Source organism: Pseudomonas sp. PS01301, assembly GCF_029960215.1.
Taxonomy (GTDB): Bacteria; Pseudomonadota; Gammaproteobacteria; order Pseudomonadales; family Pseudomonadaceae; genus Aquipseudomonas; species Aquipseudomonas coleopterorum.
On record NZ_JASCPM010000031.1, the window covers coordinates 1 to 55,894 of the forward strand.

General features: G+C 62.6%; 54 protein-coding genes (1 of these 54 cut by a window edge). 28 read left to right on the forward strand and 26 right to left on the reverse strand.

Features of this window, described 5'->3' with window-relative positions:
• Positions 1-83 precede the first annotated feature (83 nt).
• Positions 84-830, reverse strand: a complete 747-nt coding sequence (locus QMX89_RS15905; RefSeq protein ID WP_049860317.1) for a LytTR family DNA-binding domain-containing protein — start codon at positions 828-830, stop codon at positions 84-86.
• Positions 827-1,894, reverse strand: a complete 1,068-nt coding sequence (locus QMX89_RS15910; RefSeq protein WP_049860318.1) for a sensor histidine kinase — start codon at positions 1,892-1,894, stop codon at positions 827-829. Before QMX89_RS15910 ends, QMX89_RS15905 begins: the two co-directional genes overlap by 4 nt.
• A gap of 223 nt (positions 1,895-2,117) precedes the next feature.
• On the opposite strand from QMX89_RS15910, the gene argH reads away from it, so the two are divergent.
• The 3 genes from argH (at position 2,118) to QMX89_RS15925 (ending at position 4,315) form a co-directional block, all read left to right on the forward strand.
• On the forward strand, positions 2,118-3,512 hold the full coding sequence (gene argH, locus QMX89_RS15915) for an argininosuccinate lyase (RefSeq protein WP_282348917.1): 1,395 nt from the start codon (positions 2,118-2,120) through the stop codon (positions 3,510-3,512).
• A gap of 149 nt (positions 3,513-3,661) precedes the next feature.
• Positions 3,662-3,940, forward strand: coding sequence for a hypothetical protein (locus QMX89_RS15920; protein ID WP_049860320.1), 279 nt, complete (start codon positions 3,662-3,664; stop codon positions 3,938-3,940).
• Positions 3,941-4,066: 126 nt separating this feature from the next.
• Positions 4,067-4,315, forward strand: coding sequence for a TIGR02647 family protein (locus tag QMX89_RS15925; RefSeq protein WP_282348918.1), 249 nt, complete (start codon positions 4,067-4,069; stop codon positions 4,313-4,315).
• A gap of 12 nt (positions 4,316-4,327) precedes the next feature.
• On the opposite strand, the gene QMX89_RS15930 is transcribed toward QMX89_RS15925, so the two are convergent.
• Positions 4,328-4,570, reverse strand: a complete 243-nt coding sequence (locus QMX89_RS15930; RefSeq protein ID WP_282348919.1) for a DUF1289 domain-containing protein — start codon at positions 4,568-4,570, stop codon at positions 4,328-4,330.
• Positions 4,570-4,896, reverse strand: a complete 327-nt coding sequence (cyaY, locus tag QMX89_RS15935; protein WP_049860323.1) for an iron donor protein CyaY — start codon at positions 4,894-4,896, stop codon at positions 4,570-4,572. Before cyaY ends, QMX89_RS15930 begins: the two co-directional genes overlap by 1 nt.
• Positions 4,897-5,080: 184 nt before the next feature.
• Here cyaY and QMX89_RS15940 point away from each other — a divergent pair, with 184 nt between their 5' ends.
• Genes QMX89_RS15940 through QMX89_RS15965 form a run of 6 tightly spaced genes read left to right on the forward strand, consistent with a single transcriptional unit; the run spans position 5,081 to position 9,633 of the window.
• A complete protein-coding gene (locus QMX89_RS15940) occupies positions 5,081-5,230 on the forward strand; it encodes a lipoprotein (RefSeq protein WP_043192229.1) in 150 nt (49 codons plus the stop codon).
• A gap of 9 nt (positions 5,231-5,239) precedes the next feature.
• Complete coding sequence (lysA, locus tag QMX89_RS15945; protein ID WP_049860324.1) at positions 5,240-6,487, forward strand: diaminopimelate decarboxylase; 1,248 nt, start codon at positions 5,240-5,242, stop codon at positions 6,485-6,487.
• A gap of 4 nt (positions 6,488-6,491) precedes the next feature.
• On the forward strand, positions 6,492-7,322 hold the full coding sequence (dapF, locus tag QMX89_RS15950) for a diaminopimelate epimerase (protein WP_049860325.1): 831 nt from the start codon (positions 6,492-6,494) through the stop codon (positions 7,320-7,322).
• 13 nt (positions 7,323-7,335) lie between these two features.
• Entirely contained in the window at positions 7,336-8,043 is a 708-nt protein-coding gene (locus QMX89_RS15955) for a DUF484 family protein (RefSeq protein WP_049860326.1), read from the forward strand.
• 1 nt (position 8,044) lies between these two features.
• The gene (gene xerC, locus QMX89_RS15960; RefSeq protein WP_282348920.1) at positions 8,045-8,941 is read left to right on the forward strand and encodes a tyrosine recombinase XerC; all 897 of its coding nucleotides are present in this window, start codon (positions 8,045-8,047) and stop codon (positions 8,939-8,941) included.
• Positions 8,938-9,633 carry an HAD-IA family hydrolase gene (locus QMX89_RS15965; RefSeq protein ID WP_282348921.1) on the forward strand — a complete coding sequence of 232 codons (696 nt, stop codon included), beginning with the start codon at positions 8,938-8,940 and terminating at the stop codon, positions 9,631-9,633. Before xerC ends, QMX89_RS15965 begins: the two co-directional genes overlap by 4 nt.
• Before the next feature lie 132 nt (positions 9,634-9,765).
• Here the strand turns inward: QMX89_RS15965 and sutA are convergent, their stop codons facing one another.
• The 4 genes from sutA to glnK all read right to left on the reverse strand — a co-directional run bounded on the left by sutA (position 9,766) and on the right by glnK (position 12,529).
• A complete protein-coding gene (gene sutA / locus QMX89_RS15970; RefSeq protein WP_043192223.1) occupies positions 9,766-10,089 on the reverse strand; it encodes a transcriptional regulator SutA in 324 nt (107 codons plus the stop codon).
• A 99-nt stretch (positions 10,090-10,188) separates the two neighbouring features.
• A complete protein-coding gene (locus QMX89_RS15975; protein ID WP_049860329.1) occupies positions 10,189-10,614 on the reverse strand; it encodes a secondary thiamine-phosphate synthase enzyme YjbQ in 426 nt (141 codons plus the stop codon).
• A gap of 201 nt (positions 10,615-10,815) precedes the next feature.
• Positions 10,816-12,150, reverse strand: coding sequence for an ammonium transporter (locus QMX89_RS15980; RefSeq protein WP_049860330.1), 1,335 nt, complete (start codon positions 12,148-12,150; stop codon positions 10,816-10,818).
• Between the two features lie 40 nt (positions 12,151-12,190).
• Complete coding sequence (gene glnK / locus QMX89_RS15985) at positions 12,191-12,529, reverse strand: P-II family nitrogen regulator (protein WP_002555808.1); 339 nt, start codon at positions 12,527-12,529, stop codon at positions 12,191-12,193.
• Positions 12,530-12,943: 414 nt separating this feature from the next.
• Here glnK and QMX89_RS15990 point away from each other — a divergent pair, with 414 nt between their 5' ends.
• Positions 12,944-13,204: an accessory factor UbiK family protein gene (locus QMX89_RS15990; RefSeq protein ID WP_282348922.1), complete on the forward strand. Its 261-nt coding sequence runs from the start codon at positions 12,944-12,946 to the stop codon at positions 13,202-13,204.
• 98 nt (positions 13,205-13,302) lie between these two features.
• Positions 13,303-14,220, forward strand: a complete 918-nt coding sequence (locus tag QMX89_RS15995; protein ID WP_049860332.1) for a LysR family transcriptional regulator — start codon at positions 13,303-13,305, stop codon at positions 14,218-14,220.
• On the opposite strand, the gene rarD is transcribed toward QMX89_RS15995, so the two are convergent.
• From rarD to QMX89_RS16015, 4 genes are all read right to left on the reverse strand, one after another.
• Positions 14,192-15,130 (reverse strand): EamA family transporter RarD, encoded by a 939-nt coding sequence (gene rarD, locus QMX89_RS16000; RefSeq protein WP_349012722.1) that lies wholly within the window; start codon positions 15,128-15,130, stop codon positions 14,192-14,194. The two genes, QMX89_RS15995 and rarD, sit on opposite strands and share 29 nt — an antisense overlap.
• A 28-nt stretch (positions 15,131-15,158) precedes the next feature.
• Entirely contained in the window at positions 15,159-16,334 is a 1,176-nt protein-coding gene (locus QMX89_RS16005) for a M20 aminoacylase family protein (RefSeq protein ID WP_282348923.1), read from the reverse strand.
• A 15-nt stretch (positions 16,335-16,349) separates the two neighbouring features.
• On the reverse strand, positions 16,350-17,987 hold the full coding sequence (locus tag QMX89_RS16010) for an APC family permease (protein ID WP_282348924.1): 1,638 nt from the start codon (positions 17,985-17,987) through the stop codon (positions 16,350-16,352).
• A gap of 77 nt (positions 17,988-18,064) precedes the next feature.
• On the reverse strand, positions 18,065-19,288 hold the full coding sequence (locus QMX89_RS16015) for a diaminopropionate ammonia-lyase (RefSeq protein WP_282348925.1): 1,224 nt from the start codon (positions 19,286-19,288) through the stop codon (positions 18,065-18,067).
• A 288-nt stretch (positions 19,289-19,576) separates the two neighbouring features.
• Between QMX89_RS16015 and QMX89_RS16020 the strand changes: the two genes are divergently transcribed.
• Both QMX89_RS16020 and QMX89_RS16025 read left to right on the forward strand, forming a co-directional pair.
• The gene (locus tag QMX89_RS16020; protein ID WP_282348927.1) at positions 19,577-20,041 is read left to right on the forward strand and encodes an Lrp/AsnC family transcriptional regulator; all 465 of its coding nucleotides are present in this window, start codon (positions 19,577-19,579) and stop codon (positions 20,039-20,041) included.
• Positions 20,042-20,606: 565 nt separating this feature from the next.
• Positions 20,607-22,100 carry a YifB family Mg chelatase-like AAA ATPase gene (locus QMX89_RS16025; protein WP_134722051.1) on the forward strand — a complete coding sequence of 498 codons (1,494 nt, stop codon included), beginning with the start codon at positions 20,607-20,609 and terminating at the stop codon, positions 22,098-22,100.
• Between the two features lie 151 nt (positions 22,101-22,251).
• On the opposite strand, the gene QMX89_RS16030 is transcribed toward QMX89_RS16025, so the two are convergent.
• Positions 22,252-23,538, reverse strand: coding sequence for an FAD-binding oxidoreductase (locus tag QMX89_RS16030; RefSeq protein ID WP_282348930.1), 1,287 nt, complete (start codon positions 23,536-23,538; stop codon positions 22,252-22,254).
• A gap of 158 nt (positions 23,539-23,696) precedes the next feature.
• The gene (locus QMX89_RS16035) at positions 23,697-25,187 is read right to left on the reverse strand and encodes an aldehyde dehydrogenase family protein (RefSeq protein WP_282348931.1); all 1,491 of its coding nucleotides are present in this window, start codon (positions 25,185-25,187) and stop codon (positions 23,697-23,699) included.
• A gap of 131 nt (positions 25,188-25,318) precedes the next feature.
• Here QMX89_RS16035 and QMX89_RS16040 point away from each other — a divergent pair, with 131 nt between their 5' ends.
• On the forward strand, positions 25,319-26,206 hold the full coding sequence (locus QMX89_RS16040; RefSeq protein ID WP_282348932.1) for a LysR substrate-binding domain-containing protein: 888 nt from the start codon (positions 25,319-25,321) through the stop codon (positions 26,204-26,206).
• 121 nt (positions 26,207-26,327) lie between these two features.
• On the forward strand, positions 26,328-27,701 hold the full coding sequence (locus QMX89_RS16045) for a VOC family protein (protein WP_282348933.1): 1,374 nt from the start codon (positions 26,328-26,330) through the stop codon (positions 27,699-27,701).
• Between the two features lie 8 nt (positions 27,702-27,709).
• Here QMX89_RS16045 and QMX89_RS16050 read toward each other — a convergent pair whose 3' ends face one another.
• Complete coding sequence (locus tag QMX89_RS16050; protein WP_282348934.1) at positions 27,710-29,701, reverse strand: methyl-accepting chemotaxis protein; 1,992 nt, start codon at positions 29,699-29,701, stop codon at positions 27,710-27,712.
• 218 nt (positions 29,702-29,919) lie between these two features.
• On the opposite strand from QMX89_RS16050, the gene QMX89_RS16055 reads away from it, so the two are divergent.
• Positions 29,920-31,299: a NorM family multidrug efflux MATE transporter gene (locus QMX89_RS16055; protein ID WP_192000339.1), complete on the forward strand. Its 1,380-nt coding sequence runs from the start codon at positions 29,920-29,922 to the stop codon at positions 31,297-31,299.
• Here the strand turns inward: QMX89_RS16055 and QMX89_RS16060 are convergent.
• A complete protein-coding gene (locus tag QMX89_RS16060) occupies positions 31,280-32,950 on the reverse strand; it encodes a bifunctional diguanylate cyclase/phosphodiesterase (RefSeq protein WP_282348936.1) in 1,671 nt (556 codons plus the stop codon). The genes QMX89_RS16055 and QMX89_RS16060 overlap by 20 nt on opposite strands.
• 214 nt (positions 32,951-33,164) lie before the next feature.
• On the opposite strand from QMX89_RS16060, the gene rep reads away from it, so the two are divergent.
• A complete protein-coding gene (gene rep / locus QMX89_RS16065) occupies positions 33,165-35,174 on the forward strand; it encodes a DNA helicase Rep (RefSeq protein WP_049860345.1) in 2,010 nt (669 codons plus the stop codon).
• A gap of 58 nt (positions 35,175-35,232) precedes the next feature.
• Complete coding sequence (locus QMX89_RS16070; protein ID WP_282348939.1) at positions 35,233-35,805, forward strand: xanthine phosphoribosyltransferase; 573 nt, start codon at positions 35,233-35,235, stop codon at positions 35,803-35,805.
• 18 nt (positions 35,806-35,823) lie between these two features.
• On the opposite strand, the gene QMX89_RS16075 is transcribed toward QMX89_RS16070, so the two are convergent.
• The gene (locus QMX89_RS16075; protein ID WP_282348941.1) at positions 35,824-37,755 is read right to left on the reverse strand and encodes an acetyl-CoA hydrolase/transferase C-terminal domain-containing protein; all 1,932 of its coding nucleotides are present in this window, start codon (positions 37,753-37,755) and stop codon (positions 35,824-35,826) included.
• A gap of 117 nt (positions 37,756-37,872) precedes the next feature.
• Here QMX89_RS16075 and QMX89_RS16080 point away from each other — a divergent pair, with 117 nt between their 5' ends.
• A complete protein-coding gene (locus QMX89_RS16080; protein ID WP_056844782.1) occupies positions 37,873-38,367 on the forward strand; it encodes a GNAT family N-acetyltransferase in 495 nt (164 codons plus the stop codon).
• 42 nt (positions 38,368-38,409) lie between these two features.
• Here QMX89_RS16080 and QMX89_RS16085 read toward each other — a convergent pair whose 3' ends face one another.
• The 3 genes from QMX89_RS16085 to dadA form a co-directional block, all read right to left on the reverse strand.
• A complete protein-coding gene (locus QMX89_RS16085; RefSeq protein ID WP_049860349.1) occupies positions 38,410-38,958 on the reverse strand; it encodes a cupin domain-containing protein in 549 nt (182 codons plus the stop codon).
• Between the two features lie 125 nt (positions 38,959-39,083).
• Positions 39,084-40,151: an alanine racemase gene (alr, locus tag QMX89_RS16090; RefSeq protein ID WP_282348942.1), complete on the reverse strand. Its 1,068-nt coding sequence runs from the start codon at positions 40,149-40,151 to the stop codon at positions 39,084-39,086.
• Between the two features lie 78 nt (positions 40,152-40,229).
• Complete coding sequence (dadA, locus tag QMX89_RS16095; RefSeq protein ID WP_282348943.1) at positions 40,230-41,531, reverse strand: D-amino acid dehydrogenase; 1,302 nt, start codon at positions 41,529-41,531, stop codon at positions 40,230-40,232.
• Positions 41,532-41,687: 156 nt separating this feature from the next.
• Between dadA and QMX89_RS16100 the strand changes: the two genes are divergently transcribed.
• Positions 41,688-42,176 carry an Lrp/AsnC ligand binding domain-containing protein gene (locus tag QMX89_RS16100; RefSeq protein WP_043192202.1) on the forward strand — a complete coding sequence of 163 codons (489 nt, stop codon included), beginning with the start codon at positions 41,688-41,690 and terminating at the stop codon, positions 42,174-42,176.
• Between the two features lie 10 nt (positions 42,177-42,186).
• Here the strand turns inward: QMX89_RS16100 and QMX89_RS16105 are convergent, their stop codons facing one another.
• The gene (locus QMX89_RS16105; RefSeq protein ID WP_049860352.1) at positions 42,187-42,540 is read right to left on the reverse strand and encodes a YkgJ family cysteine cluster protein; all 354 of its coding nucleotides are present in this window, start codon (positions 42,538-42,540) and stop codon (positions 42,187-42,189) included.
• A 123-nt stretch (positions 42,541-42,663) separates the two neighbouring features.
• Between QMX89_RS16105 and QMX89_RS16110 the strand changes: the two genes are divergently transcribed.
• Complete coding sequence (locus tag QMX89_RS16110) at positions 42,664-43,956, forward strand: FAD-binding oxidoreductase (RefSeq protein WP_282348944.1); 1,293 nt, start codon at positions 42,664-42,666, stop codon at positions 43,954-43,956.
• Positions 43,957-43,965: 9 nt separating this feature from the next.
• On the opposite strand, the gene QMX89_RS16115 is transcribed toward QMX89_RS16110, so the two are convergent.
• Positions 43,966-44,202: a DUF1127 domain-containing protein gene (locus tag QMX89_RS16115; RefSeq protein WP_282348945.1), complete on the reverse strand. Its 237-nt coding sequence runs from the start codon at positions 44,200-44,202 to the stop codon at positions 43,966-43,968.
• Positions 44,203-44,367: 165 nt separating this feature from the next.
• Here QMX89_RS16115 and QMX89_RS16120 point away from each other — a divergent pair, with 165 nt between their 5' ends.
• Together QMX89_RS16120 and QMX89_RS16125 are read left to right on the forward strand one after the other, a co-directional pair.
• Positions 44,368-45,807 (forward strand): PLP-dependent aminotransferase family protein, encoded by a 1,440-nt coding sequence (locus QMX89_RS16120; protein WP_282348957.1) that lies wholly within the window; start codon positions 44,368-44,370, stop codon positions 45,805-45,807.
• Between the two features lie 43 nt (positions 45,808-45,850).
• Entirely contained in the window at positions 45,851-47,413 is a 1,563-nt protein-coding gene (locus QMX89_RS16125) for a phospholipase D family protein (protein WP_282348946.1), read from the forward strand.
• Positions 47,414-47,438: 25 nt separating this feature from the next.
• Here the strand turns inward: QMX89_RS16125 and QMX89_RS16130 are convergent, their stop codons facing one another.
• Complete coding sequence (locus QMX89_RS16130) at positions 47,439-48,932, reverse strand: aldehyde dehydrogenase (RefSeq protein ID WP_282348947.1); 1,494 nt, start codon at positions 48,930-48,932, stop codon at positions 47,439-47,441.
• 163 nt (positions 48,933-49,095) lie between these two features.
• Between QMX89_RS16130 and QMX89_RS16135 the strand changes: the two genes are divergently transcribed.
• Positions 49,096-49,455, forward strand: coding sequence for a cupin domain-containing protein (locus tag QMX89_RS16135; protein WP_049860357.1), 360 nt, complete (start codon positions 49,096-49,098; stop codon positions 49,453-49,455).
• Between the two features lie 41 nt (positions 49,456-49,496).
• Positions 49,497-51,050, forward strand: coding sequence for a glycoside hydrolase family 32 protein (locus tag QMX89_RS16140; protein ID WP_282348950.1), 1,554 nt, complete (start codon positions 49,497-49,499; stop codon positions 51,048-51,050).
• Between the two features lie 86 nt (positions 51,051-51,136).
• Here the strand turns inward: QMX89_RS16140 and rpmG are convergent, their stop codons facing one another.
• A complete protein-coding gene (rpmG, locus tag QMX89_RS16145; protein WP_022960960.1) occupies positions 51,137-51,292 on the reverse strand; it encodes a 50S ribosomal protein L33 in 156 nt (51 codons plus the stop codon).
• Positions 51,293-51,304: 12 nt separating this feature from the next.
• Positions 51,305-51,538 (reverse strand): 50S ribosomal protein L28, encoded by a 234-nt coding sequence (rpmB, locus tag QMX89_RS16150; protein ID WP_007894701.1) that lies wholly within the window; start codon positions 51,536-51,538, stop codon positions 51,305-51,307.
• A gap of 373 nt (positions 51,539-51,911) precedes the next feature.
• Here rpmB and QMX89_RS16155 point away from each other — a divergent pair, with 373 nt between their 5' ends.
• Positions 51,912-53,501 (forward strand): ABC transporter substrate-binding protein, encoded by a 1,590-nt coding sequence (locus QMX89_RS16155; protein WP_282348954.1) that lies wholly within the window; start codon positions 51,912-51,914, stop codon positions 53,499-53,501.
• Between the two features lie 91 nt (positions 53,502-53,592).
• Here the strand turns inward: QMX89_RS16155 and radC are convergent, their stop codons facing one another.
• On the reverse strand, positions 53,593-54,267 hold the full coding sequence (gene radC / locus QMX89_RS16160) for a DNA repair protein RadC (RefSeq protein ID WP_049860360.1): 675 nt from the start codon (positions 54,265-54,267) through the stop codon (positions 53,593-53,595).
• 133 nt (positions 54,268-54,400) lie between these two features.
• Between radC and coaBC the strand changes: the two genes are divergently transcribed.
• The gene (gene coaBC / locus QMX89_RS16165; RefSeq protein ID WP_090361478.1) at positions 54,401-55,609 is read left to right on the forward strand and encodes a bifunctional phosphopantothenoylcysteine decarboxylase/phosphopantothenate--cysteine ligase CoaBC; all 1,209 of its coding nucleotides are present in this window, start codon (positions 54,401-54,403) and stop codon (positions 55,607-55,609) included.
• A gap of 8 nt (positions 55,610-55,617) precedes the next feature.
• Positions 55,618-55,894, forward strand: partial view of a dUTP diphosphatase gene (gene dut / locus QMX89_RS16170; protein WP_090361481.1) — the 5' portion only. Its footprint extends 179 nt past the window's final position; 277 of the gene's 456 nt are visible here — the first part of the coding sequence; it begins with the start codon at positions 55,618-55,620; its stop codon lies off the right edge, out of view.

The following is a 55,894-nucleotide window of genomic DNA, read 5'->3' on the forward strand; positions in this document are numbered from 1 at the left end:
GGGCTTTTTTTTAAACCCCCCTCCCACCCTGGGGGCGGCCGGCCCCCCCCCCCCCCGCCGGCGGGCCCGCCGCCACTGGAGCCCTAGAGGTGCTGCATCATCTTGCGCACGCCGGCGACATGGCGTCGGCTGACGATCAGCGCGTCACCGTTGAGGCCTTTCAGGTAGAGCTGAAAGTGGCCCAACGGTGTGCGTTGCAGGCGCTCGATGCGCTCGCGGGCCACCAAAGCATTGCGGTGAATGCGCACGAAACGATCGCCGAACTCGTCTTCCAGTGCCTTGAGCGGCTCGTCGAGCAGCACTTCGCCACCCTCGTGGCGCAGGGTCACGTACTTGTGGTCGGCGATGAAGTAGATCACCTGGTCCAGTGGAATCAGCTCGATGCCTTTACGGGTTCGCGCACTGATGTGGCTGCGCGGACCGGTACCGGCCTCGGCAGCAGGACGAGTCAGTGCAGCCAACTGCACACGGTTGGGCTTTTCAGCCTTTTTCAGTGCTTCGAGCAGGTGTTCGGAGCGCACCGGCTTGACCAGATAACCCACGGCGCTGACCTGGAATGCGTCCAGGGCGAACTCGTCATGGGCGGTGCAGAACACCACCGCTGGAGGCGTGTCGCGCTCGCACAGCTTGGCGGCGACTTGCAGCCCGTCCAGGCCCGGCATGCGAATGTCGAGCAAGACCACATCAGGCTTCTGCGCCTCGATCATGCTCAGGGCTTCTTCACCATTACTGGCACCGGGTTCGAGCACATGATAGCCCTCGAGCTCGCCAACCAATCGGCTTAGGCGCTCGCGGGCAAGGGGTTCGTCATCAACGATCAGGACATTCATATAGCGCTGGATTCCTGCGTGAGTCTCGCACATGGATAACGTAGACAAGTGAAGTGACGACCGTCACGGCGATTCACGCTAAGACTTGCGCGCGGACCGAAAAGTGCCGCAAGTCGAGCGCCAATGTTCGCCAGTGCCTGCTGGGTTCCGCCCGAGGCGTGCCCCGCGGCGGCTTCTTGGTAGGGATTGCTGATGGTCAATATAAACTCTCCCCCTTTATAGTCGGCCTCCACGCTGACCACCCCACCCGAAATCAAAGGGGCGATGCCATGTACCAGCGCATTTTCCAACAATGGTTGCAAGGTTAGTTGAGGGATCGGCAGATCATCCGGGATTGTTTCGATCCTCCAGTGCAACTGTAGACGCTCGCCGAGACGATATTGCTCAATCGATAAATAACGTTTGGCCAATTCAACTTCGTCCCGCCACATGACCAGGCTGTTGGGCTGGGCGAGACTGGCGCGGAACAGGTCGGACAGGTTGAGCACCGCCTGCTCGGCCTTCACCGGATCGCTGACCACCAGGCTGGCGATGCTGTTCAGGCTGTTGAACAGGAAGTGCGGACGAATGCGCGCCTGCAAGGCCTGGATGCGCGACTGCAGTTCAGCCTGCTGCTGGCGCCGCCACTGGCTCTGCAAGTAGAAGTAACGCAGCAGCAGTGCCGACATGATCAGCCCGATCAGGGCATGGCGCAGGTATCGATTGACCTCCACGGTCGGCGTATCGAGCCCGCCCAGCTGGAAATAGTCGATCACCGCTGTGCCTGTCAGGGTCAGCCCCACCACCAATGCGCAGCACAGGCTACCTGCCATGCCTGGGCGCAGCCGCGCCAGCCAGGGTCGCAGGGTACAGAGCAGGCCCGCCGAGAGCAGGACGATCCATTGCACGAACAGCGACGTCAGTGCCAGGCGCACCCAATTGAAGCCCGGATTCATGGGTTCGGCCAGCACCAATACGAACACCAGCAACTGCGCCAGCACGATCAGCATCAGCAGGGCTTGGGGCAGGCAGAGCTCGGGCAGGAAAAAGTCCGGCTCGGGAGGGTTCGACGGCTTGCTGAACATGTACGGTTCCTGGCTGCTGTGGTGTGTTGCGGGCCTCTTCGCGGGCAGAGGGCTCGCCGCCCGCCCCGCTCCCACAGGTCAACGTGATCACTTGTAGGAGCGAGGGCTGCCCGCGAAGGGGTAAATGCAGACAATAGACATCTGCACTATGCCGCCAACAGACCCAGGCCGCATTTGTTATTATCGCGGCAATTTCCCGTTCACGCCTTGCACGAGCCTATTCATGAGCACTGACAAGACCAACCAGTCCTGGGGCGGCCGCTTCAGTGAACCCGTCGACGCCTTCGTCGCCCGCTTCACCGCATCGGTCGACTTCGACCAGCGCCTCTACCGCCATGACATCATGGGCTCGATCGCCCACGCCACCATGCTGGCCAAGGTCGGCGTGCTCACTAACGCGGAGCGCGACACCATCGTCGACGGCCTGCGCACCATCGAGCAGGAAATCGAGGCCGGCCAGTTCGACTGGCGCGTGGACCTCGAAGACGTGCACATGAACATCGAGGCGCGCCTGACCGATCGCATCGGCGTGACCGGCAAGAAACTGCACACCGGGCGCAGCCGCAACGACCAGGTCGCCACCGACATTCGCCTGTGGCTGCGTGACGAAATCGACCTGATACTGAGCGAAATTACCCGCCTGCAGCAAGGCCTGCTGGAGCAGGCCGAGCGCGAAGCCGACACCATCATGCCAGGCTTCACCCACCTGCAGACGGCCCAGCCGGTGACCTTCGGGCATCACCTGCTGGCCTGGTTCGAAATGCTCAGCCGCGACCATGAACGCCTGGTCGATTGCCGCAAGCGCACCAACCGCATGCCTCTGGGCAGCGCTGCGCTGGCCGGCACCACCTACCCCATCGACCGCGAGCTGACCTGTCAGCTGCTGGGCTTCGAAGCGGTCGGTGGCAACTCGCTGGACGGCGTGTCGGACCGTGATTTCGCCATCGAATTTTGCGCTGCGGCCAGCATCGCGATGATGCACCTGTCGCGGTTCTCCGAAGAGCTGGTGCTGTGGACCAGCGCGCAGTTCCAGTTCATCGACCTGCCCGACCGTTTCTGCACCGGCAGCTCGATCATGCCGCAGAAGAAGAACCCCGATGTGCCGGAACTGGTGCGTGGCAAGAGTGGCCGGGTGTTCGGTTCGTTGATGGGCCTGCTGACCTTGATGAAGGGTCAGCCGTTGGCCTACAACAAGGACAATCAGGAAGACAAGGAGCCCTTGTTCGACGCCGCCGATACCCTGCGCGACTCACTGCGGGCCTTTGCCGACATGATCCCGGCAATCAAGCCCAAGCACGCCATGATGCGCGAAGCCGCGCTGCGTGGCTTCTCCACGGCCACCGATCTGGCCGATTACCTGGTGCGCCGTGGCCTGCCGTTCCGCGATTGCCACGAGATCGTCGGGCATGCGGTGAAGCATGGTGTGGACACCGGCAAGGACCTGGCGGAAATGAGCCTGGAAGAGTTGCGCCAGTTCAGCGATCAGATCGAAGCGGATGTGTTCGAGGTATTGACCTTGGAAGGCTCGGTCAACGCCCGCGATCACATCGGCGGCACCGCGCCGGCTCAGGTACGTGCAGCCGTCGCTCGTGGCCGGGAATTGCTGGCGGCTCGCTAAGTGCGCCTGGCAGGTCCGGCCTCTTCGCGGGCAGAGGGCTCGCCGCCCGCCCCGCTCCCACAGTAGGTGTTGAACATCCTGTGGGAGCGGTTCTCTGCCCGCGAAGGGCGCCCCACAGAATCCGACATTGACCCCATCGAGAACATGCCATGAGCGACAACCTGATAGACGAAGACGAAGCGTTCGCCGAGGCCACCCTCACCCAGGCCATCGAGAACCAGATCGAAAGCGACAACCCGCCGGCTGCCAAGGCCACGTTCAACAAGCTGACGCTGGTCGGTTACGAGCGCGAGGACATCCTCAACATGATGGCTCATGTGTTGGCGATCGAGATCGACGCCATCCTGGAGCAGGACCGGCCCTTCGACACCGCCTGGTACGAAGCCGCCCTGCGCGCCCTGCCCGAGCTGCCACCGGAAAAAGTCTGACGCCGCACAGGCGCGTTCGCCCAGGGCTGACTACACTGGAAAAACCCCGCTGCCACCGCATCAGGGGTACAGCGCACAGCGCCATTCGGCGCTGTCGTTCATTCCATAAGAAAGTCGGGAGCGCCTATGTCGTCCTACACCCCGGAACTGGTTGCCGAGCTGGAAATCCTTGCCCTGTTCAACCTCGGCAACACCATGGAAGGTCTGAAAATCCACCACACCGCGTCGCCCGCGGCCATCGCAGCCGCCAGTCGCCTGCATGACAAGGAACTGATCACAAAGCCTGACGGCGGCTACCTGACCAGCCTGGGCCATGAAGCGGCCGAGCACGCGCAGTCGTTGCTGACCATCCTGACGGTGGCCGAACCTGCCTGAGCGGCAGAGGCTTTATCGATCGTCCGCAGGCGCCGCCAGCGCCTGCAACCGGCGCTGCTCGGCAGCCGCGATGATTTCGCGCCGAGTGTCGTCATCGGCCGAGCGCCAGGCCCTGATGTCCTCGACGTGGCGGAAACACCCCTGACAGACCCGCTCTTCGTCCAGTCGGCACAAGCTCACGCAGGGTGACTGTACCGAGGGGCTGATATTGCTGTAGAGAGGCTTGGGCGCGCGTGCAGGCTGGCTCACAATCATCAGATCTCTTCGAAGTCCAGCTCGACGCCGGCTTGCTCCTTGACGGCACGGGCCAATACTTCGCCCAGCAGCTCCTCGGATTTCTCGCAGCTCCACTGGCCCGACTCTTCGTCGTAGTCGAAGTGATAGCCACCGGAGCGTGCGGCGAGCCACAGCTGGCGCAGCGGCTCCTGGCGGCTGATAATCAGCTGGCTGCCGTTGTCGAACTTGATGGTCATCATGCCGGCGGAAATCTCGATGTCGTCGGCGTGGTCTTCGAGCAACTCCTCCAGCGCCTGCTGGGTGGCATCGACCAGGTCGTGGAAACGGGCTTCGGTCAAACTCATTGCAGGAACCTCGGAAAGTGTCTGTGCGCGCTACGGGCGGCAAGATACGAGCAGCCAGCGGTTTATGCAAAGCATAATGCACCCGTCTGGATCGATGACACTGCTGGCAGGCCACCTGCATAGCCACCATGCCGGGCGCTGGGTATACTCGGGCGCAATTACTGCTTATACAAAGGATTTCGCCATGAAGCGCCTGATCTCTTCCCTGGCCGCGCTCGTCGCCGTTGCCTGCCTGGTGTCCGCCTGCGGTCAAAAGGGCCCGCTGTACTTGCCCGATGACAGCAAATCCCCCGAAGACCAAGCCAAGTCGTCGCAACCGCACAAGCATTACTAAGGGAACACCATGGACGCTTTTCAACGCCGCGACGGTGAACTGTTCGCCGAAGGCGTAGCGCTGTCTGCCGTGGCCCAGCGCTTCGGCACGCCGACGTACGTCTACTCGCGCGCCCACATCGAGGCGCAGTACAACGCCTACGCCGATGCCCTGCAGGGCACCTCCTCGCTGGTCTGCTTCGCCGTGAAGGCCAACTCCAACCTGGCCGTGCTCAATGTCCTGGCGCGTCTGGGCGCCGGTTTCGACATCGTTTCGGGCGGCGAACTGGAGCGCGTGCTGGCCGCTGGCGGGCGCGCCGATCGCGTGGTGTTTTCCGGCGTCGGCAAGACCCGCGCCGACATGCGCCGCGCCCTGGAAGTGGGCGTGCATTGCTTCAACGTCGAATCCACTGACGAACTGGAGCGCCTGCAGGAAGTGGCCGCCGAGCTGGGCGTGCGGGCTCCAGTGTCGCTGCGGGTCAATCCGGATGTCGACGCGGGCACCCATCCGTACATTTCCACCGGTCTGAAAGAGAACAAGTTCGGCATCGACATCGCGGCTGCCGAAGACGTCTATGTGCGTGCCGCGCAACTGCCCAACCTCGACGTGGTGGGCGTGGACTGCCACATCGGCTCGCAGCTGACCACCCTGGCGCCGTTTCTCGACGCACTGGACCGTCTGCTCGATCTGGTCGATCGCCTGGGCGATTGCGGCATTTACCTGCGCCACATCGACCTGGGCGGTGGCCTGGGCGTGCGCTACAGCGAAGAACAGCCGCCACTGGTGGCCGACTACATCAAGGCCGTGCGCGAGCGCCTGGACGGCCGCGAGCTGACCCTGGTGTTCGAGCCGGGGCGCTTCATCGTGGCCAATGCCGGGGTGCTGTTGACCCAGATCGAATACCTCAAGCACACCGAGCACAAGGATTTCGCGATCGTCGATGCGGCCATGAACGACCTGATCCGCCCGGCCCTGTACCAGGCGTGGATGAACGTCACCCCGGTCAAGCCGCGTGAAGGTCAGGCGCGCGCCTACGACATCGTCGGGCCGATCTGCGAAACCGGTGACTTCCTGGCCAAGGACCGTGAACTGGTGCTGGCCGAAGGCGACTTGCTGGCAGTGCATTCGGCCGGCGCGTACGGTTTCGTCATGAGCTCGAACTACAACACGCGCGGTCGTTGTGCCGAGGTGCTGGTCGATGGCGACCAGGCGTTCGAAGTCCGCCGCCGCGAAACCGTGGCTGAGCTTTTTGCCGGCGAAAGCCTGTTGCCGGAGTAATCCCATGCTACTGCGTTTTACCAAGATGCATGGCCTGGGCAACGACTTCATGGTGCTGGACCTGGTCAGCCAGCATGCCCACATCCTGCCCAAGCATGCCAAGCAATGGGGCGATCGCCATACCGGCATCGGCTTCGATCAACTGCTGCTGGTCGAAGCGCCGAGCAATCCGGACGTCGACTTCCGCTACCGCATCTTCAATTCCGACGGCTCCGAAGTGGAACAGTGCGGCAACGGCGCGCGCTGCTTCGCCCGCTTCGTGCTGGACAAGCGCCTGACGGCCAAGAAGACCATTCGCGTGGAAACCAAGGGCGGCATCATCACCCTGGACGTTCGCAGCGATGGCCAGATCAGCGTCGACATGGGCCCGCCGCGCATGCTGCCGGCCGATATTCCGTTCCAGGCTGACGTCCAGGCGCACAGCTACGCGCTGTCGGTCGATGGCCAGAGCGTCGAGATCGCCGCGCTGTCCATGGGCAACCCCCATGCGGTGCTGCGCGTGGACGACATCAACAACGCACCGGTGCACACGCTGGGGCCGAAGATCGAACATCATCCGCGCTTTCCGGCACGAGTGAACGTGGGCTTTCTGCACGTCGTCGATCGCACCCGCGCCCAGCTCCGTGTCTGGGAGCGTGGCGCCGGTGAAACCCAGGCCTGTGGTACCGGCGCGTGCGCCGCTGCAGTCGCGGCCATCAGCCAGGGGTGGATGGACTCCCCGCTGCTGCTCGATCTGCCGGGCGGCCGCCTGTCCATCGAATGGGCCGGTCCAGGCCATTCGGTGATCATGACCGGCCCTGCGGTGCGGGTCTTCGAAGGACAGGTGCGTTTATGAGCGAGTACAGCCAATGACCGATCAGCCTCAAGTACCCGCGCCTGCGGAGCTCCTGGAGGCTTCGGCCGTGGCCGAGTTTCTCGCCGCCAACCCGGCCTTCTTCGAGCAGCATGAAGAACTGCTGACCCAACTGCGCCTGCCCCACCAACGCGGTGATACGGTGTCGCTGGTGGAGCGGCAGATGACCCTGCTGCGCGAGCGCAACGGCGAGATGCGCCAGCGTCTTTCGCACCTGATGGAAGTTGCCCGCGACAATGACCGCCTGTTCGAGAAGACTCGACGACTGATTCTGGCCATGCTCGATGCCACGTCCCTGGATGAGTTGGTGATCAGCGTCGAGGACAGCCTGCGCGAAGATTTCCAGGTGCCGTTCGTCAGCCTCATCCTGTTCAACGACATCCCTGCCCCGGTGGGTCGCAGCGTGACCAGCGGCGAAGCCCAGCAAGCCATCGGCGGCCTGTTGTCGGAGGGCAAGTCGCTCAGTGGCGCATTGCGCGAACACGAACTGGCGTTCCTGTTCGGCAGCGATCAGGCCTCGCAGGTCGGCTCGACCGCGCTGGTGCCGTTGCTGCACCAGGGCCTGCACGGCGTGCTGGCCATCGGCAGCCGCGACCCTGCGCATTACAAAAGCTCGGTGGGCACGCTGTTCCTCAGCCACATCGGCGAAGTGCTCAGCCGAGTATTGCCGCGTTACACCGGCGCCTTGCGCTCGGTGCGCTGAAGTGCGTGAACAGCTGGACGCCTACTGCACGCACCTGCGCAGTGAGCGCCAGGTGTCGGTGCATACCTTGGATGCTTACCGCCGCGACCTGAGCAAGGTTGTCGAGTTCTGCGAGAAGGAAGGCCTGGCCAGTTGGCAGGCATTGGACATCCAGCAGTTGCGGCGCCTGATCGCGCGCCAGCATCAGCAGGGACAATCGTCGCGCAGCCTGGCGCGGCTGCTTTCGGCAGTGCGCGGCCTGTACCGCTACCTCAATCGCGAAGGCCTGTGCAGCCACGACCCGGCCAATGGCCTGGCCCCGCCCAAAGGCGAACGGCGCTTGCCCAAGACGCTGGACACCGATCGGGCCCTGCAGCTGCTCGAAGGAGCGGTGGAAGATGATTTCCTGGCTCACCGCGATCAGGCCGTTCTCGAACTGTTCTATTCCTCGGGCCTGCGGTTGTCGGAGCTGACCAGTCTCGACCTGGGCCAGCTCGACCTCGCCGATGGGCTGGTGCAAGTGCATGGCAAGGGCAGTAAGACCCGCGTGCTGCCTGTAGGGCGCAAAGCGCGCGCGGCCCTGGAGCAGTGGCTGTCCATGCGCCCGATGAGCAATCCGATCGACGACGCGGTGTTCGTCAGTCAGCAGGGCCGACGTCTCGGACCGCGCGCCATCCAGGTGCGGGTCAAGGCCGCCGGCGAGCGCGAGCTGGGGCAGAACCTGCACCCGCACATGTTGCGTCACTCGTTCGCCAGCCACTTGCTGGAGTCTTCCCAGGACCTGCGCGCCGTGCAGGAAATGCTCGGCCATGCCGACATCGCCACCACGCAGATCTATACCCACCTGGACTTTCAGCACCTGGCCAGTGTCTATGACAGTGCCCATCCACGGGCCAAACGCAAAGGCGGCGACTCATGAGCATCAAGCTGATCACCTTCGACCTCGACGACACCCTGTGGGACACGGCCCCGGTGATCGTCAGCGCCGAGGCCATCCTGCGTGACTGGCTCGCCGATCAGGCGCCGAAGCTGGGACCGGTGCCGGTGGAACACCTGTTCAAGATCCGCCAACGCCTGGTCGACGCCGATCCTTCGCTCAAGCATCGCATCAGTGCGCTGCGCCGCCGCGTACTGCTGCACGCCATGCAGGAAGCCGGCTACCCGGAAGACGAAGCCGAGCCGTTGGCCGACAAGGCCTTCGAGGTATTCCTGCATGCCCGGCATCAGGTGGAGATCTCCCCGGAGGCCCAGCCGACCCTGGAAATCCTCTGTCAGCGCTACACCCTGGGCGTGGTCACCAATGGCAACGCCGATGTGCGCCGGCTGGGCCTGGCCGACTTCTTCACCTTCGCGCTGTGCGCTGAAGACTTGGGTGTGGGCAAGCCGGATTCACGGCCGTTTCTGGAGGCCATGCGCCTGGGCGGTGCAAGCGCTCATGAATCGGTGCACATCGGCGATCATCCGGGTGATGATATCGCTGGCGCGCAGAAGGCAGGCATGAAGGCCATCTGGTACAACCCGCAGGGCAAGCCATGGACCGCCGAAGGCAAACCCGACGCCGAAGTGGCCAGCCTGGTCGAACTGCCCGCGTTGCTAACCCAGCTAGCCTAGTCACCGCCGTGGGAGCGGGGCGGGCGGCGAGCCCTCTGCCCGCGAAGAGGCCCGAACTGCCCACCTCACGCCCACAAAAAAGCCCGCAGCGACCGCGGGCTTTTTCGTCAGCGCACCAAGCGCAACAAACCGTCAGATAGGACGGCTGCCGTACTTGTTGTCGGGCTTCTTGGGTGGATCGGCCACCACATTGGGCTCGACTTCCTGCACCTTGCCGCCGCGCGAAAGAAATTCTTCCATCGCCCGCGCCAGTGCGTCGCGCTCTTTGTTCTTGGCTTCGATACTCGGCAGTTCATCCACCGAAACCGCAGCTTTGGCCTTACCTTTGGCTGCAGGTGCGGGCGTGTCGCCACCTTCGTCGTCCGCCACGTCTTCGGCAGCGGCTTCGAGGGTTTCCTCAGTATCGTCTTCTTCGCCTACTTCGAGGTCGTCGTTTTCCAGATCATCGTCGCTCATGTTCTACCTCATGACTTGCGAAAGCAGATTATTTATAGCCCAGCTTTACCTTATGTCGACGGCTGCCGGAAAAAATTCACATCCACTGATAACCAGCGGTCAAGCGTCCTCGCCATACAGCGTGGCAAGGACCCGACGCGCGCCGCCATGATCGCGATGCTCGCCCAAATAAATACCTTGCCAGGTACCTGTCGCCAGCCTTCCCGAGGTAACCGGAACGGTCACCTGGCAGCCCAGCAAGCTGGCCTTGAAGTGCGCAGGCAGGTCATCGGGGCCTTCGTCGTTGTGTTCGAAACCGTCCGAGCCCTGTGGCACCAGACGGTTGAAGAAGCGCTCGAAGTCCCGGCGAACGGCCGGATCGGCGTTTTCGTTGACGGTCAACGACGCCGAGGTGTGTTGCAGCCACAAGTGCAGCAGGCCCGTGCGGCATTCGCGCAGGCGCGGCAGTTGTGCAAGCAACTCGTCAGTCACCAGATGAAACCCGCGAGGCCTGGCTCGCAAGGTGATGAGGGTCTGCTGCCACATACCGTTCTCGTCCGTTCGGGGCGCATTCTAGCGCGCTCTGGGAAAAAGCAAAGAGCCTGTTCGTGACTGTTTTGCAGTGAGCCGCCGTCCTCGATCGCTACGGCAAAGGGCCGCCCCGGCGGTAAACCCGCAGGGACTGAAGCAGATGACAAATCGCAGGCAAAAAAATGCCCGGCAAGCCGGGCATTTTTTTCCGAACGGTTACAAGTTGTAGCCGCGCTCGTTGTGTTGCGCGAGGTCAAGGCCCACGGCCTCTTCTTCCTCGTTGACTCGCAGACCCATCACTGCATCCAGAACCTTGAGGATGACGTAGGTGACGATCGCGGTGTAGACCACGGTGAAACCGACACCCTTGAGCTGGATCCAGACCTGCGCGCCGATGTCTTCGACGGTGCCGAAACCACCCAGTGCGGGGGCGGCGAACACGCCGGTCAGGATGGCGCCGACGATGCCACCGATACCGTGTACACCGAAGGCGTCCAGGGAGTCGTCATAGCCCATCTTGCGCTTGAGCGTGGTGGCGCAGAGGAAGCAGATGACACCTGCCGCCAGGCCGATCACCAGGGCGCCCATCGGGCCGACGGTGCCGGCAGCCGGGGTGATGGCAACCAGGCCAGCGACCACGCCCGAGGCGATGCCCAGCGCGCTTGGCTTGCCGTGGGTCAGCCACTCGGCGAACATCCAGCCCAGTGCAGCGGCGGCGGTTGCGATCTGGGTCACCAGCATCGCCATGCCGGCGGTGCCGTTGGCGGCAGCGGCGGAACCGGCGTTGAAGCCGAACCAGCCGACCCACAGCATGGCTGCGCCGATCAGGGTGTAGCCCAGGTTATGCGGCGCCATCGGCGTGGTTGGGTAGCCCTTGCGCTTGCCCAGCACGATGCAGGCAACCAGACCCGCCACACCGGCGTTGATGTGCACCACCGTGCCGCCGGCGAAGTCCAGCACGCCCCAGTCCCACATCAAGCCGCCGTTGCCGGACCAGACCATGTGCGCGATCGGTGCATAGACCAGGGTGAACCAGATGGCCATGAAGATCAGCATCGCGGAGAACTTCATGCGCTCGGCGAAGGCGCCGACGATCAGCGCCGGGGTGATGATGGCGAAGGTCATCTGGAAGGTGATGAACACCGCTTCGGGAAACAGCGCCGCCGGGCCGGTGATGCTGCTCGGAGTGACGCCGCTGAGGAACGCCTTGGACAGGCCGCCGACGAAGGAATTGAAGTTGACGACGCCTTGTTCCATGCCGGTCGTGTCGAAGGCCAGGCTGTAGCCGTAGACCATCCACAGAATGCTGATCAGGCCGGTGATGGCAAAACACTGCATCATCACCGAGAGCACGTTCTTGGAGCGCACCATGCCGCCGTAGAACAACGCCAGGCCAGGAATGGTCATGAACAGCACGAGGGCGGTCGAGGTCAACATCCAGGCGGTATCGCCGGAGTTGAGAACGGGGGCTGCCGCCTCGTCCGCCAAGGCAAGGCCAGGCATTGCGAGGGACAACAGGGCTCCTAGCCCTGCGAATTGACGCAGAGTCATATTGTTTACTCCTGGGGCGTTGGGTTGTGTCGGCTTTTTTTTAGATTGCGTCGGTATCGGTTTCGCCGGTACGGATGCGAATCGCCTGTTCCAGATTGACCACGAAAATCTTGCCGTCGCCGATCTTGCCGGTGTTGGCGGCCTTGGTGATGGCTTCGATGACGCGATCCAGATCCTTGTCGTCGATGGCAACGTCGATCTTGACCTTGGGCAGGAAGTCGACCACGTACTCCGCGCCGCGATACAGCTCGGTGTGGCCTTTCTGCCGACCGAAACCCTTGACTTCGGTTACGGTGATGCCCTGCACGCCGATTTCCGACAACGACTCGCGGACGTCGTCCAGCTTGAATGGCTTGATGATGGCAGTGACTAGCTTCATGAAACTCTCTCCCGAATTGGTGGACTTGCCCCAGGAAAACAAACCCGGATCAAGTCTAAGCGCAGTGCCTGGCTTTGTAACGCATCGTCGACCCCGCAGCCCCGGACCGACACCAGATAAACTGCTCCTGACGAAACACATCCTGCGAAGCTCAGCACTGCTCTCGTCACGGCGAGTCCATCAGTGCCTGGGTCACTTGGCTCTAAGCAGAAAGCTTGCCATGTCGCGCAAACCGCGTGATTTCGCCGCCCTGCCCGGCTTTTGTGCAACTACGCGAGCAGGTCGCGTCGGCAGGTGCACAACAAGGGTGCAGCCATGGGCACGCTTGTGCTCGAAAACCGTGCGCGTCCGGCCCGCTTTTCAGCAAGGGGCTGCGTGATACACTGCAACCCACTCTGCCTCAGGATAATTTCCATGCTCGCGCCCAAAGCTTTTCTCGACGCCCTGAGCGACCACGCATCCCGCCTGTTCAGTGGCGACACCACGCAGCCGCGTGCCGAACTCGAAAGCCAGTTCAAGGCTTTGCTGCAGTCCGGTTTCAGCAAACTGGACCTGGTCAGCCGCGAAGAATTCGATAGTCAGATGGTCGTCCTGGCGCGCACCCGTGCGCGGTTGGAGAGCCTGGAAGCCAAAGTCGCCGAGATGGAAGCCAAGGCCGCGCCCAAGGCCGACTGACATCAGGGTGCAGCACGTCGCTGGGGCGACTGCACCGCTTTGCGTCACTCCCAGGCATTGCCATTGAACATGCCATTGAACGGCAGGGACGTGCTTCGATGAACCGCAACGAGCTGCGCAAGGCCGATATCAACCTGATGGTGGTGTTCGAAGCGCTCATGCTCGAGCGCAACGTCACCCGCGTCGCGGAAAAGCTGTTCCTCGGCCAGCCCACCGTCAGCTCGGCGCTGAACCGGCTGCGCGCCCTGTTCAACGACCCTTTGTTCATCCGCATCGGCCATCGCATGGAGCCCACCGCGCGCGCCGAGGAAATCATCCGGCACCTCTCGCCCGCGCTGGACGCCATGTCCGTCGCGCTGAGCCTGACCCATGATTTCGACCCGACCGTAAGCACCATGACCTTCCGCATTGGGCTCTCCGACGACGTCGAGTTCGGCCTGCTGCCGCAGGTGCTGCGCGCCTTGCGCACCGAGGCGCCGAAAGTGGTGATCGTGGTGCAGCATGTGGATTACTGGCGCATCCCCGACCTGCTCGCGTCCGGCGACATCACCGTGGGCATCAGCCAGACCCGCGGCCTGCCGGCCAACGCCAAGCGCAAGCTGCTGCGCCGCATGCGCCCGCGCGTACTGCGCGCCGACAAGTCCGCCACACCGCTGACCCTGGACGAATACTGCTCACGCCCCCACGTGCTGGTGTCGCCCACCGCGCACACCAGCGGTATTGCGGACGAATGGCTGCAGGAAATCGGTCGCACACGCCAGGTGGTACTGTCGGTGCCCCAATTCAGCTCCCTCCCCGCGCTGCTCGCCGGCACCGACCTGCTCGCCGGCCTGCCCGACTACGCCGCAACCGCCATGGCCGCCCATGGCAATCTGTTCGACGAACCGCTGCCGTTCGATGCGCCCACCCTGGACCTGTCGATGGTGTGGTTGAGCATCACCGATACCGATCCGGCGGAGCGGTGGTTGCGGTCGCGGTTGGAGGCGTTCATGGGGGATCGGGGTGGGGTGGTGTAGGGATTGGACCCCGCCGAACTGTTTTCCGCACTGCCAGACAACCTTCCAGGCACAGCACCGCAACAGCAGCCCCGATGGCAATGTAGGTGGGCCATTGCGATACCTTTATGATCTCACCCAGCAATAGCGACGCGCACACCAGCAATACGGGTTCGACATAGGTCAGCAAACCGTACAGCGACAAGTTCAACTTGGGCGCAGACAGGGCGGAAAGTGCAAGAGCAGCCGCACTGATTGCACCTAGCCCGGCTATCAGCAATGGCAGATTAGAACCGACCGCCGTGCCATTGAAAAACGCACCTTGAGTGATGAAAAACAGACTGACCGGCAGGCTGATGCTCAGATCGAACCAGAGGCCACCCAGATTGTTGGTCCCAATGACTCTGCGTATGTAGTAATACATGGGGTAACCGATACACACCACAAACGCAGGCCAGGCAATTTCTCGAGCGGTCAGCAGCTCGTTGAATACCCCTGCCACTGCCAATGCACAGGCCAATAGCTGGAAACGGCTCAGCCTCTCCTTGAAAGCCCATCGCCCCACAAGCGCGGTGGTGATCGGCAGCAGAAAGTACCCGAGCGAGACGTCGAGTGCATGACCATTCACAGGCGCCCACATGAACAACCAAAGCTGAACGCTTAACAAGGCGGAAGAGAGCAAGCGTTTCGCCCAGAAAAGTCGCTCGCGTCGCAGCCTCGAAAAAATCGCCTTGACCTCGATCCAGTGTCCGGTGGTGATCAGCAAGACCGTCAAACAGGGCAACGTCAGTAGCGTTCGCCATCCATAGATTTCTTCTGCACCCAATGCCGTCAGCAGGCTGGTGTAGGCATACATGACGGCAAACAGCACCGAAGCCAGCACATTGAAAATGACGCCAAGCGCAGTCGCTTTGTTCGTGCTGACCATCATTGATGAACTACCCGCACGTAGGCGGAATTCATTGTGGAAGACTAATACGAACGACTTCAGCAAAATAACGGGCGCCCGTTACTAAGATGTCATCATTGAAGTCGTAACCGGAATTATGCAAAGGGGTTGCGCCTGTTTGGCCATCTGCACCATTACCGATGAATACGAAGCTTCCAGGTACATGTTGAATGAACGCACCGAAGTCTTCGGAAATCATCATTGGCAGGACGTCGGCATTCACCGCCTTGGCACCTACGACATTGCGCGCAGCGTTCACGGCAATAATCGTGTTGTCTTGCCAGTTTACAGTCGGTGCGAACTCATGAGTATATTCGAATTCACAGGTAGCACCATGAGCTGAGCAAATTCCCAGGCAGATTTCGCGCATGCGATTTTCCAGCAACTGCTGGACCTCGCTGCTGTAACTGCGCGTATCGCCCTTTATGGTTACATGGGTGGGAATAGCATTGCGGATACCGTCAGTGATGAACTCGGTACAGGAAATCACCGCAGGCAGACTTGGATCCAGATTTCGGGAAACGACTGTCTGCAATGCCAGGACAACTTCGGCGCCGATCACCAAAGGGTCTATACCCATATGAGGTCTGGCTGCATGTGTTCCTCTGCCCTTGATACGGATAACGAAGTTGTCTTCACTCGCCATGATCCCACCTACGCGCGTGGCAATATGCCCTGCCGGCATGCCTGGCATGTTGTGAGCACCGTAGATGGCGTCGACCGGAAAACGGTCGAACAGACCATCCGCCATCATTGCCTTGGCGCCACGCCCATGCTCCTCTGCCGGCTGGAAAATAAACCTCACGGTACCGCTGAACTCGCGCTCACGGCAGAGAAGTTCTGCGGCACCCAGAACCATGGCCATATGACCGTCATGACCACAGGCATGCATTTTCCCTGGCGTGCACGAGGCATGATCGCGTCCCCGCGCCTGTTCGGTGATGTTCAGCGCATCCATATCGGCGCGAAGGCCAATCACCCCAGAACCATTCCCGACCGTCAGGCTTGCGACCAAGCCTGTCCCTCCTATGCCTCGGTGAACGTAGAGACCCAAATCCGTGAGGATCTTTGCAACCTCATCTGACGTACTGAACTCTTCGAAGCCGGTTTCCGGATGGCGATGGAAAGTATGTCGCCACTGTTTGAGACGTTGCTCGAACGCCTGGCTATCACTCATGGTGTTCATGATTGGACTCCTTGGTTACTTGATTAATGAAAAGTCTCGATCCGTTGGCTGCACGAGCGATGCTGTGGCCGCAGACTCGCTGCCCTGCCAGGGCACGCTTTCACTCAGATAGGGAGTGCGATAGCCACTTCTGACCCCGATCCAATAGAAAGCCAAAGCCACAGCTGCCACGACCGCCATGTCCACACCTTCAGGCAGAATGCCGACCCCTCCAAAAGCTTCACTGCCGATGCAGGACACCAAGGCCATCACCGGCAGATAGCCAATCAACCAGATCGCAGCCCGAAGCTCCCGAGCAAACCCCAACCAGCCGCTTTTAGCCTGATAGTAGAAATAGATGGGTAGAGCACCGACGACCAGAAGAATGACCTGACCCGTCAGTGGCCAACGGGCCCAATACAGCACCAGGGATGCGCAGATAAAGGCAAAGGGCGCGATGATACTCATGCCCTTCAAGCGTAATGGCCGCTTGACCTCAGGCGCATGGATTCGCAATGACATCAAGCTGATCGGGCCGGTCAGAAAGGAAATGATCACAGCGACCGAGATGACGGCGGCCAGAGTGCCCCACCCTCGGAAAAAGAACAGAAAGATGAAGCTCACCGCCAGGTTCAGCCACATCGCCTGGCGCGGAACGCCATAAAGAGGATGAAGGGTGCCGAACATCTTGGGGAGTGTGTTGTTCTTCTCCATTGCGTAGACCATTCGGGCAGTGGTCGCGGTATAGATCGACCCTGTACCTGATGGACTCACGAATGCGTCCAGATAAAGCAGCATGGCCAGCCAGTTGAGGTTCAATGCCAGTGCGAGTTGCGCCAGCGGCGAATCGAAATTCAGGCTATGCCAGCCTGACGCGATGCTTTGCGGGCTCACCGCACCAATAAAGGCAACCTGGAGCGCCACATAGATGATCAAGGCGATTACCACCGAGCTGATCAATGCGAATGGAATGCTGCGCCCGGGATTGCGCGCTTCACCGGCAAGACTTACAGGACTTTGAAATCCGTTGTAGCTGAAAACGATTCCGCTGGCGGCTACAGCGGTAAAGACAGCTGACCATCCATAGGGAGCGAAGCTCGCTACCGAGCCATCACCGAAGTTTGTGGTGTTGAAGCTTGTGGACATCAGCGCCACCGCAGTCAGGGCCGGTACTACCAGCTTGAATACCGTGATGAATGTATTCGTTTTGACAAAAAGCTTTACGCCCCAGTAATTGAGACAGAAGTACACCAGCACCAACGCTGCACTCGCCACCAGCCCGCTGGTGGACAGCTCGCCTTGGTGCATCAGCGCTCTTGCCCAAGGAAATGACCAGGAGGCCATGTATTGAACCGAGGCAATGGCCTCGATGGGAATGACGGCAACGATTGAGATCCAGTTGGCCCATGCGGCCATGAAGCCCACGAGGGAGCCGTGGGAGTAACGGGCATATCGCACCATGCCACCGGACTCGGGAAACATGGCGCCCATTTCCGCGTAGGTAAGAGCGATCGCGAGTACGACTACGGCACCGATAATCCAAGCCAGGATCGCCGCTGGCCCGGCGATGGCTGAAGCATGCCAGGCACCAAAGAGCCAACCCGAACCGATGATCGAACCCAACCCTGTGAACATCAGCGACCAGGGACCGATATCGCGTTTTGTTTTATTCATGCTATCTCCAATTATTTTTTTTCTGCGGAGTCTCCAAGGCGCCGATACTCAGCGCCTGGATCAATCGACGACTTCGATCAGGCTGCAGATCTCCAAGCCTTTTGACGTTCAAGTACCGACGCATGGCTTTCACCCAGTAAATGTGCGTAGACACCCGGGGCAGTCGCACCCTCCGTACTGATCAACAGCACACGCGAATCAGCGGTGAGCCCGATGTCCGCCGCCTGGTTTTCACCCTTGACCAGCTGAATCAGGCCGGCCAGACCAGCGACGCTGGACTCGCCTGCAACTATGGGAATGTCCCGAGCGCTTCCCGCAGCGAGGCGGCGCATGGCCGAGACGGCTTGTTCGTCCTGGATGGTCATGAAGAAGTCGACACTGGACTCGAGGAAACGCCAGGCCAGTGGAGAGGTTTCGCCGCAGGCCAGACCGGCCATGACCGAGTCCACCGAACCCGTTGCCTTTGCAGGTTTGCCTTGAAGCGCACTTTGGTACAAGCAGTCAGCCTGGACTGGCTCGACCATGATGAACGTGGGTCGGGCTGCGCCATATTGCTCCCACATGTAGCTCACGACTCCAGCTGCTAGGCCGCCTACACCGCCCTGAAGGAATACATGAGTGAAGGCTGGCTCAGCAGCATCACCGGTTGTGGCGTCGATGATTTCGGCAGAAATCGTTCCATAGCCCTGCATCACATCACGCGGAATGATTTCGTAGCCTTCATAAGAGGTATCGGAGACGACAGTCCAACCGTTTGCAGTGGCCAGCGAGGCTGCCTTCTCGACCGATTCGTCATAGTTGCCCTCAATGCGAATGATCTTCGCACCATAAGCTGCAATGGCATCTTCACGCTCGACACTGACGTTCGCATGGAGAACGATGACGCAATGACAACCAATGCTTTGAGCGGCGGCGGCCAAGCCTTTGCCGTGGTTGCCGTCGGTGGCACTGATCACCGTGAAATCTGCCAGGTCATTGGCGTATCGCCCTTCCAGCAGCTGACGGGGATCGAAGTTGTGATCGGGGAAGGTTCTGAGGATCAGCCGAACCAATGCAATGGGGGCTCCCAGTGCCTTGAAGCTACCCAGTACCGAGCGCTCGGACTCGTCTTTGATACGAACCTCGGCCACACCCAGCTCTTGTGCCAAGTCAGGTAAAGAGTAGAGAGGTGTCGCCCCTGCATTCAAACGAGCCCATCCGGACAACCATTGGCCGCTCTCTTTGGCTTTGGCAATACTCATGACAGTTTTCAATGATTCCGGGTAGGGCTGACGGCGGGCTTGGGAATTGGCAACGAACATTCGGCGCTCCTTTTTGTAGGCAATATGGCGCCCGTGACGCTGAGTCGAATTTCAGCGAGCAGGGGGAAACAAAGGGGTCAAGGACGGTGCGAGGGAGCTATCTGTGATGCCGGGCCTGTTTCACCGACGTCGGAAGTGCTTTGGCCCCACTACCGGTTCCGCCTCGTCCTGTCGTTCTGATGAAATTCTATTAGCTTGCCCTGTATTAAATGCTTGATTTATGGACGGAGGATGAATTCCTATTACGCTTTTTGCAGGCTTTCCTTACCCTCATTACGGACGTGCTGAATGACACTCGACCGCTTCGATTTGGCATTACTCAATGCCGTACAACGCGACGCGACCATTTCGCAGCAGGACCTCGGTTCCAGGGTCAACTTGTCTTCCGCCGCTGTGAATAGACGGCTCAAGAAAATGACTAACGATGGGGTCATACGAGCTACCGTAGCCCAGGTCAGTCCGGAGATGTTGGGCTATACCTTGACTGTCATCGTCGAAGTGGAGGTGGAAAACGAGAGGCTGGATCTTCTGGACGAAATGAAGCGAACGTTCGTTGCATGTCCTCAAGTGCAACAGTGTTTCTACGTTGCCGGAGAGTGTGACTTTTTGCTGATCATGCTTGTAAAGGACATGGAGCAGTACACCCGGCTGACGCGCGATTTATTTTTTGAAAATAACAACGTCAAGCGATTCAAAACACTGATTTCGATGAGTAACGTAAAGACTGGGATGTTCGTACCGACCCAAGATTGAGCAGGTACCCAGGCCCGTAATGCCTGGCCTAAAAGCTTACGGATTCTTTATCGAAAATCGGCAGCGTCACATAACCTTGAAGGCAGCGGAGCCCGCGCAGACTCCAGCGCGCTGATGAGCGGAACGCTGAAAAATAGTGGAGGCGGGGCCATTTCCGGTTCATATTTTCTAGGCGATTAACGCATGTTTTAAAAAAATCCTGGCTGCGTTAAGAAAATCTGGCCAAAGACAGTGGGCAAAATGGGAAATCTGGTGGTTACGCCCATTTGATCGATGCGATGGGCATGAAGGCTATCGGGGTAAGGAAGCCTGCGCTCGTTCAACCTGTCACCCGTATTGAGCGGATCAATGGCGCACTTGCAGTGCCACAGGCGGTTGCACCGGAGGCTGGGGATTTTCTCGCCCACATCATCTTTGCCCTCAAACATGAGGGCGTGAACCCGTCTATTTTGGCGCAGTGTCCGTAGCACCCTGAATCACTTCACCACTGGCATACCCGCCCCCATCCACTACCCTCGCACCACCACCGCAGGAAGCGGTTCATCTTTCAACGCATGGAGCACGCATGTCTCTCGCTATCGTTCACAGCCGGGCTCAGGTGGGTGTGGGTGCGCCTGCGGTCACGGTCGAGGCGCATCTGGCCAATGGGCTGCCAGCGCTGACCCTGGTGGGGTTGCCGGAGGCATCGGTCAAGGAGAGCAAGGATCGGGTGCGCAGCGCGATCCTCAATTCGGGGCTTGAGTTTCCGGCGCGGCGGATCACGTTGAACCTGGCGCCGGCGGATCTTCCGAAAGACGGCGGGCGATTCGATCTGGCCATTGCGCTGGGAATCCTGGCGGGCAGTGGGCAGATTCCGGCGATCACCCTGGATAATGTGGAGTGCCTGGGCGAACTGGCGCTCTCAGGTGCCGTGCGGCCGGTGCAGGGTGTGTTGCCCGCTGCCCTCGCCGCCCGCGACGCGGGACGCACGCTGATCGTGCCCAGGGATAACGCCGAAGAGGCGGCGCTGGCCTCGAACCTGACGGTGATTGCTGCGGACGATTTGATGCAGTTGGTCAGTCACTTCAACGGGCGCAACCCGATCAGCCCCTTCAATGCCAATGGGCTGCTGCTGGTGAGCAAGCCTTATCCGGACCTGAGCGAGGTGCAGGGTCAGGTCGCGGCCAAGCGCGCGTTGCTGGTGGCCGCCGCTGGCGCGCACAACCTTTTGTTCAGTGGCCCACCGGGAACAGGCAAGACCTTGCTCGCCAGTCGATTGCCCGGATTGCTGCCGCCGCTGGACGAGCGCGAAGCGCTGGAGGTAGCGGCCATTCAGTCGGTAGCCAGCCATGTGCCGCTGAAGAATTGGCCGCAGCGGCCCTTTCGGCATCCCCATCATTCGGCATCGGGTGCGGCGCTGGTGGGCGGCGGTAGTCGGCCGCAGCCAGGGGAAATCACCCTGGCGCACCATGGCGTGCTGTTTCTCGATGAATTGCCGGAGTTCGACAGGAAGGTGCTGGAGGTCTTGCGCGAACCCTTGGAGAGCGGCGAGATCGTGATTGCGCGGGCGCGGGACAAGATTCGTTTTCCTGCGCGGTTTCAGTTGGTGGCGGCGATGAATCCGTGCCCCTGCGGGTATCTGGGTGACCCCAGCGGCAAATGCCAGTGCGGCAGCGATCAGATCCAGCGGTACCGCAACAAGCTGTCCGGGCCGTTGCTGGATCGGATCGATCTGCATCTCACGGTGGCGCGGGAGGCGACGGCCCTGAGTCATGAGCCACAGGCGGGGGAAAACACAGCCAGTGCCGCCACCAAGGTGGCCGAGGCGCGTGAGTTGCAGAATCGACGTCAGGGTTGTGCCAACGCGTTTCTCGATCTGCCGGGGTTACGCGAGCATTGCAGGTTGTCGTCCGAGGACGAGCGCTGGTTGGAAACCGCGTGTGAGCGGTTGACGCTGTCGCTGCGCGCAGCGCATCGATTGTTGAAGGTGGCCCGCACCTTGGCGGATCTCGAGCAGGCGAAAGATATCGAGCGGGCGCATGTTGCGGAAGCGTTGCAGTATCGGCCTTCAGCGCAGTGAGCCGTGGCGGGAGATGTGCAGTGGAGCCAGAAGCATGATTGCGTTTCAGCAGGCCAATCGGGGATACCGCCGACGCGGCTTGCACCGCTGCTACAGGGGATCGGGCATTCATGCATTACCGCGTCGGCGGTGGGTGCGGTGTATCTGTCGGTTACAGAACGACGCGCAGGACTTGGCCGGCGTGGTAGAGGGAGAAGCCGGTTTCGTAGACTCCGGTACGCAAACCAGGCGCCGACACCGGTTTATCCGCGCAGAACGGCAGTGGCAGTTTGTCGGCCTGCCCATGCAACAAGAACTGCGCCAAGGCTTTGCCCACGACGGTGCCGGTGGTGTTGCCGCGGCCGTTGTAGCCGGTCACCGACACCAGCCCTGGAGCGGGTTCGAACAGGCGCATCAGGTGGTCGGGGGTGAAGTCGATGCAGCCGGTCCAGTGCATTTCCCAGTCGACCTTGCCCAGTTGCGGGAAGTAATGGGTCTGGATACGGTCCGCCCAGCGGCGGATGAACCAGGCGGGTTTGTTGTCCACCCGGCCCATGCTGCCGAGCAACAGACGGCCGTCGTCGTCGCGGCGGATGCTGCTCAGCACCAGGCGGGTATCCCAGGAGCCTTGCCCATGTTTGAGCACGGCATCGGCGGCTGTCGAATGCAGGGGCTTGGAAGCGACCTGATAGTAGTAGCCGCGGAAGAATTGGCCGCGCAGGTTGCACCAGTCGCCTTCGGTGTAGGCACCAGTGGAAATCAGCACTTTGTCGGCGTTGACTTCGCCCTTGGCGGTCTTCACCAGCCAGCCCCCGGCTTGTTGTTCCAGACCCAGTACCGGCGAGTGCTGGAACACCTGCCCGCCCAGACGCTGAACCGCCGCGCCCAGGCCACGGGTGTAGGCCATGGGGTTGATGGTGCCGGCGCGGCGGTCGAGCAGGGCCGCTTCGATCTTTTCGGTGCCGCAGTAGTCGACGCATTGCGCCCCGGTGAGCAGCTCCACGTCAGCGCCCCGCCGCTGCCATTGCTCGCAGCGCGATTTCAGGTCAGCCACGCCATTGGCGTTGTGAGCCATGTGCAAGGTGCCGTCGTTGTGGGCCTGGCAGTCGATGCCATAGCGTTCGATCAGCGCGAAGACTTCGGCCGGCGCCCCGCCGAGCACGGTGTTGAGGCGGCCGCCCACGGCACTGCCCAAGGTCTGCTCGACTTCGTCGGGCGGGATCCAGGTGCCAGCGTTGACCAACCCGACATTGCGCCCCGAGCCGCCCGTGCCGATTTCACTGGCATCGAGCAGCACCACGCGCTTGCCCTGCTCCAGTAATTCGATGGCCGCGCACAACCCGGTGATACCGCCGCCGATCACGCAGACATCCGCCTTTACCGCACTGGCCAGAGCCGCCGTGTGAGGGGGCCTGGCGGTGATGTGTTCCCAAAGACATTGTTGCCGTAGTTCGCTCATGACTCATTCCAAGCCAGGGAAATCGGGTTCGGACCGCGCCGTCGTCATCGCAGGCAGAGCCCGCTCCCACAGGGATATCCATTGCAGCAAAGATCCCTGTGGGAGCGGGTTCTACCCGCGATAGCGCCAGCCCCGCCACCACATCACTCAACCATCAATCAATCAAACACGATGCCCTGGGCCAGCGGCAGCTCGCACGAGTAGTTGACGGTGTTGGTCTGGCGGCGCATGTAGGCTTTCCAGGCATCGGAGCCGGATTCGCGGCCGCCACCGGTTTCCTTCTCGCCACCGAAAGCGCCACCGATTTCCGCACCACTGGTGCCGATGTTGACGTTGGCGATGCCACAGTCGCTGCCGGCCGCGCTCTGGAAACGCTCGGCTTCGCGCAGGTCGGTGGTGAAGATGCACGAGGACAGGCCCTGTGGCACTTCGTTGTTCAGGCGCAGGGCCTCGTCGAAGTCTTCGTAGCTCAAGACATACAGGATCGGCGCGAAGGTTTCGTGGCGCACCACGTCCGACTGCCCCGGCATTTCGACGATGGCCGGGGCCACGTAGTAGGCGTTCGGGTATTGATCGGCCAGTTGACGCTCGCCGCCGAACACTTCGCCACCCTCGTCACGTGCCTTGGCCAGGGCACCCTGCATGGCGTCGAAGGATGGCTTGTCGATCAGGGGGCCGACCAGGTTGTCCTTGCGCGGATCGCCGATACGCACCTTGGCGTAAGCCGCCTTGACCCGAGCGAGCACTTCGTCCTTGATCGAGCTGTGCACGATCACCCGGCGCAATGTGGTGCAGCGCTGGCCTGCGGTGCCCACGGCACTGAACAGGATGCCGCGCACGGCCAGGTCGAGGTCGGCGCTGGGGGCGAGGATCATGGCGTTGTTGCCGCCCAGTTCGAGGATGCTGCGGCCGAAGCGCGCGGCGACCCGTGGTCCGACTTCGCGGCCCATGCGGGTGCTGCCGGTGGCACTGACCAGCGCGACGCGTGGGTCGTCGACCAGAGCTTCGCCGGCTTCGCGATCACCGATGATCAGTTGAGCCAGGCCCTTGGGTGCATCGCCGAACTGCTCCAGGGCCTTGTCGAACAGTGCCTGGCAGGCCAGCGCGGTCAGCGGGGTCTTTTCCGACGGTTTCCAGATCACCGAATCACCGGCCACCAGGGCCAGGGCGGTGTTCCACGCCCACACCGCCACCGGGAAGTTGAACGCGCTGATGACGCCCACCACACCCAGCGGCTGCCAGGTTTCACGCATGTGGTGGCCAGGGCGCTCGGAGGCGATGGTCAGACCGTACAGTTGACGAGACAGGCCGACGGCGAAATCGCAGATGTCGATCATTTCCTGCACTTCACCCAGGCCTTCCTGAGTGATCTTGCCGGCTTCGATCGACACCAGCTCGCCGAGCTGGGCCTTGTGGGCGCGCAGGACTTCACCGAAAAGTCGGACCAGCTCGCCGCGACGCGGTGCCGGCACGGTGCGCCAGGCCAGGAACGCCTCGTGCCCCAGAGCGATCTTGTCGACGACCTGCGCCTTGGATTCCAGGCTCACCGAGGCGATCTGGCTGCCATCGATCGGGGTATGCACGGGATGGTTGCCATCCTTGAATGCACTCGCCGCAACACCCAGGCTTTCGAGCAGGCCATCGACCATTGTTTTCTCCTCACAAGGCTTTAACGATAAGAACGAATTGAGATCAGTATTAATCCGCGGGCCAGACCACCACAACGGAGCAATATTCCATATATCATTCCCTCACCTCATGACCTTGCGCCGATGCCTCCATGTCAAAACGCCTTGTTCCTTCGATGACGGCCCTGCAGTGTTTCGAAGCGGCCGCCCGCCACCTGAGCTTCACCCGCGCGGCGGAAGAACTGCACCTGACCCAGAGTGCGGTCAGCAAGCAGGTCGCACAGCTCGAAGACATGTTGCGCCATCACCTGTTCCTGCGCATTCGCCGACGCCTGCAGCTGACCCCGGCGGGCTCGCTGTACCTGGCCGAGGTGAACAAGATCCTCACCCAGGTGGACATTTCCAGCCGCTACATCTTGTCCTACGGCGACGAAACCGAAGTGCTGACCGTGGCCACCCAGCCCAGCTTCGGCGTGGGTTGGCTGATCCCCAAGCTCAAGGGTTTCGGCAAGGCGCACCCCAATATCCATCTGGACATCCGCAACGAGCTGGAGCCGTTCGCGTTGCTGCAGGCCAAGGCGGACGTGGGTTTCTTCTTCGGCCAGGGCACCTGGCCCGGGGCGACCTGCATCGAGCTGTTCGACGATCAGGTGGTGCCGGTCTGCGCACCCGACCTGCTCGACCAGCCGTTGAGCAACGCCGAGCAACTGGCCGAGCAGGTGCTGATGCAATGCACGTCGCGGCCCGAAGCGTGGCACGAGTGGTTTCTGGAGCAGGGCCTGAGCGCCCAGAACAGTTACCACGGTCCCCGTTTCGATACCTTCTACATGTGCCTGAGCGCAGCGCTTGCCGGCTGTGGCGTGGCGCTGGTGCCGCGTTATCTGGTGGAGAACCACCTGGCCAACGGCGATCTGGTCATGCCCTGGCCGCACACCATGAGCAGCCAGGGCGCGCACTTCGTGGCGTTTGCCGAGCATGCGGCGGAAGTCCCGAAAGTGCGTGCGCTGGTCGACTGGATCCTCGAGCAGGTCCCGTCTTGACAAGGCAGGCTGATCGGCCGCGATGCCGACTTGCAGGAATGACCCCCGCACTTTTTTTCGCTTGATCGTTCAGGTCATTCCCCGCTTTCATACTCCCAGCCCTTTGCGCCTGGAGTCCGCCATGCCCTTCGTCAGTCCCGACCAGACCCGTGCCGCGTTTTCCCGCGCCATGTCCGAGATGTACAAGAAAGAAGTGCCGTTGTACGGCGACTTGATGAGCCTGGTCGGCGAGGTCAATCGTCAGTGCCTCGAGCAACAGCCGGAGCTGGGCCGATCCCTGGCCCGTACCGGCGAGATCGAGCGCCTGGATGCCGAGCGCCATGGCGCGATTCGGGTCGGCACCGCTGCGGAACTGGCGACCATCGCCCGCCTGTTCGCGGTCATGGGCATGCAGCCGGTGGGTTACTACGACCTGACGTCGGCGGGGGTACCGGTGCACTCGACGGCCTTTCGGGCGGTCCACGAACAGTCACTGCAAGTGAGCCCCTTTCGCGTGTTCACCTCGCTGCTGCGCCTGGAGCTGATCGAAGACGTTGCGCTACGCGAACAGGCCCGGCAACTGTTGGAACAGCGGCAGATCTTCACCCAGCCGTGCCTGGTGTTGATCGAGCGCTTCGAGCGTGATGGCGGCCTCGATCAGGCCAGCTCCGACGCCTTCGTCGAGCAGGCCCTGGAAACCTTCCGCTGGCACCACGACGCCACGGTGACCGCAGCCCAGTATCAAAGCCTGCACGACGCCCATCGCCTGATCGCCGACGTGGTGGCCTTCAAGGGGCCGCACATCAATCACCTGACGCCACGCACGCTGGACATCGATAGGGTGCAGGCACTGATGCCCGCTCGCGGGATCACGCCCAAGGCCGTGATCGAAGGGCCGCCGCCACGTCGTCATGCCATTCTGCTGCGTCAGACCAGCTTCAAGGCGTTGCAGGAAAAAGTCGCGTTCACTGACTCAACGGCTGGCGCCGAAGGCAGCCACACCGCGCGCTTCGGCGAGATCGAGCAACGCGGCGCGGCACTGACGCCCAAGGGACGCGAACTGTACGACCGCCTGCTGAACGCTTCGCGCACCGCACTGGCCGGGTTTCCCAGCGAGACCAACGCCTCGGACTACATGCGCCTTCTGGGTGAGCAGTTCGGTGAGTTTCCCGATGACCTGATGCAGATGCGCGAGCAGGACCTGGCGTTCTTCCGCTACTTCGCCAGCGGCCAGCCGAGTGCGGGCGAAACCACACTGCAGGGGCTGCTGGACAATGGTGCCATCCGCTGCGAGCCGTTGGTGTACGAAGACTTCCTACCAGTCAGCGCTGCCGGCATCTTTCAGTCCAATCTGGGCGACGATGCCCAGGCCGAATACGGTCTGGGGTCGAGCCAGGAGGCATTTCATCAGGCCTTGGGCCGCACGGTGCTCGATGAGCTCGCGCTGTACGCCCAGACCCAGCAGCGGTCGCTGGACGACTGCGCTCGCGCACTGGGCCTCCCCTCGCTAGGCTGATTCTGCCGCTAGCGGGCGCCGCCCACCCGGAAGCGATTCACTTCCTGACGCAGCTCCGCCGCCAGCCCTTCCAGCTCGCGAGCGGTCTGCGCCAGGTTGGAGACCACCTCGCGCTGCTCGCCATTGGTCATGGCAATGCTCTGCAGGTTGCTGCTGAGCATGGTGGCCGTGCTGCTCTGCTCCTGGGTCGCGGTGCTGATCGCATCGAACTGATGCCCCGCCGACCGGCTCTGCTCGTCGATCTGGGCGAGCGCCTGGGCGACCTTGGCGTTGCGGGTCAGGCCTTCGCGCATCAGCACGTTGCCCTGGTCCATGGTGCTGATGGCGTTGGCGGTTTCCTTCTGGATGCTGCCGATCATGCCGGAGATTTCGTCGGTGGCCTGGCGCGTGCGCGAGGCCAGGCTGCGCACCTCGTCGGCGACCACGGCGAAGCCACGGCCCTGCTCACCGGCACGGGCGGCTTCGATGGCAGCGTTGAGGGCCAGCAGATTGGTCTGCTCGGCAATCGAGGTGATCACCCCGACGATGCCGCCGATTTCCTGCGAGCGCTGCCCCAGGGTGTTGATGACCCCAGCGGTGCTGTTCAGGGCGCCGGCAATCTGTTCCAGCGAATTGGATGCCTCGTCCATCGAGGCGCGGCCGATGCGGGTCTGCTGGGCGTTGTCCTGGGCCAGACGCTGGGTGTGGCCCATGTTGTCGGCGATGTCCAGGGACGTCGCACTGAATTCCTCGACAGCGCCGGCCATGCTGGAAATCTCGCCGGACTGGTGTTCCATGCCTTCATAAGCACCCGCCGACAGGCTCGACAACGTTTGCGCGCGGCTGCTGACTTCATGGGCGGCATTGCGAATGTGCACCACCATGTTCGACAGGGCTTCGCCCATATGGTTGAAACTGCTGGCCAGCTGGCCGATCTCGTCGTGGCTGGACACCTTCAGACGGGCATCCAGATCGCCCGCACCCAGCGCTTCGGCCTGGCGCACCAGTTCACCCAGCGGCCGCAGCTTGCTGCGCAACAGCCAGATCGCTGCACCCACCGCGATCAGCATCGCCAGCAGGCTGCCGATCGCCAGTTGAGTGCCGACGTTCCAGGTCACGGCATTGATTTCGGCCTTGGGCATGCTCGCCACCACACTCCAGGGTCCCCCGGCGAACGTCACTGCTTCGGAGAAGATATCCTGCTTGCCGTCGTTCCACAGCCGGCCCTTGCCATCCAGACGTGCTAGATCGGCCAGGGTCTTGGCCGCGGCGTCCGGTTCGTTGACGTTGGCCGGCGGCACCAACCAGCGGTTCTGCTCGTCGAGCAGGGCCAGGGAGCCGGTCTCGCCGATACGGAAGCGTTGCAGGTTGGCGAACTGGGTATTTTGCGCATCGGTGTAGTCGAAACCGACGAAGAGCACTGCAATTACCTGGCCCGAGCCATCGCGCACCGGGGTGTATTGAGTAATGTAGGAGCGTTCGAATAGAACCGCGCGACCGATGTAGTTCTGGCCGTCGAGCAAGCGCTTGTAGGCAGGATGAGCATGGTCGAGCACGGTGCCGATGGCGCGGCTGCCGTCCTGCTTGGTCAGCGAGGTGCTGATGCGCACGAATTCGCTGCCGCTGCGCACGAAGACCGTGGCAACGCCCGCGGTAAGCTGCTTGAAGTCGTCAACTTCCGTGAAATCGTTGTTCAGCGTCTGGCTGCCCAGACGCAGGCTTGGCGTCTGCTGGTTGCCCACGGTGACCTGCGTGCTCGGGTCCACGCTCAGTCCCCCGGCGAAGCGCTTCTCGAAGAGCCCGCTCAAGCGCTGAGTGCTGTCGCGCAAGGTGCTGTGAAACGTGCTGAGCTGGTCGGCCAGCAACCTCGCCTCGCTGGCCATGTGCTGCTCGCGAATGGCCAGGTTGGCGATGTCCAGTGAGCGCAAGGCGAAGGCCGTACTACCGGTGATGACGATCGCGAGAATCACGGCCAAGGCGATGCCCAGTTGCGTGGCGATACGAGCGCGAGGTTGCGACATGTGAAGCTCCTGAGAATCGTGTGCGTGGCAGCAGTGCCAGGGATGGTCCAGACCTGTCGAGCACTCGCCATCCTTGATCTTATTGGTACTGCTACATCGGCGATCCGAACGAATACTTGAGCACGATACTGCGGCATGGCCGGCACAGGTACATTTGCGTTGCGCTGCCACAAGGCCGAGAATCCACCGTCCCATCCCCCCGCTGACCGAGCTTCATCATGCATGCCTCCATCCGTATCGAACTTCGAGCCCTGCTTCGGCTGGCGGGGCCGCTGATCGCCTCGCAACTGGCGCACATGCTGATGGTCCTGACCGACACCTTGATGATGGCGCGCCTGAGCCCCGAGGCGTTGGCCGGCGGCGGCCTGGGGGCGGCCAGCTATTCCTTCGTGTCGATCTTCTGCATCGGCGTGATCGCTGCGGTCGGTACGCTGGTGTCGATCCGCAAGGGTGCCGACGACCAGCAAGGCGTGGCCCGCCTGACCCAGGCCGGGCTGTGGCTGGCCTGGGGCATGGCGGCCGTGGCGGCCGTGCTGCTGTGGAACCTGGGGCCGGTGCTGTCCATGCTCGGGCAGACCCCGGCCAACGTCGCCTTCGCTACCCAGTTCCTCCTGCTGCTGCCGTTCGCCTTGCCGGGCAACCTGAGCTTCATGGCGCTGCGCGGCTTTACCGCCGCGCTGGGTCGCGCCACGCCGGTGATGGTCATCAGCATCATCGCCACCGTGGCCAACTACCTGCTCAACCACGCGTTCATCGAAGGCATGTTCGGCTTGCCCAAGCTCGGTCTGGTGGGGATCGGCATGGTCACGGCAATCATCAGCACGCTGATGGCGATTGCCCTGGCCCTGTACATTCGCTTTCACCGTGCCTATGCACCCTACCCGCTGCTCAAGGGGCTGGCCCGGCCAAACCTGAACGCCCTGCGCGAGTTGTGGCGGCTGGGCCTGCCGATCGGCGGCACCTATGCCGTGGAGGTCGGCCTGTTCGCCTTCGCCGCGCTGTGCATCGGCACCATGGGCACCACGCCGCTGGCTGCGCACCAGATCGCCCTGCAGATCATTTCGGTGGCCTTCATGGTGCCGGCGGGCATGTCCTATGCGGTGACCATGCGCATCGGCCAGCACTACGGCGCCGGGCACCTGCTGGCCGCGCGCTTGGCCGGGCGGGTCGGCATCAGCCTCGGCGCCGTGGTGATGCTGGGCTTCGCCCTGCTGTTCTGGCTCGCGCCGGGGCCTTTGGTTGGGGTGTTTCTGGACCGCTCCGATCCGGCCTTCCACGGTGTCATCGAGCTGGCCATCAGTCTGCTGGCCGTGGCGGCCTGGTTCGAGATGTTCGATGGCATCCAGACCATCGCCATGGGGGCCATTCGTGGCCTCAAGGACGCCAAGACCACCTTTCTGGTCGGGCTGTTCTGCTACTGGGCGATCGGTGCGCCCGCGGCCTGGAGCCTGGCGTTCCACTTCCAGCTCGGCGCGGTGGGCGTCTGGTGGGGGTTGGCGCTGGGTCTGCTGTGTTCGGCCGTTACCCTGACCCTGGCGTTCGAGTGGCGCATGCGTCGATTGCGCCGGCTGGCCACGCCTACGGCGCTGGCGACCTGACGGCCTGAGCCTGGCCGAAACGCAGGAATGCCTGCAGCTGCTCCAGGGGCAAGGGCTGACTGATCAGATAGCCCTGCACCTGGTCGCAGCCGAAATCGCGCAGCAACGCCAACTGCTCGGGCGTCTCGACGCCCTCGGCCACGACGTTCAGGTCCAGGTTGTGCGCCAGGTTGATCATGGCGTGCACCAGCTTGCTGTTTTCAGGACGTTGCTCCATACCGCTGACGAAGCTCTTGTCGATCTTGAGCAAGGCGATCGGCAGGCTGCTGAGGTGGACGAACGAAGAGAAGCCGGTGCCGAAATCGTCGAGGGAAAAGCGCACGCCCAGACGGCCCAACGCGTCCATGGTCTGCTTGACCAGATCGTTGCGGCGCATGACCGCGGTTTCGGTGAGTTCGAACTCCAGCCAGCCGGCATCGATGCCGCGCTCGGCGATCAACCGTCCCAGGGTGCTGAGCAACTGGCTGTCCTGAAACTGCCGGAACGACAGATTGATCGCCATGTGCAAGGGTTCGAAGCCGCTTTCGCGCAAGGTCTGCATGTCGCGCAAGGCCCGTGCGATGACCCAGTAGCCCATCGGCACGATCAACCCGCTCTGCTCGGCCAGCGGCACGAACTCGCCGGGTGCGAGCACGCCACGTTCGCGATGCCTCCACCGCACCAGGGCCTCGAGACCGACGATGGTATTGCCGCTCAGGTCCAGCCGTGGCTGGTAGTGCAGTTCCAGCTCGTCACGCCGCAGGGCGCGGCGCAGCTCGCTTTCGAGGTCGGCCAGGCTGCGCGCATGGCGGTTGATGCGTTCGTTGAACAGATGGTAGCTGCAGCCCTGGGTGCTTTTGGCCTGCTGCATGGCGATGTGCGCGTGCCACATCAGCGGGTCGGCACCGGCGCCGGCGCGGGCATGGGCGATGCCCAGGCTGCAGCCGATCAGCAGGCTCTCGCCATCGACGTAATAGGGTTCGGCCATGGCCTCGATGATGTTGGCCGCCAGGCGCTCGGCCCGTGATGGGTCGCGGCGGGTGTCGAGCAACAGGGCGAACTCGTCGCTGCCCAGGCGGGCCACCTGATCGCCCGCTTCCAGCTGCTTCTTAAGGCGTGCCACCACCTGCAGGATCAGCCGATCGCCGGCCTGGTGTCCCAGCGCATCGTTGGCATGGCGGAAGTTGTCCATGTCCAGGTGGCCCAGGGCAACGCCACGGCCTTCCTGTTCGGCCAGGCGGGCGGTGAGCAGAGTCTGGAAACCGGGACGGTTGGCGATGCCGGTCAAGGGATCCTGTTCGGCCAGGCGTTGCAGGGTGTCCTGCAGCACGCCGCGTTCGCGCGCATGGCGCAGGCAGCGGCGCAACGTATCGCTGTTGAGCTCGCCCAGTACCAGCCAGTCGCTGGCGCCGGGCGGCGGTTGCGCAGGCTCCTCGGTGAGCAGCAGCACCACCGGCAGCGCGCAGCGCCCGGGTGCCGGCAGCCGCTCGGGGGTCGCCAGCAACAGGGTGCCGGCCTGATTGTCGAACTGCCCGGCCACCGTGTCCCAGGATGACGCTTCGATCAACGTGGCCACATCGCCCAGGGGCGCCAGGCACTCGCGCAACGACGTGGCCCAGGTGCGATCCTGGGCCAGCAGCAACAGCCGCGCGGGTTCGACAGGCGTAGACAAACGAGCTCCTTGGGACAGTTTCACAGTCATTCGATAGCGCTTAAAAACGGCCTCGGCAACAGCTCGGGCCAGACCCAATCCAAAGTACGTGTCAACGTGTAACCACATCCTGCTGCAAAGTCGACAAACCGGCAAATTTTAATGGATCTGCGGTCGCGGCACAGTTGCACCAGCGGTGCTAAAATGCGCGGCCATTTCGTCAGTGACTCCCGTCATGTCCCGACTCAATCCCCGGCAGCAAGAAGCCGTGAACTACGTCGGCGGCCCTCTTTTGGTGCTCGCCGGTGCAGGTTCCGGCAAGACCAGCGTGATCACCCGCAAGATCGCCCACCTGATCCAGAACTGCGGCATTCGCGCCCAGTACATCGTCGCCATGACCTTCACCAACAAGGCTGCGCGTGAGATGAAGGAGCGCGTCGGCACCCTGCTGCGCAGCGGCGAAGGGCGGGGCCTGACCGTGTCGACCTTCCACAACCTGGGCCTCAACGTCATCCGCAAGGAACACGCGCGGCTGGGCTTCAAGCCGGGCTTCTCGATCTTCGACGAAGCCGACGTGAAAGCGTTGATGACCGACATCATGCAAAAAGAGTACTCGGGCGAGGACGGCGTCGACGAGATCAAGAACATGATCGGCGCCTGGAAGAACGACCTGATACTGCCGCCCCAGGCCCTGGAGCAGGCTCGCAACCCCAAGGAACAGACCGCAGCCATCGTCTACAGCCATTACCAGCGCACCTTGCGCGCGTTCAACGCGGTGGACTTCGACGACCTCATCCTGCTGCCGGTGAAGCTGTTCCAGGAACATCCGGACATCCTCGAGAAGTGGCAGAACAAGGTTCGCTATCTGCTGGTGGACGAGTACCAGGACACCAACGCCAGCCAGTACCTGCTGGTGAAGCTGCTGATCGGTACGCGCAACCAGTTCACCGTGGTCGGCGACGATGACCAGTCCATCTATGCCTGGCGTGGCGCGCGCCCGGAAAACCTGATGCTGCTCAAGGACGACTACCCGTCGCTGAAAGTGGTCATGCTGGAGCAGAACTACCGCTCCACCAGCCGCATCCTGCGCTGTGCCAACGTACTCATTTCGAACAACCCGCACGCCTTCGAGAAGCAGCTGTGGAGCGAGATGGGGCACGGCGATGAAATCCGCGTGATCCGCTGCCGCAACGAGGATGCCGAAGCCGAGCGCGTGGCCGTCGAGATTCTCAGCCTGCACCTGCGCACCGACCGGCCCTACAGCGATTTCGCCATCCTCTATCGGGGCAACTACCAGGCCAAGCTCATCGAGCTGAAGCTGCAGCACCACCAGATTCCCTATCGGCTCAGTGGCGGCAACAGCTTCTTCGGGCGTCAGGAAGTGAAGGACCTGATGGCCTACTTCCGCCTGATCGTGAACCCGGACGACGACAACGCCTTCCTGCGGGTGATCAACGTGCCACGCCGGGAAATCGGTTCCACGACCCTGGAAAAGCTCGGCAACTATGCCACCGAGCGCAAGATCTCGATGTACGCGGCCACCGACGAGATCGGCCTGGGCGAGCATCTGGACGCGCGCTTCACCGATCGCCTGAGCCGCTTCAAGCGCTATATGGACAAGGTCCGCGAGCAGTGCGCCGGTGAAGACCCGATCGGGGCGCTGCGCAGCATGGTCATGGACATCGACTACGAGCAGTGGCTGCGCACCAACAGTTCCAGTGAAAAGGCCGCCGACTACCGCATGAGCAACGTGTGGTTTCTGGTCGAGGCCTTGAAGAACACCCTGGAAAAGGACGAAGACGGCGCCATGACGGTCGAGGAAGCGATCGGCAAGCTGGTGCTGCGCGACATGCTCGAACGGCAGCAGGAAGAAGAGGACGGCGCCGAGGGCGTGCAGATGATGACCCTGCATGCGTCCAAGGGCCTGGAATTTCCCTACGTGTTCATCATGGGCATGGAAGAGGAAATCCTGCCGCACCGCTCCAGCATCGAGGCTGACACCATCGAGGAAGAACGCCGCCTGGCCTACGTGGGCATCACGCGCGCGCGGCAGACCCTGGCCTTTACCTTCGCCGCCAAGCGCAAGCAGTACGGCGAGATCATCGATTGCGCACCCAGCCGCTTTCTCGATGAACTGCCGCCCGACGACCTGGCCTGGGAAGGTAACGACGACACGCCCACGGAAGTCAAAGCCGTGCGCGGCAATACCGCATTGGCCGATATCCGCGCCATGCTCAAACGCTGAATTCAACCCTGCCCGGGCCACAGCCGGCCTGCGCACATTGGTACATCGAGGAACCACCGTGGAAGCTCTGCACAAAAAGATTCGCGAAGAAGGCATCGTGCTTTCCGATCAGGTATTGAAGGTCGATGCCTTTCTCAACCACCAGATCGATCCGCTCTTGATGCAGCAGATCGGCGACGAATTCGCCCGCCGGTTCGCCGATGCCGGGATCACCAAGATCGTCACCATCGAGGCTTCGGGCATCGCCCCGGCGGTGATGGCCGGGCTGCGCCTGGGCGTGCCGGTGATCTTCGCGCGCAAGCACCAGTCGCTGACGCTGACGGAAAACCTGCTGGTGGCCTCGGTGTATTCGTTCACCAAGCAGACGGAAAGCACGGTGGCCATTTCGCCGCGTCATTTGAACAGCAAAGATACCGTGCTGGTGATCGACGATTTCCTGGCCAACGGCAAAGCGTCGCAGGCGCTGATTTCGATCATCAACCAGGCTGGCGCCAAACTGGCCGGACTGGGTATCGTCATCGAGAAGTCCTTCCAGGGCGGCCGCGCCGAACTCGATGCGCAAGGCTATCGCGTGGAATCCCTGGCCCGGGTACAGTCGCTGGCCAATGGCGTCGTGACCTTCGTGGAGTGACCTGACCCACCGCAGCGCCTAGCGCGCCGGGTCTTCGGTCTCCTGCAGGGCGGCCAGTACCAGGCGCTGGTAGAGTTCCTCGCGCAACCCCTGCGGCTGGTCCAGGCCCATGCGCTGCAGGTGCAGGGGGTAGCGGCTGGCCTCGGGTGCCTCCAGCGCCGCCTTGCCCAGCTCGAGCATCTCGCTGAGTTTGAACTTGCTTTTGAGCCAGTTCAGCGCGCGCAGCAAGTCCTTTTCCTCATCGGTGAAATCGCACCCCAGCGGATACTCCGGGAACAGCGACGCGTGTCGATTGCGGATTGCCTCCAGACGCTCGCTGGTATTGTTGGCAAAGCGCGGATCGAGCACGAAATCCTTGCTCAACTTGCCGGCACGTTGAGCTTCGTCGATCAGGCTGGGCTGGAAGCGCGAATCGCTGATGTTGATCATCGCCTCGATCACCTCGGCATCGGTACGCCCGCGCAACTGGGCAATGCCGTACTCGGTCACGACGATGTCGCGCAGGTGCCGTGGAATCGTGCAATGGCCATAGTCCCACAGCACGTTGGAGCTGATGACACCCGCCGATTCCCGCCAACTGCGCAGGATCAGCACCGAACGTGCGCCCTCCAGGGCGTGCCCCTGAACGACGAAATTGTACTGCCCGCCAACGCCGCTGATGACGCGCCCGTCTTCGAGCTGGTCCGACACGGCCGCGCCCATCACCGTCGCCGTGAACACGGTATTGATGAACCGCGCATCGCGTCGTTGCAGACGTTTGAGCTGCTCGTCGCCATACAGCTCGTTGATGTAGCTGATCGCGGTCATGTCGAATCGGGCCAAGCTTGCCGCCGGCATCTGCCGAAGGCGCTCGTAGAAACTGTTCGGCCCGAGAAAGAAACCGCCGTGTACCACCACCCCGTCCTGGTCCTCATCGGCGTGCAGCACACCGGCGTTTGCCGCGGCCTGGCGTGCCACGTCCGGGTAGACCTTGCGGCGTATCACCCCCGCTTCGGCGAGGGCCAGCAGGCCGTTGACGAACATCTCGCTGCAGCCATACAGGCCGGTAGCGAAGGGCTCGACGCCGCCTTCGGCCTGGATCAACGCCTGCCAGGGCGACAGGTCGAGTTCATCGAGCAACGCCCGGTAGCCGGCATTGTCGGCCTGACGCGCGAGCAGGGCGGCGCTCAGCGCATCGCCCATCGCCCCGATACCGATCTGCAGCGTGCCACCGTCGCGCACCAGTGTGCTGGCATGCAGACCGATGAAATGATCCTGCACACCGACCGGCATGTTCGGCGTGGAAAACAGCGTCGACTGCTCGGCACCGTCGATCAGCAGATCGAACGCCTCGCTGTCGATCTCAGCGCTGCCGGGCATGAACGGCAGGGCTTCGTGGACCTGGCCCAGAATCAGAATGGTCTCGCCGGCCGCACGACGCCTTTCGATCATCGGCAGCAGGTCCAGGGTGATGTCCGGATTGCAGCTCAAGCTCAGGCGGCCGGCATCTTCGGGATCCTGGCTGACCAGTTGCGCCACCAGATTCAGCCCCTTGGCATTGATGTCGCGCGCGGCGTGGCTGTAATTGCTGCTGATGTAGCTTTGCTGCGCCGTCGTGCTGCCCAGCAGGCTGCCTGGTTGCATGAAGAACTGTTGTACCGTGATGTTGGAGGGAAGCTCATCACGGCGCAGGTCGGCGAGAAACTCGAACTCGGGGTAATCACCGAACACACGCTCGACGAAGGGTTCGAGCAAGCGCTTCTGCAGGCCGTCGCCCAGGGGCGGGCGGCCCAGCACCAGTGCGGTATAGATCGTCAGGCGCCGCTCGGGCAGGCCCTTGATGCGGGCATACAGCGCGTTGACGAAGCGGTTGGGCTTGCCCAGGCCCAGCGGCATACCCATGTGAATATGCGTGGGCAAACGCTGCAGCACCTGGTCCACGGCCACTTCGATGGAACACCGATGCACCATGCTTTGGCCTCCTGACCTGTTATTTGCAGGTTGGACCGCTATCCTATTGGGATTGTTGCACAGCTGCCGCTGCCACCGGCCGTTGAGCGAACCGACCACACCCTCCAGGACATGCCCGTGACGCTTGAACTTCGCCTTGCCACTCCCGACGATTCCGTGAGCATCTCCCGCCTGCTGATTGCCAACTCAGCCGCCAACGGTGGCACCCTGTATGGCGACTGGTCTGCAGCCGTGGTGCGCACATGGGTCGAAACGGGTACGCCGATCATAGTCGCTATCGACGGCGAGCAGGTCAAAGGCGTGCTGTTCAGTGCCGAAAACGCTGAAGACGCCGCGCCGCCCGTCAAGGCCATGTTCGCCGCCTGCCCGGCCATCGATGATGCCTACGCCTACGGCCCCATCTGCGTGGATGCTTCCATGCGCGGCCAAGGCCTGCCCAAGGCGCTCTACACAAAGCTGTGTCATTACATGGGGGAGCGCCGTGGATTGCTGTTCATCAACCGCAGCAATGTTGGCTCGCTGAAGGCCCATCAAAAACTGGGCATGGACGTCATCGCCGATTTCAAACTCGGTGATCAAGCGTTCGATGTGCTGCAAACACCTGCGAGTTGACGCTCGGAGCAGACCAGAAACTGATCAGCGCGACCGGCCGACTCAGAAATTCGCCGGCGTGGCGGCGCTGATCAAGCGGGCGGGCGTATCGAACGGGTTGCGGAAGCGATGCGGTTTGCTGCTTTCGAAGTAGTAGCTGTCGCCCTCTTCGAGCACGTAGGTGTCCTGACCGACCACCAGCTCCAGGCGCCCTTCCACCAGGATGCCGGTCTCCTCGCCCTCGTGCATGAGCATTTCCATACCGGTGTCAGCACCCGGCGGATAGACCTCGCTGAGAAAGGCGATGGCCCGGCTGGGGTGGGCCTTGCCGACCAGCTTCATGGTCACCGCGCCGTCGGAGATATCGATCAGCTCGTTGGCCTTGTAGACCACTTGGGTTGGCCGCTCGGCCTGCAGTTCTTCGGAAAAGAACTCCACCATGGACATTGGAATCCCGCCCAGCACCTTGCGCAGCGAGCTGATCGAGGGACTCACGCTGTTCTTCTCGATCATGGAAATGGTGCTGTTGGTGACGCCCGCTCGTTTGGCGAGTTCACGCTGGGACAAACCCTTGAGTTTGCGAATGGCTTGCAGTCGTTCGCCGACGTCCAATGCGAAAGCCTCCTGGAATGCTGAGCAGTTCATGATGGCCGGTATCATGGCAACAGCGTTCGGGATTTACAACACATTGGCGGGCGATGGGTCGGCCCGGGCGCATGGCGCGCCCAGACGCTGGACTAAACGTACTGCAAGGGCACGCGGCGCAGGTTGCAGAAGATCTGGTAGGCAATGGTGCCAGCGGCGTGGGCGACGTCACTGGCCAGCACCTGCTTGCCCCACAGCTCGACCGTACTGCCGACGCCCGCCTGGGGCACATCGGTCAGGTCGACGTTGAGCATGTCCATCGATACCCGCCCCGCCAGCACGGTACGCACGCCATCGACCAGCACTGGCGTGCCATTGGGCGCCAGGCGCGGGTAACCATCGGCATAACCCATGGCCACCACGCCGATCCGGCTCGGCCGCTGGGTGACAAAGCGCGCGCCGTAGCCCACGGCCTCCCCCGCAGGCAGTTCACGCACGCTGATGACCTTGGACTGCAGCGTCATAACCGGCTGCAACTGGGCACTGGCAGAGGTCGCGGTTTCGAACGGTGTGGCCCCGTAAAGCATGATGCCGGGGCGCACCCAGTCACTGGGAATCTGCGGCCAGCCGAGCACTGCCGGGGAGTTGCGCAGGCTGATCTCGGCGCTCAGCCCCTGCCGCGCCGTGTCGAACACGGCCAGTTGCTCGGTACTGCTGGGGCAGTCCAGCTCATCGGCGCGGGCGAAATGGCTCATCAGCACGATCTTGGCCACCTTGCCGCTGGCCAGCAGGCGCTGATAGGCGGCCTGGTAATCCTTGGGATGCAGGCCGACACGGTGCATGCCCGAGTCGAGTTTCAACCAGACCTGCAACGGCTGGCTCAAGCGTGACTGCTCGATGGCTTCCAGTTGCCACAACGAATGCACCACGCACCACAGCCCATGCTCGATGATCAATGGCAGTTCGCTGGCTTCGAAAAATCCTTCGAGCAGCAATACCGGCGCGGTGATACCCGCCGCACGCAACTGCAGGGCTTCCTCGATGCAGGCCACGGCAAACCCGTCCGCCTCGCCTTCCAGCGCCTGGGCACAACGCACCGCGCCATGCCCGTAGGCATCGGCCTTGACCACAGCCAACGCCTTCGCCCCACTCATCTGGCGTGCCAGTCGATAGTTGTGGCGCAGGGCGGAGAGGTCGATCAGGGCGCGGGCTGGACGCATGGCGGGCTTCTTTTGCAAGGTTTGAAGGGTGTACAGGTCGAGGGGCCGCCGCGCGGGGCGGCGATCCAGGACCAACAGTTACGAATGCGCCGGCGCCGACTGACCCTGACGAACCGTTTCGTGTGGCTGTCCGTAGCGCGATATGTCCAGGCCGGCGGCGCTGATCTGCGGCTTTTTACGCGCGATCAGGTCGGCAAGCAAGCGTCCCGACCCACATGCCATGGTCCAGCCCAGCGTGCCGTGACCGGTGTTGAGGAACAGGTTCTTGAACGGCGTGGCACCCACGATCGGCGTGCCGTCCGGGGTGGTCGGCCGCAGCCCGGTCCAGAAGCTGGCCTGAGTCAGATCACCGCCCTGCGGGTAGAGATCATTGACGATCATTTCCAGCGTTTCGCGACGACGTGGATTCAGGCTCAGATCGAAACCGGCGATCTCGGCCATCCCGCCGACGCGAATGCGGTTGTCGAACCGGGTGATCGCCACCTTGTAGCTCTCGTCGAGAATGGTCGAGGTCGGCGCCATGGCCGCATCGGTGATCGGCACGGTCAGCGAGTAGCCCTTGAGCGGGTACACCGGTGCCCGGATGCCCAGCGGCTTGAGCAACTGCGGCGAATAGCTGCCCAGTGCCAGCACGTAGCGGTCGGCAGTTTCCAGCTTGCCGTCGATCCAGACGCCGTTGATGCGGTCGCCGGCGAAGTCCAGGCGGTCGATGGCCTGACCGAAGCGGAACTGTACACCCAGATCCCTGGCCATCTGCGCCAGGCGGGTGGTGAACATCTGGCAGTCGCCGGTCTGGTCGTTGGGCAGCCGCAGGGCGCCGGCCAGAATGCCGGTGACCGACGCCAGGGCCGGCTCGACGCGGGCGATGCCTTCGCGATCGAGCAGCTCGTAGGGCACACCGGACTGCTCCAGCACGGCGATGTCCTTGGCGGCGTTGTCCAGTTGCGCCTGGGTGCGGAACAGCTGGGTGGTGCCCAGGGTCCGGCCTTCGTAGGCGATGCCGGTCTCGGCGCGCAGCTCGTCGAGGCAGTCGCGGCTGTACTCGGACAGGCGCACCATGCGCTCCTTGTTCACCGCATAACGGCTGGCGGTGCAATTGCGCAGCATCTGCGCCATCCACAGGTACTGATCGACATCGCCGGTCAGCTTGATCGCCAGCGGTGAATGGCGTTCCAGCAGCCATTTGATGGCCTTGAGCGGCACGCCCGGCGCCGCCCAGGGCGACGCATAACCCGGCGAAACCTGCCCGGCATTGGCGAAGCTGGTTTCCATGGCGACGGCCGGCTGGCGATCGACCACGGTCACTTCCATGCCTTGCCGGGCCAGATAATAGGCACTGACGGTGCCGATCACACCACTACCGAGTACCAGAACGCGCATGTGTGTCGCCCTCATCGCGGAAATCCGCTGACGTAAGATGTTAGGTCCGAAGATGTGGGCAGTATAAAAAGGTCGAGCCAGTGCTTTTCACTGTATGCAAGGCTATATTTGGCGAGAATTCTCGGCCATTGACGCTTTAACGGAGGGGCATCGCCTGTGCGTACCCAGCACCAGAGCAAACGCGAACTCGACAAGATCGACCGCAATATCCTGCGCATCCTGCAGGCTGACGGGCGCATGTCGTTCACCGAACTGGGCGAGAAGGTCGGCCTGTCCACCACACCCTGCACCGAACGAGTCCGCCGTCTGGAGCGCGAAGGCATCATCATGGGCTATTACGCCCGGCTCAATCCGCAGCATTTGCGCGGAAGCCTGCTGGTGTTCGTCGAGATCAGCCTGGACTACAAGTCGGGCGACACCTTCGAGGAATTTCGCCGCGCGGTGCTCAAACTACCTCATGTGCTGGAGTGCCATCTGGTGTCGGGTGACTTCGACTATCTGGTCAAGGCACGCATTTCCGAGATGGCGTCCTACCGCAAACTGCTGGGCGATATCCTCTTGAAACTGCCCCATGTGCGCGAATCCAAGAGTTACATCGTCATGGAAGAAGTGAAGGAGAGCTTGAACCTGCCAGTGCCGGACTGATCCAGACGCTTCAGACCAGCACCTGGCGAGTGCTCGCGATCAGCTTGTGCACCTGATGCTCCACGGCAGGGTCGATCATCTCCACCGGACGCCGTCCATTGGGGCATGGCAGCGTCGGCGTGGTCCCGAACAGCCGGCAGATCAGCGGGCGCTCTTCATACACCGTGCAACCCTGTGGCCCCAGGTGCACGCAGTCGAACCGGGCCAGCGCGGCCTCCTGTTCGGCAGCCGTCTTGCGCGGCAGGCGCGCCATTTCCTCGGATGAGGTGGTCACCGGCCCGCAGCAGTCATGGCATCCCGGCACGCATTCGAACGAAGGAATCTGCTCGCGCAGGAAACGAAGCTTGTGGCTGTTGCAGCTCATGACGGTCACCGCGTGGACGAGGCGCCATTGTGCCGCGCGGTTGCCGCCATGGGAAACCCCGGCTTATGCTGCGTCGAATTTTCCGTACACCCCTTTCAAACCATTGCTACCAGGACCACTCACATGAACGCTCGCGCCGAGCACGCCGCCTCGTACTACGCCGCCAGTCTGCATCGGCAGCCGGTATACCCGCCCTTGCAGGGCGAGATCAGCGTCGATGTGTGCGTGGTAGGCGGTGGCTTCTCCGGGCTGAACACCGCGATCGAACTGGCGCAGCGGGGGTTCAGCGTGGCCCTGCTCGAAGCCCACCAGATTGGCTGGGGTGCCAGCGGGCGCAACGGTGGGCAACTGATTCGCGGCGTCGGCCACGATCTGGAACAGTTTCGTAAGATCATTGGCGACGACGGTGTGCGCGACCTGACCTTGATGGGGTTGGAAGCGGTCGAGATCGTCCGCCAGCGGGTCGACCGCCATGGTATCGAGTGCGACCTGACCTGGGGCTACTGCGACCTGGCCAACAAGCCGGCCCAGCTGCAGGGGTTCGTCGAAGACGCAGAAGCCCTGCGCAGCCTGGGCTACGCTCACGAGCTGCAAATCGTCGAGGCGCAGGACATGCACAGCGTGGTCGGCTCGGATCGCTACCACGGCGGCCTGGTCGACATGGGCTCCGGCCACCTGCATCCGCTGAACCTGGCCCTGGGTGAGGCCGAAGTGGCCCGGCAGTTGGGTGTGCAGGTCTTCGAGCACTCGCGGGTGAAGCGTATCGAATATGGCCCGCAAGTGCGCGTGCACACCGCTCAAGGCCAGGTGCGGGCACGCTTCCTGGTGCTGGGCTGCAACGCCTATCTGAACGATCTCAACCCGCAGCTGAGCGGCAAGGTGCTGCCGGCCGGCAGCTACATCATCGCCACCGAGCCTCTGGATGCCGAACAGGCACGGCAGCTGCTGCCCCGCAACATGGCGGTGTGCGACCAGCGGGTGACAGTGGACTACTATCGACTGTCCGCCGATCGGCGCCTGCTGTTCGGCGGCGCCTGTCACTACTCGGGGCGCGATCCCAAGGACATCGCCGAATACATGCGGCCCAAGATGCTCGATGTGTTCCCGCAACTGGCTAATGTGCGCATCGACTATCAATGGGGCGGCATGATCGGCATCGGCGCCAACCGTCTGCCGCAGATCGGCAGGCTCAAGGAGCAGCCCAACGTGTTCTATGCCCAGGCCTATTCCGGGCACGGGCTGAACGTCACTCACCTGGCGGGCAAACTGCTCGGCGAAGCCATCAGTGGCCAGGCCAGCCGCGGCTTCGACCTGTTCGCCAAAGTGCCGCACATGACCTTTCCCGGCGGCCGCTACCTGCGCTCGCCCCTGCTGGCGCTGGGCATGCTCTGGCACCGGTTCAAGGAGCTGGGCTAGGCCGCTCCGCTACGAACGCCAGAACGGCTTCAGGCCTTCGCGGCGGGCCTGCTGCGCATCCAGGCCAATATCGCGCAACTGATCCTCGTCCAGTTCGAGCAGGGCCGGACGCGTGCGCAAGTGATGCAGCATCAGCGCCCAACGCCCCAGGCCTGCCGGTGCGCAGGTGGCGCTCGAGCGCAGCTTGGGCTCTTCCAGCAATTCTTCGGTGCGCAGCAGCAGACGTACATCGCTCAAGCCGTTCATGGCCTTTCTCCTTGAAGTGTTTGGACAGCAAGGCCATGGTGCCGCAGCCGACACCGCTTAATACAGATTCAAAAAGCGCTTATGTTTTTCATACAGAAGGCTGACCAGCGCGTCTGAATGCTGTATTTTCCACGCATCTGTATGGTCATCAGTTCGAGCACGCCCATGACGCTGTACATGAACCTCGCCCAGTTGCTCAGCCAGCGCATCGAACAAGGCCTCTACCGCCCTGGCGATCGCCTGCCGTCGGTGCGTGCCCTGAGCATCGAGCACGGCGTCAGCCTGAGCACCGTGCAGCAAGCCTATCGCCAGCTCGAAGACCACGGCTTGGCCGCGCCCCGGCCCAAATCCGGCTATTTCGTGCCCACCGCCCGCGAACTGCCGGCACTGCCCGCCGTGGGCCGCCCCATGCAGCGTCCTGTGGATATCTCCCAGTGGGACCAGGTCGTCGAACTGATGCGCGCAGCGCCGCGCGATGACGTGGTGCAACTGGGCCGTGGCATGCCCGACGTCAGCAGCCCGACCCTGCGGCCCTTGCTGCGCGAGCTGGCCCGCCTAAGTCGGCACCAGGCGATGCCGGGCCTGTACTACGACTCGCTGTATGGTACCCAGGCCCTGCGGGAGCAGATCGCCCGGCTATTGGTGGATGCCGGCTGCCGATTGGGCATTGGTGAACTGGTCGTCACCACCGGCTGCCATGAAGCGCTGTCGGCCAGCATCCGCGCCATCTGCGAGCCCGGCGATATCGTCGCCGTGGACTCACCCAGCTTCTTCGGCGCCATGCAGACCCTCAAGGGCCTGGGCATGAAGGCCCTGGAAATCCCGACCGATCCGCTCACCGGCATCAGCCTGCAAGCGCTGGAACTGGCCCTGGAACAGTGGCCGATCAAGGCCATACAGTTGACGCCCAGTTGCAACAACCCGCTGGGCTACGTGATGCCCGAAGCTCGCAAGCGTGCCTTGCTGACGCTTGCGCAACGCTTCGACGTGGCCATCATCGAGGACGATGTGTATGGCGACCTGGCCTTCAGCTATCCCCGTCCGCGCACCATCAAGTCGTTCGACGAAGACGGTCGCGTGCTGCTGTGCAGTTCGTTCTCCAAGACCCTGGCCCCCGGCCTGCGCATCGGCTTCGTCGCCCCCGGTCGCTACCTGGAACGGGTGCTGCACATGAAGTACATCGGCACCGGGTCGACCTCGACGCAGCCGCAGCTGGCGATCGCCGAGTTCATCAAGGGTGGTCATTACGAACCGCACCTGCGCCGCATGCGCACTCAGTACCAGCGCAGCCGCGACATGATGATCGACTGGGTCACTCGCTACTTTCCCGTCGGTACCCGCTGCAGCCGTCCCCAGGGTGGCTTCATGCTGTGGGTTGAACTGCCCGAGGGCTTCGATACCCTCAAGCTCAACCGCCTGCTGCTCGACCAGGGCGTACAGATCGCCGTGGGCAGTATCTTTTCGGCGTCGGGCAAGTACCGTAACTGCCTGCGCATGAACTTCGCCAGCAAGCCTTCGCCCGACATCGAGGCCGCCGTACGCACCGTGGGTACCTGCGCTCGGCAGCTGCTTGCGGATAATCCGCACCCCGATGCCGACCTTTGAGCCCGTGCCAAGGTCGAACGGCACGCCCGCCCTCCCTGCAAGGATGATCGCTTTGCCCTGCCCCAGGCTGTTACCGCTGCTGTTGACCCTGATCCTCGCCCTGCAAGGCTGTGCCAGCGTGAATGCGCCGCGTGAATACAGCGAAATGCTCCCGGCCGAACAATCGGCCTTCGGCAGGTCGGTGCAGGCCCAAGTGCAGGCCCATCATGGCCAATCGGGCTTCCGCCTGCTGTCGAGCAGTGACGAGGCCTTTCGCGCACGTGCCGAGCTGATCCGCAATGCCCAGGTCAGCCTCGACCTGCAGTACTACATTGTCCACGACGGTTTCAGCACCCGCGCCCTGGTCGACGAACTGCTCAAGGCCGCCGACCGCGGCGTGCGCGTACGCATCCTGCTGGACGACACCACCAGTGATGGCCTGGACAAGACCATCGCCACCCTCGCCGCGCATCACAACATCCAGATCCGCCTGTTCAACCCCACCCACCTGGGTCGCTCGACCGGCGCCACGCGCGCGGTGGGCCGCCTGCTGCAACTGTCTCGGCAGCACCGGCGCATGCACAACAAGCTGTGGCTGGCCGACAACAGCGTGGCTATCGTCGGCGGACGCAATCTGGGCGACGAATACTTCGACGCCGAGCCGGACATGAACTTCACAGACATCGACCTGCTCGGCTTCGGGCCGGTCGCCCAGCAACTGGGCTACAGCTTCGATCAGTACTGGAACAGTGCACTGAGCCAGCCGATTGCCAATTTTCTGTTGACGGTGCCGACGGCCAAACACCTGGCCGCGTCGCGGGTGCGCCTGGAAAAGTCCCTGACCACCTCGCGAAGCCAGCACCATGCCCTCTACGAACGCCTGATGACCTACCAGAGCGCGCCGCAGCTGGACGTCTGGCGGCGTCAGTTGATCTGGGCCTGGGGCCAGGCACTGTGGGATGCGCCGACCAAGGTGCTGGCCCGAGGCGAGCCCGACCCGCACCTGCTGCTGACCACGCAGCTCGCTCCGGAGCTGACTCAGGTCAAGCATGAACTGATGCTGATCTCCGCCTACTTCGTGCCGGGCAAAGCTGGCCGCGACTATCTCACCGGACGCGCCGATGCCGGTGTCGACGTCAGCCTGCTGACCAATTCCCTGGAAGCGACCGACGTACCTGCGGTACACGGCGGCTACGTGCCCTACCGCAAGAACTTGCTCGAGCACGGAGTGAAGCTGTTCGAGCTGCGTCGCCAGCCGGGTGACGATGCGGGTGGCACATTGAGCTTCAGTGGCAGTTCCGATTCCAGCTTGCACAGCAAGGCGATGATCTTCGACGAGCGCAAGTCCTTCATCGGCTCGTTCAATTTCGACCCGCGTTCGGTGCTGTGGAACACCGAGGTCGGCGTGCTGGTGGACAGCCCGGAACTGGCGGCGCAGATGCGCCACCTGGCCCGTGAGGGCATGTCGCCTGCACGCAGCTACCAGGTGCGCCTGGAAAATGGCCAGGTGGTGTGGGACACCGAGGACCACCAGCAGATGCACACCCTGTACCGAGAACCGGGTGACTGGTGGCGGCGGCTGAATGCGTGGGCCAGTGAAGTGATCGGGCTGGAGAAGATGCTTTGATCGACCCAGCCCGACCGGCAGTGGCTCAGAGCTTGATCCAGGTGGCCTTCAGTTCGGTGTACTTGTCGAACGCATGCAGCGACTTGTCACGACCATTGCCCGACTGCTTGAACCCACCGAACGGCGCGGTCATGTCGCCACCGTCGTACTGGTTGACCCACACGCTGCCGGCGCGCAGCGCCTTGGCCGTCAGGTGCGCCTTGGAGATGTCCGCGGTCCATACCGCTGCGGCCAGGCCGTAGGCGCTGTCATTGGCGATGCTGACCGCCTCTTCGGCAGTGTCGAAGGTAAGCACCGACAGCACCGGCCCGAAAATCTCTTCCTGGGCGATCTTCATGGCATTGGTCACGCCATCGAAAATGGTCGGTTCGACGTAAGTGCCGCCCGTTTCCTCAAGGATGCGCTTGCCGCCCACCAGCAAGGTGGCGCCGCCTTCCTGACCGGCGCTGATGTAGGACAGCACCGTGTTCATCTGCTGGGTGTCCACCAAAGCACCGACATTGGTCGCCGGGTCAAGCGGGTTGCCTGGTTTCCAGGCCTTGAGCGCCTCGACCACCATCGGCAGGAAGCGCTCCTTGACCGAACGCTCCACCAGCAGGCGCGAGCCAGCCGTGCAGACTTCGCCCTGATTGAAGGCAATGGCGCTGGCTGCCGAATCGGCCGCCGCCTGCAGATCAGGTGCATCGGCGAACACGATGTTGGGGCTCTTGCCGCCCGCCTCCAGCCAGACGCGCTTCATGTTCGACTCGCCAGCGTAGATCATCAGTTGCTTGGCGATCCTGGTGGAACCGGTGAAGACCACGGTGTCCACGTCCATGTGCAGAGCCAGTGCCTTGCCGACCGTGTGGCCATGGCCCGGCAGCACATTGAGCACGCCCTTGGGAATGCCCGCCTCGATCGCCAACTGTGCGATGCGGATGGCGGTCAATGGGGATTTCTCCGACGGCTTGAGGATCACCGAGTTGCCCGTGGCCAGGGCCGGCCCCAGCTTCCAGCAGGCCATCATCAGAGGGAAATTCCACGGCACCACTGCGGCCACCACGCCGACGGCTTCACGCGTGACCAGCCCCAATTGGTTGTGCGGGGTCGGAGCGACCTCGTCGTAGACCTTGTCGATGGCTTCGCCGCTCCAGGCCAGGGCATTGGCCGAGCCGGGTACGTCGATGTTCAGCGAATCACTGATCGGCTTGCCCATGTCCAGCGTTTCCAGAAGCGCCAGCTCCTCGGCATGCTCGCGCAACAACCCGGCGAAACGAATCAGGGTGGCCTTGCGCTTGGCCGGCGCGGCCTTGGCCCAGACGCCTTCGTTGAACGTGGCGCGGGCATTCTCGACCGCGCGCTCGGCGTCGGCAGCGTCGCAACTGGCCACCTGGGCCAGCAGTCGACCGTCGACGGGGCTTACGCATTCGAAGGTCTGGCCCGACACGGCGTCGGTGTATTCGCCGTTGATGAACGCGCGCCCTTCGATCTTCAGCTGCTGGGCACGTTGTTCCCAGTCAGCGCGAGTCAGAGTGGTCATACGGATCTCCTGTGATTGAATGCAAAGCCCGGCCGTGCAAGGCTGAGCGGGGTGACATCGAACCACCCTAAACCACCGGTGCGACGCTTTTCAATATATTTGACACCCAGCGCACACAGGCCCACGGATGTGCGTTTTATCCAACAAGCGAGGGGTTTCCTGCATGAACATCACCAGCATCGTCGACTTTGCCCAACACAGCGTCACCCCGGAACGCTACCGCCCGGCGCCTGAGAAAATCCTTGGCGGCGACCCCGAACAGACACTGTTCAACCACTACCAGAGCCCCTGCGGCCAGATGAACGCGGGGGTCTGGGAAGGCCAGGTGGGGCAATGGACGGTCAACTACACCGAGCACGAATATTGCGAAATCGTGCAGGGCGTTTCCGTGCTGCGTGACGACCAGGGCAACGGCAAGACATTGCGCGCTGGCGACCGCTTCGTGATCCCTGCAGGCTTCACTGGCACCTGGGAAGTGCTGGAGGCGTGCCGCAAGATCTACGTGGTGTTCGAATCCAAATAAGCACCGCGTCCCATGCCTAGATCCAGGAGCTATAACCGTTGATGACACGACGTTATTTCGCTATCGGCTCCGCCCTGCTGGCTACCGGTGCGGCTTTCTATCGTTTCGCCCAGGCTGACGAAAAACGCCCTACCACCGGCGGCAACTACACGCCCCAGGTGCATTACGCACCGCCCACAGGCTTCATGAACGACCCCAATGGCCTGGTGTTTTTCGACGGCGAATATCACCTTTACTATCAACACAACCCGTCGGCGGCGACGATGGGCAACGTGCACTGGGGACACGCTGTCAGCCCTGATCTTCTCAATTGGCAGACCTTGCCCACCGCCTTGTTCAACACCCCGGCCGGTCAGGCGTTCAGCGGCAGCGCGGTGGTTGACCAGCACAACCTGAGCGGACTGTTCCAGGCACAACCAGACGCCGGGGAGCAGGCGGGCGGCATCGTCGCCATCTATACACGCGCTTCGGCAACCCTGCAGACCCAGGAAATCGCCGTCAGCAGCGACCGCGGGCGCAGCTTTGTCGAGTACGCTCACAACCCGGTGCTGGACATCGGTTCCAGCCAGTTCCGCGACCCCAAGGTCTTCTGGCACGCGCCGGAACAGTGCTGGATCATGGTGGTGGTCGAGGCACGCTCGCATCGGGTGCTGTTCTACGGCTCGGTCGATCTGAAATCCTGGGACAAGCGCGGTGAATTCGCAGACAGCGGCCTGCTGGGCATCGACTACGAGTGCCCGGACCTGATCCGTGTACCCGTCGAAAACGGCGGCGAGCGTTGGGTGCTGATCCTTTCGATCAACCCCGGCGGCCCCCTGGGCGGCAGTACGGTGCAGTATTTCATCGGCGACTTCGACGGCCGGCAGTTCACCGCCGAGGACTGCGTCACGCGGCTGATGGACTTCGGCAAGGACTTCTACGCCTTTCAAAGCTTCTCCAACCACTCCGGGGCACCGGTGGGCCTGGCCTGGCTCAGCAACTGGCAGTACGCCAACGAGGTGCCTGCCTCACCATCCAGAGGCATGATGACACTGCCGCGGACCCTGGGATTGCGGCGCGTGGGCAAGGACTGGCGGCTGGTGCAGCAGTTCGTCGACCTCGCTCCCTTGGCGGGCAAGGTCCTGATCGACGACACCCGGCCATGGGGCAGCGCAACGCTGGCCAGTGCCGCATTGCCCGCTGGCGAGGCGATCGAGGTGCGTCTGGAAGTTGAATTGCAGCCAGGTGCCGTGGTGACGGTCCGTCTGTCCAATCAGGCTGGAGAAACCCTTGAGGCCGGATTCGACGCGGGCCCTTTCGGCGGCTTGTTTATCGACCGACACGGTGCGTCAGGCTTTGAGCAGCGCTATTTCGTCAACCGGTTTTCGTATGCCTTCCAACCTGATACCCGCACCATGGACATGCACCTGGTGATCGATCGTTCCTGCCTGGAACTGCTCGGTGCCGCAGGCAGCGCGGCAGGGACTGCGCTGTACTACACGAAATCGCCATTGGAGCGCATCAGCGTTGTTGCACAAGGAGGAAACGCGCGCCTGACCAAGGTTTTCGTCACCACCCTGAACCCCATCACCAGCGCCCAAGCTCAGCATCGCTAGATCGAAAGCCTGGGCCTGCGCAAAACCGGGCACAAAAAAAGGCCCGCATCTTTCGATGCGGGCCTTTTTCTGGTCGCCAAAATCAATTACTTGATTTTGCCTTCCTTGTACATCACGTGCTTGCGAACAACCGGATCAAATTTCTTGATCTCGATCTTGTCCGGGGTAGTACGCTTGTTCTTGTCGGTAGTGTAGAAGTGACCAGTACCGGCGCTCGAGATCAAACGAATCAATTCACGCATGATAAAGCTCCCTTAGATCTTGCCAGCTTTGCGAATTTCGGCCAGCACGACAGTGATGCCGCGCTTGTCGATGATACGCATGCCCTTGGCGGATACGCGCAGGCGAACAAAACGTTTCTCTTCTTCAACCCAGAAGCGGTGATGCTGCAGGTTCGGCAGGAAACGACGACGGGTTTTGTTGTTTGCGTGGGAAATGTTATTCCCAGTCACCGGACCCTTACCGGTAACTTGACAGACTCTCGACATGCCTCAGCCCTCTAAAACCACATGCCCAACCCGGCATGGGTTGGCCGCTTATCTTTCAGTCATTTGGCGCACGGCGCCGCGTTTCTTCAGGGTCTTACCCGCCTCACCGTGAAGGCAGAGGAACAGGGCCCTAGAAAAGAGCGCTGCTTTATACCAGAAACCCTGCAGTGCAACAACTCCAGATGCACAATCGATGCGCCCAGCTGCGCCGGCATCGGCGCAGGCACAGCACCGGCGGGCGTGCTGCGACATGACCACTCGTCGCGCAAAAAAACGATTTAGGGATAGTCAACGCTGCTCGACATCTCTAGGGTAGGACTTTTCTCCAGACTGCATAGGCAGATGGGCCCTCGACACGCCAAGGAAACACACCATGCGTCTTGCGACTTTGCCGTTCTTGCTTGCTCCCCTGTTTGCCTCTGCGCTGGTGCATGCTGCGCCTTTGACGGTCTGTACCGAAGCCAGCCCCGAAGGCTTCGACGTGGTGCAGTACAACTCCCTGACCACCACCAACGCGTCGGCCGACGTGTTGATGAACCGCCTGGTGGAGTTCGACGCCAAGGCCGGCAAGGTCATCCCCAGCCTGGCGGACAGCTGGACCGTGTCGGCCGATGGCCTGACCTACACGTTCAAGCTGCACCCGGGGGTCAAGTTCCACGACACCGCCTACTTCAAGCCAGACCGCGAGCTGAACGCGCAGGACGTGCTGTTCAGTTTCCAGCGCATGCTCGACCCGGCCAACCCCTGGCACAAAGTGGCGCAAAGCGGCTTTCCGCACGCCCAGTCGATGCAACTGCCTGGCCTGATCAAGAAAATCGAGGCACCTGATCCTCTGACCGTACGGTTTACCCTGGATCATCCCGATGCAACGTTCCTGGCGACCCTGAGCATGGGCTTCGCCTCGATCTATTCGGCGCAATACGCCGATCAATTGATGAAAGCCGGCACTCCGGAAAAACTCAACAGCCAGCCGATCGGCAGCGGGCCCTTCGTATTCGTGCGTTTCGAAAAGGACGCCGTGGTGCGCTACAAGGCCAACCCTGATTACTTTGCCGGCAAGCCTGCCGTCGACCCTTTGCTGTTCGCCATCACCCCGGACGCCAATGTGCGCCTGCAGAAGCTGCGCCGCAACGAATGCCAGCTGACCCTGTCACCCAAGCCCCTGGACATCGCTGCGGCCGCCGACGACAAGAGCCTGAAAGTGATCAAGACCGAGGCTTTCATGACCGCGTTCGTGGCCATCAACAGCCAGCACCCGCCTTTGGACAAGCCTGAAGTGCGCCAGGCCATCAACCTGGCCTTCGACAAGGACAGCTACCTCAAGGCCGTCTTCGAAGGCACTGCCGAGGCTGCCAACGGCCCCTACCCGCCCAATACCTGGAGCTATGCACGGGACTTGCCCGGCTACAAGCAGGATGCGGCCAAGGCGCGCGAGTTGCTCGCCAAGGCGGGCTTGAAGGACGGCTTCAACACCACGATCTGGACCCGCCCTTCGGGCAGCCTGCTCAACCCCAATCCCAGCCTGGGCGCGCAGCTGTTGCAGGCCGACCTGGCCAAGGTCGGCATCAAGGCCGAGATCCGCGTGATCGAATGGGGCGAGTTGATTCGCCGTGCCAAGGCCGGCGAGCATGACCTGCTGTTCATGGGCTGGGCCGGCGACAACGGCGATCCGGACAACTTCCTCACCCCGCAGTTTTCCTGCGCAGCCGTGCAGTCGGGCACCAACTTCGCACGCTATTGCGACAAGGGCCTGGACAAGCTGATCAGCGACGGCAAGGCAGTGACCGATCAGGCCCAGCGCAGCAAGCTGTACCAGCAGGCCCAGGCTCTGATCCAGAAGCAGGCGCTGTGGCTGCCGCTGGCCCACCCCACCGCAGCCGTGCTGGCGCGCGAAGGGGTCGAGGGCTACACCGTCAGCCCGTTCGGTCGGCAGGATTTCTCCAGGGTGTCAGTGGAGAAATAGGCTGCCACTACCGGCCTCTTCGCGGGTAGAACCCGCTCCCACAGTGGATTTTCGTATTACCACGGATCCCTGCAGGAGCGGCTCCCGCCCCTTACATCCACCCATGCTCGACCATCGACAACGGCTCGCCTTCGCCGATGATGATGTGGTCGAGCACCCGCACATCCACCAGCGCCAATGATTCCTTGAGGCGCTGGGTCAGCGAGCGATCGGCCTGGCTCGGGGTCGGGTTTCCGGAAGGGTGATTGTGCGCCAGGATCAGCGCTGCCGCATTTGTGGCGATGGCCCGCTTGACCACTTCACGCGGATACACCGCCGCACTGTCGATGGTGCCGCGAAACAGTACTTCGAAACCCAGCGGCTGATGCTTGGTGTCCAGAAACAGGCAGCCGAACACTTCCTGGCGCTCATGGCGCAGCTTAGCCTTGAGGTAATGGCGCACCGACGATGGATCTTCCATGGCCGGGCCACGGTTCAGCCGCTCGGCCATGTAGCGGCGGTTCATCTCGATGGAGGCCTGCAACTGGGCGTACTTGGCAGGGCCCATGCCGAAGTGCTGGCTGAAGGTTTTCTGGTCGGCTTCGAGCAAGGCGCGCAGACCGCCGAAGCGGATCAGCAGGTTGCGTGCAACGTCCACGGCGCTGTGTCCGGCCACGCCGGTGCGCAGGAATATCGCCAGCAGTTCGCCATCGGAAAGACTGCCCGGACCATGCGCCAGCAGGCGCTCTCGCGGACGCTCGGCCTCGGGCCAATCGCGAATACTCATCCCCACTCCCTGTCTGTGTGCCTCGCTGTTCCATAGCGAGCGCTGTGCTATCTTAGCGCAACTTTTTGCACGGCGACCCGGCCCCGGAAGGCGGTTTCACCGTGGTGTTATTACCAGATATAAAGGCAGGCCTATGCAGCGGCTGTATCGAAAACGCATCATTCTGGGCGTCGGCGGCGGCATTGCCGCCTACAAGAGCGCCGAGCTGGTACGTAGGCTTCTGGAGCAGGGCGCCGAAGTGCGCGTGGTAATGACCAAGGGCGGCAGCGAGTTCATCACGCCACTGACCCTGCAGGCGCTGTCCGGCCACCCGGTGCACATGGACCTGCTCGACCCGGCGGCCGAAGCTGCCATGGGCCACATCGATCTGGCCAAATGGGCCGACCTGGTCCTCATCGCCCCGGCCACCGCCGACCTGATGGCACGCCTGGCCCAGGGCCTGGCCAACGACCTGCTGACCACCCTGGTACTGGCCACCGACGCCACCGTGGCCATCGCCCCGGCCATGAACCAGGCCATGTGGCGCGACCCGGCCACACAGGACAACCTGCACCTGCTGCGCAGCCGCGGCCTCAAGGTCTTCGGCCCGGCCGCTGGCAGCCAGGCCTGCGGCGACATCGGCCTGGGCCGCATGCTCGAAGCCACCGAACTGGCGCTGTGCGCGGCCGAATGTTTCGAGCACCTGGCACTGACCGGCAAGCACGTGTTGATCACTGCCGGGCCGACCCAGGAAAACATCGACCCGGTGCGCTACATCACCAACCACAGCTCCGGCAAGATGGGCTTTGCCCTGGCCGAAGCGGCCGTCGAAGCCGGCGCCCGCGTTACCTTGATCTGCGGCCCGGTGCATTTGCCCACGCCCGACCGCGTCACCCGCATCGACGTGGTCAGCGCGCGCGACATGCTCGCCGCCTGCGAGGCGGGCATGCCCTGCGACGTGTTCATCGCGTCCGCCGCCGTGGCCGACTATCGTCCCGAAGTGGTGGCTGCGCAGAAGCTCAAGAAAGACCCCAGCAGTGGTGACGGCCTGCTGTTGCAGATGGTGCGCAATCCGGACATCCTGGCAACCATCGCCGGTCGCGCCGATCGTCCATTCAGCGTCGGCTTCGCGGCCGAGACCGAGCACCTGCTCGACTACGCCGCGCGCAAGCTCAAGGACAAGAACCTGGACTTGATCGTGGCCAACGACGTCGCCAACCCCAGCATCGGTTTCAACAGTGAAGAAAACGCCTGCAGCGTGATCGACCGCCAGTTGCAGACCACTGCTTTCGCCCAGACCAGCAAGGGCAAGATAGCCCGCCAGCTGGTTTCCTTCATCGCCAAGCGCCTCGATCAGGTTTAACGACATCCATGCACGCCCTACAAGCCAAGATCCTTGACCCACGTCTGGGCCGGGACTTCCCGCTGCCTCACTACGCCACACCCGGTTCCGCAGGCCTGGACCTGCGCGCCATGCTGCAGCAAGACACCCTGCTGGCACCTGGACAGACCCTGCTGATCCCTACCGGCCTTTCGATCTATATCGGTGATCCGGGCCTGGCAGCGATGATCCTGCCGCGCTCGGGCCTGGGCCACAAGCACGGTATCGTGCTCGGCAACCTGGTCGGCCTGATCGACTCCGATTACC

What these genes read in the sequence shown, in the direction of transcription:
- QMX89_RS15905 (WP_049860317.1), bottom strand. Translation starts at nt 830, where the DNA reads ATGAATGTCCTGATCGTTGATGACGAACCCCTTGCCCGCGAGCGCCTA.
- QMX89_RS15910 (WP_049860318.1), bottom strand. Translation starts at nt 1,894, where the DNA reads ATGTTCAGCAAGCCGTCGAACCCTCCCGAGCCGGACTTTTTCCTGCCC.
- argH (WP_282348917.1), top strand. Translation starts at nt 2,118, where the DNA reads ATGAGCACTGACAAGACCAACCAGTCCTGGGGCGGCCGCTTCAGTGAA.
- QMX89_RS15920 (WP_049860320.1), top strand. Translation starts at nt 3,662, where the DNA reads ATGAGCGACAACCTGATAGACGAAGACGAAGCGTTCGCCGAGGCCACC.
- QMX89_RS15925 (WP_282348918.1), top strand. Translation starts at nt 4,067, where the DNA reads ATGTCGTCCTACACCCCGGAACTGGTTGCCGAGCTGGAAATCCTTGCC.
- QMX89_RS15930 (WP_282348919.1), bottom strand. Translation starts at nt 4,570, where the DNA reads ATGATTGTGAGCCAGCCTGCACGCGCGCCCAAGCCTCTCTACAGCAAT.
- cyaY (WP_049860323.1), bottom strand. Translation starts at nt 4,896, where the DNA reads ATGAGTTTGACCGAAGCCCGTTTCCACGACCTGGTCGATGCCACCCAG.
- QMX89_RS15940 (WP_043192229.1), top strand. Translation starts at nt 5,081, where the DNA reads ATGAAGCGCCTGATCTCTTCCCTGGCCGCGCTCGTCGCCGTTGCCTGC.
- lysA (WP_049860324.1), top strand. Translation starts at nt 5,240, where the DNA reads ATGGACGCTTTTCAACGCCGCGACGGTGAACTGTTCGCCGAAGGCGTA.
- dapF (WP_049860325.1), top strand. Translation starts at nt 6,492, where the DNA reads ATGCTACTGCGTTTTACCAAGATGCATGGCCTGGGCAACGACTTCATG.
- QMX89_RS15955 (WP_049860326.1), top strand. Translation starts at nt 7,336, where the DNA reads ATGACCGATCAGCCTCAAGTACCCGCGCCTGCGGAGCTCCTGGAGGCT.
- QMX89_RS15965 (WP_282348921.1), top strand. Translation starts at nt 8,938, where the DNA reads ATGAGCATCAAGCTGATCACCTTCGACCTCGACGACACCCTGTGGGAC.
- sutA (WP_043192223.1), bottom strand. Translation starts at nt 10,089, where the DNA reads ATGAGCGACGATGATCTGGAAAACGACGACCTCGAAGTAGGCGAAGAA.
- QMX89_RS15975 (WP_049860329.1), bottom strand. Translation starts at nt 10,614, where the DNA reads ATGTGGCAGCAGACCCTCATCACCTTGCGAGCCAGGCCTCGCGGGTTT.
- QMX89_RS15980 (WP_049860330.1), bottom strand. Translation starts at nt 12,150, where the DNA reads ATGACTCTGCGTCAATTCGCAGGGCTAGGAGCCCTGTTGTCCCTCGCA.
- glnK (WP_002555808.1), bottom strand. Translation starts at nt 12,529, where the DNA reads ATGAAGCTAGTCACTGCCATCATCAAGCCATTCAAGCTGGACGACGTC.
- QMX89_RS15990 (WP_282348922.1), top strand. Translation starts at nt 12,944, where the DNA reads ATGCTCGCGCCCAAAGCTTTTCTCGACGCCCTGAGCGACCACGCATCC.
- QMX89_RS15995 (WP_049860332.1), top strand. Translation starts at nt 13,303, where the DNA reads ATGAACCGCAACGAGCTGCGCAAGGCCGATATCAACCTGATGGTGGTG.
- rarD (WP_349012722.1), bottom strand. Translation starts at nt 15,130, where the DNA reads ATGATGGTCAGCACGAACAAAGCGACTGCGCTTGGCGTCATTTTCAAT.
- QMX89_RS16005 (WP_282348923.1), bottom strand. Translation starts at nt 16,334, where the DNA reads ATGAACACCATGAGTGATAGCCAGGCGTTCGAGCAACGTCTCAAACAG.
- QMX89_RS16010 (WP_282348924.1), bottom strand. Translation starts at nt 17,987, where the DNA reads ATGAATAAAACAAAACGCGATATCGGTCCCTGGTCGCTGATGTTCACA.
- QMX89_RS16015 (WP_282348925.1), bottom strand. Translation starts at nt 19,288, where the DNA reads ATGTTCGTTGCCAATTCCCAAGCCCGCCGTCAGCCCTACCCGGAATCA.
- QMX89_RS16020 (WP_282348927.1), top strand. Translation starts at nt 19,577, where the DNA reads ATGACACTCGACCGCTTCGATTTGGCATTACTCAATGCCGTACAACGC.
- QMX89_RS16025 (WP_134722051.1), top strand. Translation starts at nt 20,607, where the DNA reads ATGTCTCTCGCTATCGTTCACAGCCGGGCTCAGGTGGGTGTGGGTGCG.
- QMX89_RS16030 (WP_282348930.1), bottom strand. Translation starts at nt 23,538, where the DNA reads ATGAGCGAACTACGGCAACAATGTCTTTGGGAACACATCACCGCCAGG.
- QMX89_RS16035 (WP_282348931.1), bottom strand. Translation starts at nt 25,187, where the DNA reads ATGGTCGATGGCCTGCTCGAAAGCCTGGGTGTTGCGGCGAGTGCATTC.
- QMX89_RS16040 (WP_282348932.1), top strand. Translation starts at nt 25,319, where the DNA reads ATGTCAAAACGCCTTGTTCCTTCGATGACGGCCCTGCAGTGTTTCGAA.
- QMX89_RS16045 (WP_282348933.1), top strand. Translation starts at nt 26,328, where the DNA reads ATGCCCTTCGTCAGTCCCGACCAGACCCGTGCCGCGTTTTCCCGCGCC.
- QMX89_RS16050 (WP_282348934.1), bottom strand. Translation starts at nt 29,701, where the DNA reads ATGTCGCAACCTCGCGCTCGTATCGCCACGCAACTGGGCATCGCCTTG.
- QMX89_RS16055 (WP_192000339.1), top strand. Translation starts at nt 29,920, where the DNA reads ATGCATGCCTCCATCCGTATCGAACTTCGAGCCCTGCTTCGGCTGGCG.
- rep (WP_049860345.1), top strand. Translation starts at nt 33,165, where the DNA reads ATGTCCCGACTCAATCCCCGGCAGCAAGAAGCCGTGAACTACGTCGGC.
- QMX89_RS16075 (WP_282348941.1), bottom strand. Translation starts at nt 37,755, where the DNA reads ATGGTGCATCGGTGTTCCATCGAAGTGGCCGTGGACCAGGTGCTGCAG.
- alr (WP_282348942.1), bottom strand. Translation starts at nt 40,151, where the DNA reads ATGCGTCCAGCCCGCGCCCTGATCGACCTCTCCGCCCTGCGCCACAAC.
- dadA (WP_282348943.1), bottom strand. Translation starts at nt 41,531, where the DNA reads ATGCGCGTTCTGGTACTCGGTAGTGGTGTGATCGGCACCGTCAGTGCC.
- QMX89_RS16105 (WP_049860352.1), bottom strand. Translation starts at nt 42,540, where the DNA reads ATGAGCTGCAACAGCCACAAGCTTCGTTTCCTGCGCGAGCAGATTCCT.
- QMX89_RS16110 (WP_282348944.1), top strand. Translation starts at nt 42,664, where the DNA reads ATGAACGCTCGCGCCGAGCACGCCGCCTCGTACTACGCCGCCAGTCTG.
- QMX89_RS16115 (WP_282348945.1), bottom strand. Translation starts at nt 44,202, where the DNA reads ATGAACGGCTTGAGCGATGTACGTCTGCTGCTGCGCACCGAAGAATTG.
- QMX89_RS16120 (WP_282348957.1), top strand. Translation starts at nt 44,368, where the DNA reads ATGACGCTGTACATGAACCTCGCCCAGTTGCTCAGCCAGCGCATCGAA.
- QMX89_RS16125 (WP_282348946.1), top strand. Translation starts at nt 45,851, where the DNA reads ATGATCGCTTTGCCCTGCCCCAGGCTGTTACCGCTGCTGTTGACCCTG.
- QMX89_RS16130 (WP_282348947.1), bottom strand. Translation starts at nt 48,932, where the DNA reads ATGACCACTCTGACTCGCGCTGACTGGGAACAACGTGCCCAGCAGCTG.
- QMX89_RS16135 (WP_049860357.1), top strand. Translation starts at nt 49,096, where the DNA reads ATGAACATCACCAGCATCGTCGACTTTGCCCAACACAGCGTCACCCCG.
- QMX89_RS16140 (WP_282348950.1), top strand. Translation starts at nt 49,497, where the DNA reads ATGACACGACGTTATTTCGCTATCGGCTCCGCCCTGCTGGCTACCGGT.
- rpmG (WP_022960960.1), bottom strand. Translation starts at nt 51,292, where the DNA reads ATGCGTGAATTGATTCGTTTGATCTCGAGCGCCGGTACTGGTCACTTC.
- rpmB (WP_007894701.1), bottom strand. Translation starts at nt 51,538, where the DNA reads ATGTCGAGAGTCTGTCAAGTTACCGGTAAGGGTCCGGTGACTGGGAAT.
- QMX89_RS16155 (WP_282348954.1), top strand. Translation starts at nt 51,912, where the DNA reads ATGCGTCTTGCGACTTTGCCGTTCTTGCTTGCTCCCCTGTTTGCCTCT.
- radC (WP_049860360.1), bottom strand. Translation starts at nt 54,267, where the DNA reads ATGAGTATTCGCGATTGGCCCGAGGCCGAGCGTCCGCGAGAGCGCCTG.
- coaBC (WP_090361478.1), top strand. Translation starts at nt 54,401, where the DNA reads ATGCAGCGGCTGTATCGAAAACGCATCATTCTGGGCGTCGGCGGCGGC.